This is a genomic window from Bradyrhizobium sp. McL0615 (assembly GCF_049993905.1).
Classification (GTDB): Bacteria; Pseudomonadota; Alphaproteobacteria; order Rhizobiales; family Xanthobacteraceae; genus Bradyrhizobium.
The window spans coordinates 1,300,366-1,354,574 of record NZ_CP188254.1; the positions used below are offsets into that span (position 1 = coordinate 1,300,366).

At 63.0% G+C, this 54,209-nt stretch carries 59 protein-coding genes, 1 other RNA gene and 2 pseudogenes (2 of these 62 only partly in view); 33 read left to right on the plus strand and 29 right to left on the minus strand.

Annotation, left to right across the window (positions count from 1 at the left end; genetic code table 11):
• Positions 1–480: the 5' portion of a molybdate ABC transporter substrate-binding protein gene (locus ACPPVP_RS06075; RefSeq protein ID WP_426532232.1), read on the minus strand. 294 nt of this gene lie to the left of the window's left edge; 480 of the gene's 774 nt are visible here — the first part of the coding sequence; the start codon lies at positions 478–480; its stop codon lies off the left edge, out of view.
• A 176-nt stretch (positions 481–656) separates the two neighbouring features.
• Here ACPPVP_RS06075 and ACPPVP_RS06080 point away from each other — a divergent pair.
• Positions 657–803, plus strand: a pseudogene (locus ACPPVP_RS06080) (tyrosine-type recombinase/integrase); the annotation flags it as partial.
• 182 nt (positions 804–985) lie between these two features.
• Positions 986–1,414 carry a universal stress protein gene (locus ACPPVP_RS06085; protein ID WP_426532234.1) on the plus strand — a complete coding sequence of 143 codons (429 nt, stop codon included), beginning with the start codon at positions 986–988 and terminating at the stop codon, positions 1,412–1,414.
• A gap of 222 nt (positions 1,415–1,636) precedes the next feature.
• On the opposite strand, the gene ACPPVP_RS06090 is transcribed toward ACPPVP_RS06085, so the two are convergent.
• Positions 1,637–3,199, minus strand: a complete 1,563-nt coding sequence (locus ACPPVP_RS06090) for a winged helix-turn-helix domain-containing tetratricopeptide repeat protein (protein ID WP_426532236.1) — start codon at positions 3,197–3,199, stop codon at positions 1,637–1,639.
• Between the two features lie 156 nt (positions 3,200–3,355).
• Between ACPPVP_RS06090 and ACPPVP_RS06095 the strand changes: the two genes are divergently transcribed.
• Complete coding sequence (locus tag ACPPVP_RS06095) at positions 3,356–3,598, plus strand: DUF1127 domain-containing protein (RefSeq protein ID WP_426532238.1); 243 nt, start codon at positions 3,356–3,358, stop codon at positions 3,596–3,598.
• Between the two features lie 325 nt (positions 3,599–3,923).
• Here the strand turns inward: ACPPVP_RS06095 and ACPPVP_RS06100 are convergent, their stop codons facing one another.
• From ACPPVP_RS06100 to ACPPVP_RS06115, 4 genes are all read right to left on the minus strand, one after another.
• Entirely contained in the window at positions 3,924–4,250 is a 327-nt protein-coding gene (locus ACPPVP_RS06100; RefSeq protein WP_426532240.1) for a hypothetical protein, read from the minus strand.
• A complete protein-coding gene (locus ACPPVP_RS06105) occupies positions 4,237–4,476 on the minus strand; it encodes a hypothetical protein (protein ID WP_426532242.1) in 240 nt (79 codons plus the stop codon). The genes ACPPVP_RS06100 and ACPPVP_RS06105 overlap by 14 nt, the downstream gene beginning before the upstream one ends.
• Before the next feature lie 352 nt (positions 4,477–4,828).
• Entirely contained in the window at positions 4,829–5,689 is an 861-nt protein-coding gene (locus ACPPVP_RS06110) for an SDR family oxidoreductase (protein WP_426532244.1), read from the minus strand.
• Between the two features lie 154 nt (positions 5,690–5,843).
• Positions 5,844–6,377, minus strand: a complete 534-nt coding sequence (locus tag ACPPVP_RS06115) for a PaaI family thioesterase (protein WP_426532246.1) — start codon at positions 6,375–6,377, stop codon at positions 5,844–5,846.
• 285 nt (positions 6,378–6,662) lie between these two features.
• Between ACPPVP_RS06115 and ACPPVP_RS06120 the strand changes: the two genes are divergently transcribed.
• From ACPPVP_RS06120 to ACPPVP_RS06130, 3 genes and pseudogenes are all read left to right on the plus strand, one after another.
• Positions 6,663–7,754 (plus strand): helix-turn-helix domain-containing protein, encoded by a 1,092-nt coding sequence (locus tag ACPPVP_RS06120; RefSeq protein ID WP_426537695.1) that lies wholly within the window; start codon positions 6,663–6,665, stop codon positions 7,752–7,754.
• Between the two features lie 153 nt (positions 7,755–7,907).
• Positions 7,908–9,068, plus strand: coding sequence for an IS30 family transposase (locus ACPPVP_RS06125; RefSeq protein WP_426526839.1), 1,161 nt, complete (start codon positions 7,908–7,910; stop codon positions 9,066–9,068).
• A gap of 207 nt (positions 9,069–9,275) precedes the next feature.
• Positions 9,276–9,473: pseudogene (locus ACPPVP_RS06130) on the plus strand (transposase); the annotation flags it as partial.
• Positions 9,474–9,674: 201 nt separating this feature from the next.
• On the opposite strand, the gene ACPPVP_RS06135 reads toward ACPPVP_RS06130, so the two are convergent.
• The 9 genes from ACPPVP_RS06135 to tkt form a co-directional block, all read right to left on the minus strand.
• Complete coding sequence (locus ACPPVP_RS06135; RefSeq protein ID WP_426532248.1) at positions 9,675–10,469, minus strand: inositol monophosphatase family protein; 795 nt, start codon at positions 10,467–10,469, stop codon at positions 9,675–9,677.
• Positions 10,470–10,556: 87 nt separating this feature from the next.
• Positions 10,557–11,666 (minus strand): tetratricopeptide repeat protein, encoded by a 1,110-nt coding sequence (locus ACPPVP_RS06140; protein ID WP_426532250.1) that lies wholly within the window; start codon positions 11,664–11,666, stop codon positions 10,557–10,559.
• A 9-nt stretch (positions 11,667–11,675) separates the two neighbouring features.
• Positions 11,676–12,371 (minus strand): thiamine phosphate synthase, encoded by a 696-nt coding sequence (locus tag ACPPVP_RS06145; protein WP_426532252.1) that lies wholly within the window; start codon positions 12,369–12,371, stop codon positions 11,676–11,678.
• A 2-nt stretch (positions 12,372–12,373) separates the two neighbouring features.
• Positions 12,374–13,414, minus strand: coding sequence for a class I fructose-bisphosphate aldolase (locus ACPPVP_RS06150; RefSeq protein ID WP_426532254.1), 1,041 nt, complete (start codon positions 13,412–13,414; stop codon positions 12,374–12,376).
• Positions 13,415–13,524: 110 nt separating this feature from the next.
• Positions 13,525–14,592 carry a class II fructose-bisphosphate aldolase gene (gene fba, locus ACPPVP_RS06155; RefSeq protein WP_426532256.1) on the minus strand — a complete coding sequence of 356 codons (1,068 nt, stop codon included), beginning with the start codon at positions 14,590–14,592 and terminating at the stop codon, positions 13,525–13,527.
• A 49-nt stretch (positions 14,593–14,641) separates the two neighbouring features.
• The gene (locus ACPPVP_RS06160; RefSeq protein WP_426532258.1) at positions 14,642–15,838 is read right to left on the minus strand and encodes a phosphoglycerate kinase; all 1,197 of its coding nucleotides are present in this window, start codon (positions 15,836–15,838) and stop codon (positions 14,642–14,644) included.
• A gap of 8 nt (positions 15,839–15,846) precedes the next feature.
• Positions 15,847–15,996, minus strand: coding sequence for a hypothetical protein (locus tag ACPPVP_RS06165; RefSeq protein WP_426532260.1), 150 nt, complete (start codon positions 15,994–15,996; stop codon positions 15,847–15,849).
• Between the two features lie 30 nt (positions 15,997–16,026).
• Complete coding sequence (gap, locus tag ACPPVP_RS06170; RefSeq protein ID WP_426532262.1) at positions 16,027–17,034, minus strand: type I glyceraldehyde-3-phosphate dehydrogenase; 1,008 nt, start codon at positions 17,032–17,034, stop codon at positions 16,027–16,029.
• Positions 17,035–17,173: 139 nt separating this feature from the next.
• Positions 17,174–19,159 (minus strand): transketolase, encoded by a 1,986-nt coding sequence (tkt, locus tag ACPPVP_RS06175; RefSeq protein ID WP_426532264.1) that lies wholly within the window; start codon positions 19,157–19,159, stop codon positions 17,174–17,176.
• Positions 19,160–19,447: 288 nt separating this feature from the next.
• Here tkt and ACPPVP_RS06180 point away from each other — a divergent pair, with 288 nt between their 5' ends.
• Positions 19,448–19,768 (plus strand): DUF4164 domain-containing protein, encoded by a 321-nt coding sequence (locus ACPPVP_RS06180; RefSeq protein ID WP_426532266.1) that lies wholly within the window; start codon positions 19,448–19,450, stop codon positions 19,766–19,768.
• On the plus strand, positions 19,765–20,148 hold the full coding sequence (locus ACPPVP_RS06185; protein ID WP_426532268.1) for a cell division protein ZapA: 384 nt from the start codon (positions 19,765–19,767) through the stop codon (positions 20,146–20,148). Before ACPPVP_RS06180 ends, ACPPVP_RS06185 begins: the two co-directional genes overlap by 4 nt.
• Before the next feature lie 82 nt (positions 20,149–20,230).
• Here the strand turns inward: ACPPVP_RS06185 and ACPPVP_RS06190 are convergent, their stop codons facing one another.
• Entirely contained in the window at positions 20,231–20,626 is a 396-nt protein-coding gene (locus ACPPVP_RS06190) for an endonuclease domain-containing protein (RefSeq protein WP_426532270.1), read from the minus strand.
• Positions 20,627–20,790: 164 nt separating this feature from the next.
• Between ACPPVP_RS06190 and ssrS the strand changes: the two genes are divergently transcribed.
• The 4 genes from ssrS to ACPPVP_RS06210 all read left to right on the plus strand — a co-directional run bounded on the left by ssrS (position 20,791) and on the right by ACPPVP_RS06210 (position 23,176).
• A non-coding RNA gene (gene ssrS, locus ACPPVP_RS06195) (6S RNA) lies at positions 20,791–20,951 on the plus strand.
• A 156-nt stretch (positions 20,952–21,107) separates the two neighbouring features.
• Positions 21,108–21,683: a 5-formyltetrahydrofolate cyclo-ligase gene (locus tag ACPPVP_RS06200; RefSeq protein ID WP_426532272.1), complete on the plus strand. Its 576-nt coding sequence runs from the start codon at positions 21,108–21,110 to the stop codon at positions 21,681–21,683.
• A 3-nt stretch (positions 21,684–21,686) separates the two neighbouring features.
• The gene (locus ACPPVP_RS06205) at positions 21,687–22,508 is read left to right on the plus strand and encodes a TIGR00282 family metallophosphoesterase (protein WP_426532274.1); all 822 of its coding nucleotides are present in this window, start codon (positions 21,687–21,689) and stop codon (positions 22,506–22,508) included.
• A 26-nt stretch (positions 22,509–22,534) separates the two neighbouring features.
• A complete protein-coding gene (locus ACPPVP_RS06210; RefSeq protein WP_426532276.1) occupies positions 22,535–23,176 on the plus strand; it encodes a hypothetical protein in 642 nt (213 codons plus the stop codon).
• A gap of 36 nt (positions 23,177–23,212) precedes the next feature.
• Here the strand turns inward: ACPPVP_RS06210 and ACPPVP_RS06215 are convergent, their stop codons facing one another.
• The 6 genes from ACPPVP_RS06215 to ACPPVP_RS06240 form a co-directional block, all read right to left on the minus strand.
• The gene (locus ACPPVP_RS06215; RefSeq protein ID WP_426532278.1) at positions 23,213–25,420 is read right to left on the minus strand and encodes a xanthine dehydrogenase family protein molybdopterin-binding subunit; all 2,208 of its coding nucleotides are present in this window, start codon (positions 25,418–25,420) and stop codon (positions 23,213–23,215) included.
• A gap of 5 nt (positions 25,421–25,425) precedes the next feature.
• A complete protein-coding gene (locus tag ACPPVP_RS06220) occupies positions 25,426–26,442 on the minus strand; it encodes an FAD binding domain-containing protein (RefSeq protein WP_426532280.1) in 1,017 nt (338 codons plus the stop codon).
• A complete protein-coding gene (locus tag ACPPVP_RS06225; RefSeq protein ID WP_426532282.1) occupies positions 26,439–26,954 on the minus strand; it encodes a (2Fe-2S)-binding protein in 516 nt (171 codons plus the stop codon). Before ACPPVP_RS06225 ends, ACPPVP_RS06220 begins: the two co-directional genes overlap by 4 nt.
• A gap of 186 nt (positions 26,955–27,140) precedes the next feature.
• Entirely contained in the window at positions 27,141–28,484 is a 1,344-nt protein-coding gene (locus ACPPVP_RS06230) for a c-type cytochrome (protein WP_426532284.1), read from the minus strand.
• Positions 28,481–30,676 carry a molybdopterin cofactor-binding domain-containing protein gene (locus tag ACPPVP_RS06235; protein WP_426532286.1) on the minus strand — a complete coding sequence of 732 codons (2,196 nt, stop codon included), beginning with the start codon at positions 30,674–30,676 and terminating at the stop codon, positions 28,481–28,483. Before ACPPVP_RS06235 ends, ACPPVP_RS06230 begins: the two co-directional genes overlap by 4 nt.
• A 10-nt stretch (positions 30,677–30,686) precedes the next feature.
• Complete coding sequence (locus ACPPVP_RS06240; protein ID WP_426532288.1) at positions 30,687–31,151, minus strand: (2Fe-2S)-binding protein; 465 nt, start codon at positions 31,149–31,151, stop codon at positions 30,687–30,689.
• Between the two features lie 240 nt (positions 31,152–31,391).
• On the opposite strand from ACPPVP_RS06240, the gene ACPPVP_RS06245 reads away from it, so the two are divergent.
• Positions 31,392–32,207 (plus strand): Crp/Fnr family transcriptional regulator, encoded by an 816-nt coding sequence (locus ACPPVP_RS06245; protein ID WP_426532290.1) that lies wholly within the window; start codon positions 31,392–31,394, stop codon positions 32,205–32,207.
• A 113-nt stretch (positions 32,208–32,320) separates the two neighbouring features.
• Here the strand turns inward: ACPPVP_RS06245 and ACPPVP_RS06250 are convergent, their stop codons facing one another.
• Positions 32,321–33,745 carry a methyl-accepting chemotaxis protein gene (locus ACPPVP_RS06250; protein ID WP_426532292.1) on the minus strand — a complete coding sequence of 475 codons (1,425 nt, stop codon included), beginning with the start codon at positions 33,743–33,745 and terminating at the stop codon, positions 32,321–32,323.
• A gap of 108 nt (positions 33,746–33,853) precedes the next feature.
• Positions 33,854–35,623 (minus strand): methyl-accepting chemotaxis protein, encoded by a 1,770-nt coding sequence (locus ACPPVP_RS06255; RefSeq protein WP_426532294.1) that lies wholly within the window; start codon positions 35,621–35,623, stop codon positions 33,854–33,856.
• A 199-nt stretch (positions 35,624–35,822) separates the two neighbouring features.
• Here ACPPVP_RS06255 and ACPPVP_RS06260 point away from each other — a divergent pair, with 199 nt between their 5' ends.
• The 10 genes from ACPPVP_RS06260 (at position 35,823) to ACPPVP_RS06305 (ending at position 42,640) form a co-directional block, all read left to right on the plus strand.
• Positions 35,823–36,569 carry a YebC/PmpR family DNA-binding transcriptional regulator gene (locus tag ACPPVP_RS06260; protein ID WP_426532296.1) on the plus strand — a complete coding sequence of 249 codons (747 nt, stop codon included), beginning with the start codon at positions 35,823–35,825 and terminating at the stop codon, positions 36,567–36,569.
• Positions 36,570–36,788: 219 nt separating this feature from the next.
• Positions 36,789–37,316, plus strand: a complete 528-nt coding sequence (gene ruvC / locus ACPPVP_RS06265; RefSeq protein WP_426532298.1) for a crossover junction endodeoxyribonuclease RuvC — start codon at positions 36,789–36,791, stop codon at positions 37,314–37,316.
• Entirely contained in the window at positions 37,313–37,930 is a 618-nt protein-coding gene (ruvA, locus tag ACPPVP_RS06270; RefSeq protein ID WP_426532300.1) for a Holliday junction branch migration protein RuvA, read from the plus strand. The genes ruvC and ruvA overlap by 4 nt, the downstream gene beginning before the upstream one ends.
• 122 nt (positions 37,931–38,052) lie before the next feature.
• Positions 38,053–38,472, plus strand: coding sequence for a cytidine deaminase (locus ACPPVP_RS06275; RefSeq protein ID WP_426532302.1), 420 nt, complete (start codon positions 38,053–38,055; stop codon positions 38,470–38,472).
• A complete protein-coding gene (ruvB, locus tag ACPPVP_RS06280) occupies positions 38,469–39,515 on the plus strand; it encodes a Holliday junction branch migration DNA helicase RuvB (RefSeq protein WP_426532304.1) in 1,047 nt (348 codons plus the stop codon). The genes ACPPVP_RS06275 and ruvB overlap by 4 nt, the downstream gene beginning before the upstream one ends.
• A gap of 2 nt (positions 39,516–39,517) precedes the next feature.
• Positions 39,518–39,934, plus strand: a complete 417-nt coding sequence (locus ACPPVP_RS06285) for an NUDIX hydrolase (RefSeq protein WP_426532306.1) — start codon at positions 39,518–39,520, stop codon at positions 39,932–39,934.
• Between the two features lie 155 nt (positions 39,935–40,089).
• Positions 40,090–41,001 carry a metallophosphoesterase gene (locus tag ACPPVP_RS06290; RefSeq protein ID WP_426532308.1) on the plus strand — a complete coding sequence of 304 codons (912 nt, stop codon included), beginning with the start codon at positions 40,090–40,092 and terminating at the stop codon, positions 40,999–41,001.
• Positions 41,002–41,077: 76 nt separating this feature from the next.
• Complete coding sequence (gene ybgC / locus ACPPVP_RS06295) at positions 41,078–41,533, plus strand: tol-pal system-associated acyl-CoA thioesterase (RefSeq protein ID WP_426532310.1); 456 nt, start codon at positions 41,078–41,080, stop codon at positions 41,531–41,533.
• Between the two features lie 68 nt (positions 41,534–41,601).
• Complete coding sequence (locus ACPPVP_RS06300) at positions 41,602–42,069, plus strand: DUF1348 family protein (protein ID WP_426532312.1); 468 nt, start codon at positions 41,602–41,604, stop codon at positions 42,067–42,069.
• A gap of 4 nt (positions 42,070–42,073) precedes the next feature.
• A complete protein-coding gene (locus ACPPVP_RS06305) occupies positions 42,074–42,640 on the plus strand; it encodes a TetR/AcrR family transcriptional regulator (protein WP_426532314.1) in 567 nt (188 codons plus the stop codon).
• Between the two features lie 154 nt (positions 42,641–42,794).
• On the opposite strand, the gene ACPPVP_RS06310 is transcribed toward ACPPVP_RS06305, so the two are convergent.
• The gene (locus ACPPVP_RS06310; RefSeq protein WP_426532316.1) at positions 42,795–43,439 is read right to left on the minus strand and encodes a glutathione binding-like protein; all 645 of its coding nucleotides are present in this window, start codon (positions 43,437–43,439) and stop codon (positions 42,795–42,797) included.
• A 106-nt stretch (positions 43,440–43,545) separates the two neighbouring features.
• On the opposite strand from ACPPVP_RS06310, the gene ACPPVP_RS06315 reads away from it, so the two are divergent.
• Entirely contained in the window at positions 43,546–44,205 is a 660-nt protein-coding gene (locus ACPPVP_RS06315) for a TetR/AcrR family transcriptional regulator (RefSeq protein WP_426532318.1), read from the plus strand.
• Positions 44,206–44,427: 222 nt separating this feature from the next.
• Here ACPPVP_RS06315 and ACPPVP_RS06320 read toward each other — a convergent pair whose 3' ends face one another.
• Positions 44,428–45,690: an MFS transporter gene (locus ACPPVP_RS06320; protein ID WP_426532320.1), complete on the minus strand. Its 1,263-nt coding sequence runs from the start codon at positions 45,688–45,690 to the stop codon at positions 44,428–44,430.
• A 247-nt stretch (positions 45,691–45,937) separates the two neighbouring features.
• Between ACPPVP_RS06320 and ACPPVP_RS06325 the strand changes: the two genes are divergently transcribed.
• Entirely contained in the window at positions 45,938–46,960 is a 1,023-nt protein-coding gene (locus tag ACPPVP_RS06325) for an MBL fold metallo-hydrolase (RefSeq protein ID WP_426532322.1), read from the plus strand.
• Positions 46,957–48,339, plus strand: coding sequence for an MFS transporter (locus ACPPVP_RS06330; protein ID WP_426532324.1), 1,383 nt, complete (start codon positions 46,957–46,959; stop codon positions 48,337–48,339). The genes ACPPVP_RS06325 and ACPPVP_RS06330 overlap by 4 nt, the downstream gene beginning before the upstream one ends.
• On the opposite strand, the gene ACPPVP_RS06335 is transcribed toward ACPPVP_RS06330, so the two are convergent.
• Entirely contained in the window at positions 48,336–49,301 is a 966-nt protein-coding gene (locus ACPPVP_RS06335; RefSeq protein ID WP_426537697.1) for a 2-hydroxyacid dehydrogenase, read from the minus strand. The genes ACPPVP_RS06330 and ACPPVP_RS06335 overlap by 4 nt on opposite strands.
• 110 nt (positions 49,302–49,411) lie before the next feature.
• Here ACPPVP_RS06335 and ACPPVP_RS06340 point away from each other — a divergent pair, with 110 nt between their 5' ends.
• The 7 genes from ACPPVP_RS06340 (at position 49,412) to ACPPVP_RS06370 (ending at position 53,195) form a co-directional block, all read left to right on the plus strand.
• Complete coding sequence (locus ACPPVP_RS06340) at positions 49,412–49,585, plus strand: hypothetical protein (RefSeq protein WP_426532326.1); 174 nt, start codon at positions 49,412–49,414, stop codon at positions 49,583–49,585.
• The gene (locus ACPPVP_RS06345) at positions 49,582–49,794 is read left to right on the plus strand and encodes a hypothetical protein (protein ID WP_426532328.1); all 213 of its coding nucleotides are present in this window, start codon (positions 49,582–49,584) and stop codon (positions 49,792–49,794) included. Before ACPPVP_RS06340 ends, ACPPVP_RS06345 begins: the two co-directional genes overlap by 4 nt.
• An 89-nt stretch (positions 49,795–49,883) precedes the next feature.
• Positions 49,884–50,252: a YciI family protein gene (locus ACPPVP_RS06350; protein WP_426532330.1), complete on the plus strand. Its 369-nt coding sequence runs from the start codon at positions 49,884–49,886 to the stop codon at positions 50,250–50,252.
• Entirely contained in the window at positions 50,249–51,520 is a 1,272-nt protein-coding gene (locus tag ACPPVP_RS06355) for an RNA polymerase sigma factor (protein WP_426532332.1), read from the plus strand. Before ACPPVP_RS06350 ends, ACPPVP_RS06355 begins: the two co-directional genes overlap by 4 nt.
• Positions 51,521–51,764: 244 nt before the next feature.
• On the plus strand, positions 51,765–52,178 hold the full coding sequence (locus ACPPVP_RS06360; protein ID WP_426532334.1) for a DoxX family protein: 414 nt from the start codon (positions 51,765–51,767) through the stop codon (positions 52,176–52,178).
• A gap of 29 nt (positions 52,179–52,207) precedes the next feature.
• Positions 52,208–52,744: an SRPBCC family protein gene (locus ACPPVP_RS06365; RefSeq protein ID WP_426532336.1), complete on the plus strand. Its 537-nt coding sequence runs from the start codon at positions 52,208–52,210 to the stop codon at positions 52,742–52,744.
• A 37-nt stretch (positions 52,745–52,781) separates the two neighbouring features.
• Entirely contained in the window at positions 52,782–53,195 is a 414-nt protein-coding gene (locus tag ACPPVP_RS06370) for a VOC family protein (RefSeq protein ID WP_426532338.1), read from the plus strand.
• 103 nt (positions 53,196–53,298) lie between these two features.
• On the opposite strand, the gene ACPPVP_RS06375 is transcribed toward ACPPVP_RS06370, so the two are convergent.
• Together ACPPVP_RS06375 and ACPPVP_RS06380 are read right to left on the minus strand one after the other, a co-directional pair.
• Positions 53,299–53,736 carry a hypothetical protein gene (locus ACPPVP_RS06375; RefSeq protein ID WP_426532340.1) on the minus strand — a complete coding sequence of 146 codons (438 nt, stop codon included), beginning with the start codon at positions 53,734–53,736 and terminating at the stop codon, positions 53,299–53,301.
• A 233-nt stretch (positions 53,737–53,969) separates the two neighbouring features.
• Positions 53,970–54,209, minus strand: the 3' portion of a protein-coding gene (locus tag ACPPVP_RS06380; RefSeq protein ID WP_426532342.1) for a hypothetical protein. It continues 30 nt past the right edge of the window; the window shows 240 of its 270 coding nt (coding positions 31–270); its start codon lies off the right edge, out of view; it ends in the stop codon at positions 53,970–53,972.

A 54,209-nucleotide genomic window follows, 5' to 3' on the forward strand; every position in this document is an offset into this window, starting at 1 on the left:
ACCTAAACGCTCGATGGCGCGGCTGGCGACCACGCCACTCAGGCCTCCCTTGGCCGGATCCGCATAGGAGATCGACTTGGCCGACAGCAATGTTTGCTTGAACGCGTCCGCTGTCGAGATATCCGGCTTCGGCGCGCCGGCACGAGCCGCCAAGGCAACCGGAGTACTCGCAACATTGACGATATTGCCTGGAGCCAGCTTGTTCTGCTTGGCAAGGTCGTCCATCATAACCCGCGTCAAGATGATCACGTCGGCCCGCTCGCCGTCGAGGATGCGCTTCTTCTGAACCGCGGCGAGGTCATAACTAATTGTCAGCTTGTTGCCCGTCTTCTGCTCGAAGATCGGCGCAAGCTCGTCGAGCGCATTCGTCAGCGCGACCGAGGTAAACACTTTCACCTCGGCCGCGTCCGCCACCATTGCTGATAGCATCAGCCCTGTCAGGGCTGCCGCGGTCTGCATCATCAGTGATCGCCCGTTCATGAATATCTCCCGGCCAAGTACAGTGACGCGATTAAAGGTCATAACATCTCACTCGACAAGGCGGGGATTTCATCTTTTTGGCGGTGCAGTAAGTTGCGAAAGCACGCAGTCGCAAGACCCAACCTCCGATCCGTTGATGCCCGCTTTGGGTCAATCGCTACAGCGCGTTTGCCGCTACAAAAGCTACCCTGGTCTATCGGCGGACAGGCAACCTGAGGGCTGTCCAACTCTTGCTCGGGCATACCAAGATCGAAAGCACGGTGCGGTATCTCGGCATCGAGGTCGATGACGCCCTGGCGATAGCGGAACAAGTTGATGTCTGAAATACCCGGGCAGAGCGGACATGCTCTGCCCACGCTCTAACCGCCGGTTTGTGCCATGAGCGGACATCTGGGTCGCGGCACGTTGGGCCGATAGATTGATTTATCTCAAGACTGTATCCGAAACGCGGGCCCAGCTTACATTCGGAAGGCAGCGATACGTCCAGACAAGCAGGAGGTGAAGCATGTACCGGCATATTCTCATTCCGACAGATGGATCGGAGCTAGCGGAGCGTGGGGTGACGCATGGGTTGGCGCTGGCGAAATCCCTTGGAGCCAAGGTATCCGTAATCTTCGTTGTGGAACCGTTTTCAGAAATGACCGGGCGGTTCCAGGAGGCAGTCGCAACATATGCCGAGCTGCGCAAGGAGCAGGCCACGAGCGCGTTGGAACGCGCGGCAAATGCGGCCAAGGAGGTTGGTATTTCCTGCAAGACGACTCAAGTGGAGAACGGGAAACCCCATCAAGCCATCATCGCAGCAGCCGAGGACAAAGGCTGCGATCTCATCGTTATGTCATCGCATGGGCGCAGCGGACTTTCCATGCTTCTAATCGGCAGTGTGACAAACAAGGTGCTGACGCACGCGAAAACCCCCGTACTGGTTTGTCAGTGACCGTGCAGACCTCGGTCAAAATAAACTCGCCGGGAGATGGAGCAGCGGATGCCCTAAGGCCCCTCGACATGTCGTACCGATGTCTGTTCAGGGTCATTTTCGGACTTGGGCGCGCGCAGTCGCAAGGTCCGTTTTACCTCGATGAGCCGACATCGCAAGTTTGACCGCTTACGTCCGAAAAGTGCCAAGCGCGGAAGCCGTCGCCGAGGCGGCGCGTCGTGCTCATTCCGGCATTCCGGCGAGGCGATAGGCTTCCTGTAACTTCGCAAGGTCTTGATCCCTCCTGAACGGAGCCCCCTTTCGCATCTTGGACACGCGATCAGATGGAGAGAGCAGAGCAACCTGCGGCCAGAGCTTTTGCGCAGCTTCCATGTTGCCCAACATTGCATGACAAGCCATTGTTATGCGAAGAGCTGTCACATAGTCGGGATGATGACGCAACGCATCGGCTGCGCACTTGAGCCCCTGCTCATGGTTCCCGAGAAAGAAGTTGGCGAAAGCAAGCCCGCCATGTGCAAAGAAAATGCTGGGAGCCAGAGGGCTTAGCCTCAATGCGCGTTGAAAGTAGTCAATCGCTGCTCGGTGGTCGCCCAGGTACAATTTCGCCGATCCACCCCCCACCCATCCGAGCACTCCGTTTGGATTAAGGCGAATTGCTTCCTCCAAAAGACTGTCGGCCAATTCGACTTCATAGCCGATAGCGGCCAGAACTATCGCAGATTGCGCCAATACCCACGGGTCTTGTCTCCCCAGGCGTAAAGCGCTTTTCGCGCAGGCTATCGCTCGAGATGCGTCCGCTGCTGAATCGGTGCTCCACCGCCAAATTGTGCGTTGTTGGAAAGTCGCCGCCAATCCCGCGTAAGCCGGTGCAAACTGCGGGTCCAGCGCGATAGCCTGCTCGAAGAGACCAATTGCCTGCTCCGTGGCGTCCCTTGTACGTTCCCAATGTGCCGCCAGCGCGCGCAGATGATAATCGTACGCATCGAGACTGCTGGTAGGTTTCCGCTTGGCACGTTCGATTTCGGCTTGGGTCACGCTGGGGGCGATTGCGCCAACCACGCTGGCAGCTACCTGATCCTGCAGCTCAAAGACGTCCTCGAGTGCTCCGTCATATCGGTCTGCCCACAGATGAGCGCCGGAAGCTGCATCGATCAACTGGCCCGCGATCCGGATGCGATTGCCGGATTTCCGGACGCTCCCCTCGAGAACATACCGGACCCCCAAATCTTGAGCCACTTGCTTGATATCGACAGTTCTGCCCTTGAACGTGAAACTGGAGTTGAGAGCGATTACGAAAAGCTGTTTGTTTCGAGAAAGGGCGGTAGTGATTTCTTCGACCATTCCATCGGCGAAGTATTCCTGCTCAGGATCACCGCTCATGTTCTGGAATGGCAGCACCGCGATGGAAGGTTTGTCGGGGAGCGCGAGGGCAAGTTTTTCCGGTTCTGTCTCGCGGACTTCGGAGCTTTTGCCTCCTTCTTCCCGCACTGGCCCTATGAAACGGAAACCCTTCCGCGGCAACGTCTTGATGAGGCGCTGCTCCTCGCCGGTATCGCCGATCACGTTCCGGGCGGCATTCAGGCGGGTCGTCAGCGCGGCATCGGATACGATACGTCCGTTCCAGATGGCATTAATAAGGTCGTCTTTGCTAACGACGCGCTCCCTGTTGCGGATCAGGTATTCGAGAAGGTCGAACGCCTGTGGCGCGACGGAAACGACGTCCGCTCCGCGACACAACTCGCGCCGGTCAGTGTCAAATGCGTACTCCTCGAAGAGATAGCGCAAGCTGCCGATTCCTCAGGCGGCCTCCGATCATCGGGGCTCCAGTACCAGTTGCAACGCAAAGAATAAGCCGCCGGTGAGGAAAATGTAAGCCGCCTGTTAAGCCGGCACGCCGGTGCATTGGCACTCTGCTCGGACTGGAAACGAGGAGATACCGTCATGTACACGGCTCTTGGTGCAGCAGAACTGAAGCAGGCGACCAGATCGACGCAGCGCGTATCAAACTTTCTTGGGAGTTGCTGGGGGGCATTTCAGGAATGGCGCAAACGCGAGAGATTACGCGCCGAATTGTACGGCCTGAATAACAGGGATCTGATGGATATCGGTATCACGCGCGGCGAGATCGAGTACTTCGCCTCGAACGGGGGTATCGACCCGCGAGGCATCCGAACCGCCGAATGAACGCTCGATATCTGCCAAGTAAGGATGGATGGCCGGAATTGGAGACACGACTGGACGCATCATTGCCCAGAGGCCGACGTCCGTTGTGGGTCAAAAGGCGACATCGTCCGGCGATTGGGCTCGGCCCGCGCTTCCCCCAAGAGCGGACATCGAGGCCGCTGCGGGTATGTCCCGCTTGGTGCCAGAATCCGACCTTCCTCCATCGGTGCTTTTGTCCGTCTTGGGCACCGCGCAGTTCGCGTTCGGGAACGAGATCCTGACGTGGACGTCAATGGCCTGCTGATCCATCTGCCGCCAGGTGCGAAGGCGCAAATTGGCCCGCAATTTAGTTCGGGACCGATTTCACCTTGCGGACGAGCACGCTGTCGCCGTTCCGGCTGATTTCGAGCGCGTCTGCCTGGTACGGTGTTGAGAAAGCCACACGCTGACCCGGCGCAAGAACAGATACAACACGGATCGGCGTTCCCGCGATGCCCTGTGCAAGGGTCGTGACGACATGAAATCCGTCGCCCTCGACAGTGTAATAGGCGACGCCGGACACCTCGCCGAGGTCGATGCTCATACCATCAATCGGACGCAGGCCATCGGCGTAGGCGGCCTCCAGAGAGGCCAACGTAAATGCTACGGCAAAAAGGATGTTACGGATCGACATAGCGATCTCCTTTGGGTTGCCACGTAAAACTGTAAAGCACAACGACCTCCTCAATACCTACGCGTTGTGTCGGCGCAGAAACTCGGTGGCCCAGAAATTCATCAGCTCCCTCGAAGTATGCCAGATGCCCGGCACTGATCTGTTGGTACATTGAACCGGGAATGCTCGCGGCCAACTCGGGTGTCTGCGTGACGATCTGATCGTGAGCACAGTTGATGACCAGCATGGGGCTTGTAACGCTTCCGGCCCGCCCACTTACGTTAACGGCCAGGATGACGTCTCGTCCGCCCTTGCTCCCTCGGGCGCCAGATCCCCGCAAGCGCCTTCGCGCGCGACGTGAGAACGATGATGAGCCTGAAGTAGATGACGAACAGCCTGACTGCAAAGGATGTGACGAGCCATATGACTAACAGGGGCATGTGTTTTCCAAACGCGATTTTGAATTTGAGACCATGCTCGGCGAAAATGGGATCGACCGCTCCGCCGCTGATGCCGTTCGCCCGCGCCCACCAGATTGGCCGCGGGACAAAGGGTCGTCATTCACTGCGGCCTACCAGTCCGCACGCACCCAAAGCGCTTCACGCGAGTGCTTCGAGATGCCCGAGGCCCAGACCGCCGACAACGGCCTTCTGGACGGGCGCGACATCGGCATTGATCTTGTCGGCACCGAACGACGTGCCCACCACCGTCCGAGCGGCGCGACTGCCCTTCGCCTGGCCGACGAGCTTGGCGATGGCGTCGGCAATGTCGTGAGGCTTCGGAGCGTCTTTTCCCTGCAACATCGACGTGAACGTCTTGTATATGGCCTCGGGAATCTGGCCGACCGCGCCGTAGGACTTCGTGATGTCGCCGTTGGCAGGCCTCTGGATGCTCGAGTACAGGCTTGTCGGGTAAGCGCCAGGCTGAACTTCCACCACGTCTACGCCGAGTTGGGAGACCTCCAGCCGAATGCTGTCGGTCAAAGCTTCGATCGCCATCTTGCTCGCGCCGTAGATGCCGACGAAGGGGAACGTCACCCGGCCGAGCACCGAGCCCATGTTGATAATGAGGCCTTCGCGCTCCCGACGCATCGAAGGCAGCACCGCCCGCGTAACGCGGAGGAGCCCGATGACGTTGGTGTCGAAGATCGCCTTCGCCTGATCGGCCGTGAAGGCTTCGGTCACTCCGACCGACGCAATGCCGGCGTTGTTGACCAGCACGTTGATCTTGCCGCCCTCGGCGAGGATAGAAGCTACGGCGCGATCGACCGAGCCGTCATCAGTAACGTCGAGTTCCACGACGCTTATTTTTTGGCTTCGTAGCGCGTCGGCGTGGCTGCGATTGCGGCTGTCGATGTCGCGCATCGCGGCGAACACGCGATAGCCGTCGCGCGCCAACCTTTCGGCGGTTTCGCGGCCGAAGCCGCTCGATGTGCCGGTGATGAGAACAGTCCTGGTCATGGTTTGCCTCCGGTGATGAGGGTTGCGGGTCAATGCGAGATGATCAGCCGGTACGGCTGGTCAGGAGCTGGTGGGGTACCGCGACCGGGATGTCCGAGAGCGAGCTTGAACAGACGTCGCGAGCGGCGGGTTGGGGCGATGACTTGGCCGCGAGTCAGAAGGCGAATTCCAGGCTGGCGTGTGCAACCAAATGTCCCGTAGACGCAAACGAAACGCGGGTTTCCGTGAAGGCCGACGTTTTGCCAAAGCGCAATACTTCTGCTCTTACACGATAGTCATCGTTGACGGCTGGACGCAGGAAGTGAGTGTGCTGATACGCGGTGCCTCTAGTGATGCGCCCCGTCGTGCCCACAGACAGTGATGCAACCGAGTCAATGGCCGCCATAATGGCCTGCCCACATACCGCGCCGCTTGACAATTTGAGCGCATCATTTTGCGGAAGCGTCGCGGACACGATGCCCGGGCAGACCTTGAACTCACGAAGGCCGAGCATTTTGACCCAAGGCGCGAAGACATATTCGTACAACTCAAGAACTGTGGCATCCGTCACTGGCAAACAATGAAGCGGAACCGGAATTCCAGGCGGCCTAACTCCCAAGGCAGGATCGGACCCGTTCTGCGTTGCCTGCGCAGTCACAGGAGCCGGGTTTCCCGTTAGCGTCATTGCATTTTCAACTTCTGTAATCATTGTTCTCTCCGATTCTCGTCAACGCGTGATTACGAGGATCGGAATCTAGGCGGCTGGACCTCGGGTGTCGTGAGGCGAGCGCGCCCAATCGTTCGTACTGGCGCGCACCGCCTGGCGCCCGCGGCATTGCTGACACGATCTCGGGGGCGTGATTTGGCGTGACGGAGAGTTGAGCGGATCGATGTCAAGGCCACGCTACGTTAATCAACGTCCGCCAGTGGCTTGGTCGCAGGCCGCTCCAAACCCGTACGATTGGCCTGCAAGATGATTTGTCCCGTGGAGTCGATGGTTCGCCCAAACGACGATTTTCTCAGCACTCCAAAATTGGACTATGACGGTTTCCGGGCTGCACTGCGCGAGGATTGGGGATGGTTTAGTCCTGCTCTCGAAGCCAACATTTTCGCCGGCAAGGTACGCACGCGGCGCGTCTTCGGATTCGTTGCAACGGATCTCACCTGCAACACGACTCGCGTTGAGCGCACGGAATCGGATATTCGCCGTGATGACGTGGAGTACTATTACGCCGTGGTTCAGCTTACGGGCGGATCGAAAATCATGCAGGACGACCGAGTCGTAGATTTCGCTGCTGGCGATGTCGTCCTGCTCGATTCCACAAGACCCGTAACATTCATCCCGGAGGCCGAACACCGGCACGCGCAATGGCTTAGTCTGCAATTCCCGCGCCAGAACCTGGTTTCGCATCTCGGCTTCGAACCGCAAGGCGGCGCGTGCGCTCGCCGATCGGCGCAAGCGTCACGTCTGCTCTGTCAGCTCGCTCTTGACCCCGTGAGCGATGCAGAACCGTCGTCCGCGTCGGCTGAAAGATACATGGCTCTGGTGGTCTATGATCTCCTCGGGGCGCTGTTTGCACCGCCTGTCCCGCTTGGCTCACGCCACAACGACAAGCTGTTCATGCGCGCGTGCCGCATCATAAAGAACCGCTTTGCCGATCCGGACATCTCTCCGCGCGAGGTGGCTGCCGAGGCGGGAATTTCGCTACGCTATTTGCAGAAGTTGTTCACCGTCCGTGGGTCGACATGCCGTCACCACATATGTTCGGCCCGTCTGGATCACGCGGCGCGTCTGATCGAACGCCGCGCGTTGATCAAGACAGGTCAGCCGCTCAGCGACATCGCCTACGCCTGCGGCTTTCGCGACTACACGCATTTTGCGCGCGGATTCCGACAGCGTTTCGGCACCGCGCCGGGCGCCGTCGCAGCAGGCGGCTCCGGCGGCGACAACGCGCGAGCCCGCGTCGACATTGGCCATGTCGAAAGGCCCTCTACGGAGCGACGCGACAAGCGCGCCGTTTGGCCCGCGCGAGCCGACGCAACAATGGGCGACGATGATCCCGAAGGTGAGGAACACGCCGGGTAACCCGATGGATACACGCGTCCTGGTCGCGGGGCGTGGCGCCGCCTCTCCCGCAGGCGGACAACTTCCATAAGCAGGGCCAATGTCCGGCTTTGGGTGGTGGTCTCAACCGGTCGCCGCAACACTTTATCTTAGAGGGAAAAGATGGAGTGTGGGATGGAACGGAGATTTCATAGAGGTTTTACTGCGGCGGAGAAGACGGAATTATGGGATCGCTGGAAGCGTGGGGAGTCGCTGAAGGCGATTGGACGAGCTTTTGGTAAGCAGTCATCGTCGATCTATTTTCTGGTGGCTCCGCATGGTGGGATTCGTCCTGCGGAGCGGCGTCGCTCCAGGTTGGCGTTGACGCTTGCGGAACGCGAGGTGATTTCCAGAGGTGTTACGGCACATCGATCGGCCCGGTCGATCGCCAAACTGCTTGGCCGCTCACCCTCGACGGTGAGCCGGGAAATGGGTCGCAATGGCGGCTATGATCGCTACCGAGCGACACTTGCGGACGAGAATGCCTGGGCGCGATCCCGTCGTCCAAAATGTTGTAAGTTAGCGACCAATCCGCGGCTTCGGCGGGCGGTGGCAGGCAAGCTCAGATTGGATTGGTCACCCGAGCAGATAGCCGGTTGGCTGAAGAGAACGCATCCTGAAGACGAGTGTAATCAGGTGTCACACGAGACCATCTATCGCAGCTTGTTTGTCCAAGCACGCGGCGTGCTCAAGAAAGAGCTGCTTAGCCATCTTCGATCGAAGCGCTCGATGCGTCGCTCCAGGCCGGTTGACCCAAATGGGGATAGACGGGGGCACATCAAGGATATCGTCTCAATCAGCCAGCGACCGGCGGCGGTTGAAGATCGGGCGGTGCCTGGCCATTGGGAAGGCGATCTGTTGTCCGGACCGAACAACAGCTACATCGCGACCCTGGTCGAGCGTCATACGCGTTACGTGATGTTGGCCAAGGTGGCAGGCAAGGACACCCAGACGGTCGTATCCGCGCTCATCAAGCAGGCGAAGAAGCTACCAAAGGAGCTGTATAAGTCCCTGACCTGGGATCGGGGCAAGGAACTTACGGATCATCGTCGCTTTACGTTGGCGACCAACATCGACGTCTATTTTTGCGATCCGCAAAGCCCGTGGCAGCGCGGGTCGAACGAGAATACCAATGGCCTGCTGAGACAGTACTTCCCGAAGGGCACCGACTTGTCGGTGCATTCGCAAGCCTATCTGAACAAAGTGGCTCGTCAGCTAAACGAACGACCACGTGAGACCTTGCAATTTGAAACACCAGCGGAGAGATTTAACGCCTGTGTTGCGTCGACCGGTTGAGCCGGCAGGTCACGAGCGGACATCGCTGCAGCATCGGCGGACGTCGGCTAGGGTCCAGGAGCAGACATGGCATCCGCGGACCGGCATTTCGGCTAGGGCTCCGAAAGCGAAGTAGATTCAGAGCAATTTGCAGGTTCGCTAGAGGGAGGCGCGGATTGTTGGCGCTTCCTGGATGTCATTCAAGCTTCGAAACCGGAGCCTCGAATCATGCGCTGCGAATTCAGCGAACATGAGTGGACCGCCATTAAGCCAATGTTGCCGAACAAGCCGCGCGGCGTTCGGCGGGTAGAAGACCGCCGCGTGCTCGATGGCATCGTTTGGATCCTGCGTTCAGGTGCGCCATGGCGCGACCTGCCGACGACCTATGGTCCCCGCCCGATTTGTTACAATCGCTTCGTTGGGTGGATGATGGTCTTGTCTCGCTGATTTGCCCGACATGTCAAATGTTGACTTCGGCATTCGACGAGTGCCGGCTACTGTGCATGGGGTTGTTTTCAATATTTTGGCTGGGAGCACCGAGGCTCCTCCGTGTCCTTCCGCCGCCTCCGGAAGGCTGCATCATCCGATCGCGGATGAAGCGACGGCGCGTGGCCTGGAACCGTCGCGCTATTTTCCCAGCGGCCCCAGTATCTTCACCAATTCCCCGTGCACGTACTCATTCCCGCACACCACATGTCCGGTCTTCAGCGGATCGTCGCTGCCTTCGGTGCCGGAGATCGTCCCGCCGGCTTCCCGCACCATGATCTGCCCGGCCGCGATGTCCCAGGGCTGCAGGTTGCGTTCCCAGTAGCCGTCGAGGCGGCCGGCGGCGACGAAGGCTAAGTCGAGGGAGGCAGCGCCGAAGCGGCGGAATCCGGCGACCTTGTTCTGCAGTGCTGCCATTTCCTTCAATGCCAGTTCATGGTCGCCGCGGCCGATATGCGGCAGGCCGCAGGCGACCACGCATTCATCGAGCCTGCGGCGGCCGGCGACGCGCAGCCGCTGGTCGTTGAGGAACGCGCCCTTGCCGCGCTCGGCGATGTACAATTCGTCATTGGCGGGGTTGTAGATCACGCCAGCAATGATCGTGCCCTCGCGCTGCAGGCCGATCGAGATCGCAAATTGCGGAATGCCGTGCAGGAAGTTGGTGGTGCCGTCGAGCGGATCGACGATCCAGGTATGGCTCTTGTCGGCGCCTTCGCGGCTGCCGCCTTCCTCGCCGATGAAGCCGTAGCCCGGCCGCGCCTTGGCGAGGTCCTCGTACAGCATTTCCTCGGCGCGCTTGTCGGCCTTGGTGACGAAGTTCGCCGGTCCCTTCAGCGACACCTGCAGATGCTCGATCTCGCCGAGGTCGCGCTTGAGGCTGCGGCCGGCGCGGCGCGCGGCTTTCACCATGACGTTGATAAGGGCTGAATACAGCATGATGCGCGCTTATGGTGTGAGGGAACGGCCCAATGCCGTCAGGGGGTTGGGGACTGGGTGCCCTGCAGACGTGCCGCCGTCAAGGCGTCATTTGCCGGTGGTTCCGGTCCATTTGCGTGCCGCCGCCTCGACCTTGGCGCGGTCCTCGGGGCCAAGCTCCGCGAGCCGCTCATCGAGTTCGGGGTCGCCCTTGCCGGCGGTCTTGGCGACAAGGTGCCACTTCAGGCCTTCTATCTTGTCCACCGGCACCCCCAGTCCGCTCACCAGCACGCGGGCGAGGCGGTTCTGCGCGATCGGCGAGTTCTGCCGTGCCGCCTTGCGCAGCAGCGCGACCGCCGCAGCCTGGTTCTTCGGCGTGCCGGAGCCGTTGAACAGCGCGATGGCATATTCGACCTCGGCGTCGACATTGTCGGCGAGCGAAGCCGCCTGCAGCAGCCGCACCGCCCGCTCAAGGTCCTTCGGCACGCCGTTACCTTCCTTGTAGAAGGTCGCGAGCGCGTATTGCGCTTCCGGGTTGCCGGCATCGGCCGCGGTGCGCAGTAGTTCGGCGGCGCGCTTGACGTCCTGCGGCAGTGTGTTGCCGTCGAGATAGAGCAGCGCCAGATTGTAGGCCGCCTTGGGGTTGCCGAGCTTGGCGGAGGAGGCCAGGAGCTTGACCGCCTGATCGCGGTTGGTGGCGCCGCCGCGGCCGGACAGCCGCATCATGGCGAGCGCGAACATGCCCTCGCGGTCGCCGGCATCGGCCGCGCGCTGGTACCAGTCGGCGGCCTTCGCATAGTCGCGCTTGATGCCGAGCCCGTTGGCATAGAGCTCGCCCAGCATCGTCATCGCCTTGGCGTCGCGGTTATATTGCGCGCGCGTGATGGCAAGATCGAAGGCCGTCTTGTAGAGGCCGCGCTGATACGCGCCGTAGACATTGTCGACGTTCGGATCGTCGAACGTCGGCATTTGAGGATCTGCTGGCGCGGGCACGGGTCTTGTCGCCGTGGGCTTAGGCGATGTCGTGGGTGCAGGTGTTGGTGTTGCGGCAGGCTTTTTCGCCGCCGCCGGGGCCTTTGCCTTTGGCGGCGCCTGCTTCGCGGCCGGAGGGGCCGCGGGTGGCTGCGCAGCCGGCGGCACCAGCGAGGTCTGCGCAACGGCGCCGGCCGTCGTCATCACGAGGCCCGCGAGCAGCGATATGGGACGCAGCAGTTTCATGGTCCGGTGTTATCCGTGTCCGGCCTTGTCAGGGCTGGTCTTGGTTTTTCCGAACGCTTCCTCATAGGCGTGCGCGATCGCCTGGGCGGTATCGGTCAGCGCCGCCTTCGCGCCGCGCGGGTCGGCCCAGATGAAATCGCCGACCAGCACAAAATCCGCGCCGGCCGTTGCGAATTCGGTAGCCTCCTCGCGCGAGGCGGCGAAGCCTATGCAAGGCGGCTCGAACAGTTCGTCCCACCATTGCAGGCGCTCGGCAATCGCCTCCGCCGAGGGCCGCTGGCCGCTGGCGTCGGGCTCGCCGAACAGCACGTAGTCCGCCCCCCGTTCGCCCGCGGCCATCGAATCGTGCCGCGTGGCAAGGCCGCCGACGCCGGCAATGCGATCCGGCTTCAGCGACGGCAAGGCATCCTCCAGCGCGGCGAGGCCGTTCAGATGCGCGCCGTCGGCGCCCGCGCGCGCCACCAGTTCGACATGGCCGTCGAGCAGCAGCGCGGCGCCCGCATTCTGGATTACGGGCGCCAGCGTCTTCACGCGCGAGATCATGGTGCGCTGGTCGGTCGGCTTCAGCCGCAGCAGCACCGCCGCGACGTCGGCCGCGGCCAACAGCTCCGGAAGGGCGCTTGCCAGCTGCGACGGATCGTCCACCTCTGGTGTCGCGAGATAGAGGCGCGGCGCCGGGCGCGGCGGAACAGGTTTATTGGCCAACTCTAGGCGACCTTCTTTTCAAGGCCGGTTTCCCACTCGCCCTTGCTCGCCAGCGCGTTCATCCGCGCGCGGTGGGTGAAGGCGCGCTGGCCCGCAGCGATGTTCTCGGCCTTGCCCGACCAGGCCTTCTGCGGCGCCGCCTGCAGCGCCCGGCCATAGGAGAAGGTGAGTTTCCAGGGCAGACCGCCGATCCGGTTCATGGCGTTGAGATGCGCGGTCGCTTCCTCGTCGGATTGCCCGCCGGAAAGGAAGGCGATGCCCGGCACGGCCGCAGGCACGCAGGCCTTCAACAGCCGCACGGTCTTCTCGGCGACTTCCTCAACGGACGCCTGCTTCGCGCACTTCTTGCCTGAAATGACCATGTTGGGCTTCAGCACCATGCCTTCGAGTTCGACGCGCTGCACGCGCAATTCCTGGAACGTCTTGTTCAGCACGCGTTGGGTCACATCATGGCAGCGGTCGATGTCGTGATCGCCGTCCATCAGCACTTCCGGCTCGACGATGGGCACGATCTGCGCCGCCTGGCACAGCGCGGCGTAGCGCGCCAGCGCATGCGCGTTGACGCTGATTGCGGTCATCGTTGGAATGCCCGGGCCGTCAGTGCCCCGGCCGATATCGATCACCGCACGCCACTTCGCAAAGCGCGCGCCGCGCTCGTAATATTTCTTCAGCCGTTCGGCGAGCTTGTCGAGGCCGACAGTCACCAGTTCGCCCGGGCATTGCGGCAGCGCTTGCGTCCCCTCATCGACCTTGATGCCGGGGATCGCGCCTGCCTGCTCGATCAGCTTCACCAGCGGCGTGCCATCCTTCGCGTTCTGCCAGATCGTCTCGTCGTACAGGATCACGCCCGAGACGTATTTGCTCATTGCCTCGGAGGAGCGGAACAGCATCTCGCGATAGTCGCGGCGGCTCTCCTCGGTCGATTCGACCTTGATGGCGTCAAAACGCTTCTTGATCGTGCCCGAGGATTCGTCGGCGGCGAGGATGCCCTTGCCCGGGGTGACCATGGCGAGGGCAACCTTGTTGAGGTCGGCGAGATTCATCGAAGTTCTCCAGTAACATCATGCCCTTGCGCACCAAAATAGGCGGTTCTCGGGCAATTGCCTAGAAAACGTTCGTCGCACCGGGGGTGTTTGCGAGGCGCGAGGCCCGCTCAGGCGACGCGCGGATCGAGTTCACCCTTGGTGTAACGCTTGGCCATTTCGGCCGTGGTCAGCACCTTCTTGATCTTGCTGGCCTGGCCTGCGGTATTGAACTCCTGCAGCCGCTGCTTGCACAGCTTGGCCATGGCTTCCATCGCGGGCTTGAGATATTTGCGCGGATCGAACTCGCTCGGATCCTCCTTGAGGATCTTGCGGATCTGCCCGGTCATCGCCATGCGGTTGTCGGTGTCGATGTTGATCTTGCGCACACCGTTCTTGATGCCGCGCTGGATCTCGGAAACCGGCACGCCCCAGGTCGGCTTCATCTTGCCGCCATTGGCGTTGATGATGTCCTGCAGGTCCTGCGGCACCGAGGACGAACCATGCATCACCAGATGCGTGTTCGGCAGCTTGCGATGGATTTCCTCGATCACGTTCATGGCGAGGATATCGCCGTCCGGCTTGCGGGTGAATTTGTAGGCGCCGTGCGAGGTGCCCATCGCGATCGCCAATGCGTCGACCTTGGTCTCCTTGACGAACTTCACGGCTTCGTCGGGATTGGTCAGCAACTGGTCGTGCGACAGTTTGCCCTCCGCGCCGTGGCCGTCTTCCTTGTCGCCCATGCCGGTCTCGAGCGAACCGAGCACGCCGAGTTCGCCTTCCACCGAGATGCCGCCGAGATGGGCCATGTCGGTCACCGTCTTGGTCACGCCGACATTGTAGTCCCAATCAGCAGCCGTTTTGCCGTCGGCTTTCAGCGAGCCGTCCATCATGACCGAGGTGAATCCGGCCTGGATCGCGGTCATGCAGGTGTCGGGTCCATTGCCGTGATCGAGATGCACGCAGACCGGAATCTGCGGGTAGATTTCGGTGACGGCGTCCATCATGTGCTTGAGCATGACGTCGTTGGCGTAGGAGCGCGCACCGCGCGAGGCCTGGATGATGACGGGCGCATCAAGCGAGGAGGCGGCCTCCATGATGGCTAGCGCCTGCTCCATGTTGTTGATGTTGAAAGCCGGCACCCCGTAATCGTGCTCTGCCGCGTGATCGAGCAGTTGACGCAAGGTAATGCGAGCCATTCAAATTCTCCTGTATTTGTCGCGCCTTTGGCGCTCTATCGGTTGTTGTTCAACGCTGCTTCAAAACTTCCACGCCGGGCAACGGCTTGCCTTCCATCCATTCGAGAAACGCGCCGCCGGCCGTCGAAACATAGGAAAAATCGTCGGCCACACCGGCCTGGTTCAGTGCTGCGACGGTGTCGCCGCCGCCGGCGACCGAGATCAGTTTCTTCGCCTTGGTCCGCTCGGCGGCATGCTTGGCCGCGACCATGGTGCCGCGGTCGAACGGCGTCATCTCGAATGCGCCGAGCGGGCCGTTCCAGACCAGCGTCTTGGCGTCGTCGATCGCGGCGTGAATGCGCGCGGTCGATTGCGGCCCGACGTCGAGGATCATGCCGTCGGCCGGGATGGCGTCGAGCCCATAGGCGTGCGACGGCGAGTTGGCCGCGAAATGATAGGCGACCACGGCATCGACGGGGAGGATGATGGCGCAGTTCGCGGCCTCGGCCTTTTCCATGATGCGCAGCGCGGTGGCCGCGAGATCCTTCTCCGCCAGCGATTTGCCGACACCAACGCCCTGTGCGTGCAGGAAGGTGTTGGCCATGCCGCCGCCGATGACGAGCGCATCGACCTTTGTCACGAGGTTTTCGAGCAGGTCGATCTTGGTCGAGACTTTGGCGCCGCCGATGATCGCAATGACCGGCTTGGTCGGCGCTTCCAGCGCCTTGCCGAGCGCATCGAGTTCGGCCTGCATAGTGCGGCCGGCATAGGCCGGCAGCTTGTGGCCGAGGCCCTCGGTGGAAGCATGCGCACGGTGCGCGGCCGAGAATGCATCGTTGACCCAGATGTCGCCGAGCTTTGCAAGCTCCGCCACGAACGCCGGGTCGTTCTTCTCTTCCTCTTTATGGAAGCGGGTGTTCTCCAGGCAGAGGACGTCGCCGTCCTTCATCGCAGCCACGGCCTTGGCCGCGGCTTCGCCGATGCAGTCCTCGGCGAAGCCGACCGGCTTCTTGATAACCTTGGACAGCGCTTCGGCGACGGGCTTCAGCGAATCCTTGGCGTCGCGTCCCTTCGGCCGGCCGAAATGCGCGAGCAGGATGACCTTGCCGCCCTTGTCCGAAATTTCGGTGATGGTCGGTGCGACGCGCTCAAGCCGCGTCGCGTCGGTGACGCGGCCGTTTTCCATGGGCACGTTGAGGTCGACGCGTAGCAAGACGCGCTTGGCCTTCACATCGACGTCATCGAGGGTACGAAAGTGATTGGTCACGACAAGTCCTATGATGAGCCGCCCTGGGTGATGTTAGGCCAGTCTTCGTTCTTCCGGTTTGGATCGGGCTTGATTTTGCTGCCCGACCGCAAGAACAGAAAAAGCGGGACGCCCACCATCGCAAGCAACAGGATGAGGGCGACCAGCTTTGAGATCATGGCGTTCTCCGGCTGCGCCGTGAGGCTTCCTTACAGCAGCTTCCCCATCGCCACGGCGGTGTCGGCCATGCGGTTGGAGAAACCCCATTCATTGTCGTACCAGGACATCACGCGCACCAGCGTGCCGTTCTGCACCTTGGTCTGGTCCTCGTGGAACGTCGATGAGTGCGGATCGTGGTTGAAGTCGATCGAGACGTTCGGCGCCGTGGTGTAGGCGAGGATGCCCTTGAGCTGCTGCTCGGAGGCGCGCTTCATCGCCGCGTTGATTTCCTTGACGTCGGTGGCGCGCTTGGCGACGATCTTGAGATCGATTACCGAGACGTTCGGGGTCGGCACGCGGATCGCGACGCCGTCGAGCTTGCCCTTCAGCTCGGGCAGCACCAGGCCGATCGCCTTTGCAGCGCCGGTCGAGGTCGGGATCATCGACATCGCGGCAGCACGGCCGCGATAGAGGTCCTTGTGCATGGTGTCGAGGGTGGGCTGGTCGCCGGTGTAGGCGTGGATCGTGGTCATGAAGCCGGTCTCGATGCCCACCGTGTCGTTCAGCACCTTGACGACCGGCGCCAGGCAGTTGGTGGTGCAGGATCCGTTGGAGACGACCAGATGATCCTTGGTCAAGGTGTCGTGGTTAACGCCGTAGACGATGGTGGCGTCGGCATTGTCGGCGGGCGCGGAGACCAGCACGCGCTTGGCGCCGGCGGTCAGATGCGCGGAGGCCTTGTCCTTGGCGGTGAAGATGCCGGTGCATTCCAGCGCGATGTCGACGCCCAGAGCCTTCCAGAGCAGCTTGGAGGGATCGCGCTCGGCGGAAACCTTGATCTTGCCATTGCCGAGGCTGATCGAGTCGCCATCAACAGTCACGGTGCCGGGGAAGCGGCCATGCACGGAGTCGAAGCGCAGCAAATGAGCGTTGGTCTCGACCGGGCCGAGATCGTTGATGCCGACTACCTCGATATCCTTGCGGCCGGATTCGGCGATGGCGCGCAAAATATTGCGGCCGATGCGGCCAAATCCGTTGATCGCGATCCGGATTGCCATGCTCGTTTCTCCTTTAATAGCTGGCGCCGTCCCCGCGGAAACGTTCCACGAGGGGCTTACGGCGGAACGCCCGGTTCGGCCGGGCGGGAACGGTCAAGATGGGAGTTTAGGTAGCCCTTTTTCCCAGCAATCTCAACCGTCAGCCCAAGCGTTTCAGGGCAGCGTTAACGGTGGCCTCGGCGGTAATTCCAAAGTGCTTGAAAAGGTCCTTGGCGGGGGCGCTGGCACCGAAACCGTGCATGCCCACGAATTCACCATCCTGGCCGATCACGGCATCCCAGCCCCAGCGCACCGCGGCCTCGATGGCGACCTTCACCGGGGCATCGCCGATGATGGCCTTGCGCCGGTCCGCAGGCTGCGCCAGCAGCAGTTCGAGCGAGGGCACCGAGACCACCCGCGACGCGATGCCGCGCTCAGCGAGCTGCTTCTGGGCAGCCACGGCGATCTCGACCTCGGAGCCCGAGGCGAACAGCGACACCTTGGCGTCGCCCTGCGCTGCGACCAGCTCATAGGCGCCATGCGCGCAAGGATTGTCGTTCGGTGCGCTGGTTCGAAGCTGCGGCAGGTTCTGGCGGGTCAGCGCCAGCACCGTCGGACCATCGATCCGGTTGAGCGCCAATTCCCAGCACTCGGTGACCTCGACGGCGTCACAGGGCCGGAACACGCGCATGTTCGGAATCGCGCGGAGTGCCGCGAGATGTTCGACCGGCTGGTGGGTCGGGCCGTCCTCGCCGAGCCCGATCGAATCATGGGTCATCACATAGACGACGCCGGTGCCCATCAGCGCAGCCAGCCGCATCGCCGGGCGCGCGTAGTCGGTGAATATCAGGAACGTTGCGCCGTTCGGCGCAAAACCGCCATGCAGGAAGATGCCGTTCATGGCTGCCGCCATGCCGTGCTCGCGGATGCCATAATGGATGAAGCGGCCCTTCGGCGTCTTGGCCGAGAACGCCACCGCCGATTTCGCCTTGTTGTTGTTGGAGCCGGTGAGATCGGCGGAGCCGGCGAGGAATTCCATCGGCATCGCCGCTGCAATCGCCTCGATCGCGGATTCGGATGATTTCCGCGTAGCGATATTCTGCGGCGTCTCCAGCAGCGCCTTCTTGTGGGCGCGCAACGCCTTCGAAAGCGCGGCCGGCCGCTCGTGCCGCAGCCGCCGTTCGAACTCGGCGCGCTTGCGCGGGCCGAGTTCGGCGAAAACGCTTTCCCATTCCTGGCGCGCGGCGGCGCCGCGGCTGCCGGCCTCACGCCACGCCTTCAGCACATCGTCAGGTACCGAGAAGGCTTCGAGCGAGATGCCGAGCTTTTCCTTGGCACCCTTGAGTTCTTCGGCGCCGAGCGCCTCGCCATGGGCCTTCGCGGTGCCGGCCCGCGTCGGCGCGCCGTAGCCGATGGTGGTCTTGCAGGCGATCAGAGACGGCTTGCTGGATTTTTGCGCGCGGGTGATTGCGGCGGCGATCGCTTTCTGATCCTGGCCGTCGATCAGTTCGGCCGCCCAGCCCGCGGACTTGAAGCGCTTCACCTGGTCGACCGAATCCGCGATCGAGGTCGGGCCGTCGATCGAGATGCCGTTGTCGTCATAGAGCACGATCATCTTGTTCAGCTTCCAGTGCCCGGCCATCGCGATCGCTTCCTGCGACACGCCTTCCATCAGGTCGCCATCGGAGGCGAGCACGTAAGTGTGATGGCTGACCACCTTCTTGCCGAATTCCGCGGCTAGCATCTTCTCCGCCAGCGCCATGCCGACCGCGGTGGCAATGCCCTGGCCGAGCGGGCCGGTGGTGGTCTCAATGCCCTTGGTGTGGAAGTTCTCGGGATGGCCCGGCGTCAGCGACCCCAGCTGGCGGAAGTTCTTGATCTGGTCGAGCGTCATGTCCTTGTTGCCGGTGAGGTATAGCAAGGCATAGAGCAGCATCGAACCGTGACCGGCCGAGAGCACGAAACGGTCGCGGTCCGGCCAGGCTGGAGCAGATGCATCGAATTTGAGGAACTGTGTGAACAACACGGTCGCGACGTCGGCGGCGCCCATCGGCAAGCCGGGATGGCCGGATTTCGCCTTTTCGACGGCATCCATGGCAAGCCCACGAATCGCATTGGCCATACGGGTATGATCGACCTGCGTCATGATGAAAATCCGCCTGAAATGAGGTGCTTGGTTGTAGGTACGTACCGGGCGAAGGCCGCAATACGGGCGTGGCTTAAGGGAAAGTCGGGGCTGGATAGCACCACAATCCCCGTGAGTCCAAGGCGGGGCAACGCGCTTGCCATGCCAAAAGTTGCTTAGCAGTGCATAGCTTCGCGCGGGCGTTGCGCTTCCCTCGCTTGCCACGTAAATTTCGTGCTCTAACCGCTTGCCGAACCGCGGATTTTGCTGCCGCGCGGCGGGCCTACGCGAAGGTGCGCGCTGCCTCTCATGAGCGATCGGAACGCCAACGGGGCCGGCAATGCCGAGCCGGTCTATACCGACATCGACGCCGCCACGCGGCGCCTGATGATGGCACTCGATGCGCTCGAGGCTGCGGCCGAGCGTCGGCGCGACGCCGACCGTGACGAGAACGAACTGGCGAGCCGGATCCAGGCGCTCGGCGCCGACCGCTCGCGGCTCGCCGACGAACTCGACGGCTCGCTGGTGAAGACGCGGCGGCTGGAGCGCACCAACCGCGAGATATCGGAAAAACTGGATATCGCGATCGGCACCATCCGTGCGGTGCTCGATTCCGGAGAGGATGAATGAGCCACATCAACGTCACCATCAACGGCCGGCAGTACCGCATGGCCTGCGAGGAAGGGCAGGAAGTGCGGCTCTTAAAACTCGCCGAGAACCTGGAAACGCGGGTCGGCGAGTTGCGCGGCAAGTTCGGCGAGATCGGCGATGCGCGGCTGACGGTGATGGCCGCGCTCACCGTGTGTGATGAACTGCTGGATGCCAGCGCGCGCATCCGCGCGCTGGAGGGTGAACTCGAAACCCTGCGCAACGTGCGCGTCGCCGCCGCCGACCGAGCCAAGGCCACGCAGGTCGCGATTGCCAACGCGCTCAACGCCGCCGCCGACCGCATCGAAAAGACCACGCAAGTCCTCAACCGCACCATCGGCAACGGCGTCGCGATCGGGTGAAGGGCTAGGGTGAGTGCTGGCCGTTTCTTACCCGCCCCTCGAGGGGGCGGGTCGCCGCGCAGCGGCGGGGCGGGGTGACAGACTATCGTCGTCGGTGGTGTTTTAGTGGTAGCGCTTCGGCGTCTAACGAACCGTGCACTTCCATATAGATTCGCTCCATCACCGCTTTCAGATCACAGGTTACATCCGAATTCCAGAAGCGGATGACCCGGTATCCTTCCTGTTCCAGCCAAGCTTGCCGTTCGCTATCGTGCTTCGCTGTCGCGTCGTCGTTGTGATGTCCGCCATCGAGTTCGATGATCAGTCGCTTTGCCGGACAGAAGAAGTCGACGATATAGGGACCGATTGGCACCTGTCGCCGGAAATGCGTTCCCTCGATCGGTAGTTCTTTCAACGCACGCCAAAGCACACGCTCATGCGGCGTTGTATTCGCCCGCAGCTTCTTCGCCGCGGCGCGGCGGATAGCCGTTGAAACCATAATCATCTCGCTTGCGGAGAGATCACCCCACCCCGTTCGCATCGGGCGATGCCCAATGCGAACGACCCTCCCCCTCCAGGGGAGGGTATAGAGAAACGCAATCTAAGGATGAAGGCAACTGGTAACCGCTGGCGGTTTCCGTCTGTAACGCTTACATTGTCCTTGCGAAGCTGCGTCGTGCGTCAGGAGCCATATATCCCCGGGGCCTTATCGATCCTTTAGGGAACTGTCCCTGGCCGGGTCCGTGGACCCGGACATATGGTGCCCACCTACTTTCGTAGGGAACTCCGGGATCGAGTGCTTCAACGGCGTTCGCGGCTTCGCACTTTGATTTTTGTTGCTTGCGACTTTGTCCTACCCGCGCGCGTCCCAGTACGCTGCGGCGTCTCGGTTGAATCACTGAAGTCTCTGGATTTCTGGATCACACGCTCGAGTTGCGCGATTGCGCACAAGGCGGGTGATGACAGCGGAAAGATACTGCATGACGGCAACCCTGTCGAAAGGCGACCTCCGCGCCGCAACACTCGCAAAGCGCGATTCGTTGAGCGACGAGCAGCGCGCGGCCGCCGGGCAGGCGATGGCAAAGCGTGGCGTGCCGTTTGCGATTCTGCCCGGCGTGGTCGTATCAGGCTATTCACCGATCCGCAGCGAGATCGATCCCGCGCCGTTGATGCGCAAGCTCGCGGAGCAGGGCGCGAGGCTGGCGCTACCCGCAGTTCTGTCGCGTGGAAAATCGCTGGCGTTTCGCGCATGGTCGCCCGACGACCGGTTGATGCTGGGGCCGCTCGGCATCCTCGAGCCGTCGCCGGCGGCAGAAGAGCTCATTCCCGACATCATGCTGGTGCCGCTGGCGGCGTTCGACCGCCAAGGCCACCGCATCGGCTATGGCGCCGGACATTACGACTATACGCTCGCCCATTTGCGCAAAGTGAAAGCCATCACGGCCGTCGGCACCGCTTTCTCGTTGCAGGAAATAAAAGCTGTTCCCGCGCTGCCGCACGACGTGGCACTGGATTATGTGCTAACGGAAAAGAAAGTGTTCGATTTCCGGAGCTGAACTTTGCGTATTCTCTTCGTTGGCGACGTGGTCGGCCGGGCAGGCCGCACCGCGATCGCGGAATATCTGCCCGGCATGGTCAGGGACTGGGCGCTGGATCTCGTCGTCGTCAATGGCGAGAATTCCGCCGGCGGTTTCGGCATCACCGAGGCGATCTATCAGGAATTCCTCGACGCCGGCGCCGATGCCGTCACGCTCGGCAATCACGCCTGGGATCAGCGCGAGGCGCTGGTGTTCATCGAGCGCGCGCCGAAGCTGATCCGTCCCGCGAACTTCCCAAGAGGCACGCCGGGCCGCGGCGCGGCGTTGGTCGATACCAAGAACGGCAAGCGGGCGCTTGTGATCAACGCCATCGGTCGCGTCTTCATGACCGCGTTCGACGATCCATTTGCGGTGCTCAACCGCGAACTCGATGCCTGTCCACTGCGCGAGGCGGCGGACGCGGTGGTGGTCGATTTCCACGGCGAGGCGTCGAGCGAGAAGCAGGGCATCGGTTTCTTCTGCGACGGCCGCGCCAGCCTCGTGGTCGGCACCCACACCCATGTGCCGACCGCCGATCATCAGATCCTCACCGGCGGCACCGCCTACATGACCGATGCCGGCATGACCGGCGATTACGATTCCATCATCGGCATGCAGAAGGAAGAGCCGCTGCGGCGCTTCACGACCGGCATTCCCTCGGGCCGCTTCGAACCGGCGGCCGGCGTGGCGACACTCAGTGGCGTTGCGGTCGAGACCGATGATGCCACTGGCCTCGCGCTGCGGGTCGCACCGGTGCGGGCCGGCGGCAGGCTCGAGCCGGCGGTGCCGGGGTTCTGGGTCTGACACATACCAGCCTGAAGAGAATGTCGATGCGCAGGCTGCTGATCGTTGCGCTGGCCGTTTTCGTTTCCACCGCGGCCAATGCGCAGACGCTGACCCAGCGGCCGGTCTCGCAAGGCGCGGTGACGCCTGCCGACATGACGGAGCGGCTCGAGAAAGCCGCGGTGCGAACCAGAGAGCAGGCGCCGAAAGGCGCGGCGCGCGGATCGTCGATCGATTTCTGCTGGCCGTCGAGCGTCGAGGAATATCAGGCGATCGGCAAGTACGTGCTGGTGCTGGTCAGCGTCGTCACTCAGGACGCGGCTGAACTGCCGTTGCGCCGGGTCTACGTGACCGTCAACGGCGAGCAGACCGAACTGGTCAGGCTCTCAAGCCAGCGCCGCGACGTCGGGAAAGGATCGACCACGTTTTCGATTCTCGGCCCGTTTCGCGAGGATGGATTCTACGTTGCGCCCGTTGGTCTGATGACAAGCGACGGCTATCTGCAGGCCGACTTCGCAATCCATCGCAACAATTTCAATCTGTACAAACTGCCGGGCACCGCACCGGACTTCATCAAGGCCGACAAAGATCCTATGCCGGCCAGGGATGCGAGGCCGAACATGCCGGCGCTCAAGGCGTTACTGACGCGCGAATATCAGGGGTTTGAGCTGCCCGCGAGCTTGCGATAGCGCAAGCCACGACCGATAGTGCAAGCCGCGACGGCTTCAATCGAACTGGATCACCTTGTCCAGCGTGATCGGCAGATCCCGCACGCGCTTTCCCGTGGCGTGATAGACCGCATTGGCGATGGCCGCCGCGACGCCGACGATGCCGATTTCGCCGAGGCCCTTGATGCCGAGCGGATTGATGGTTTCGTCGGGCTCGTCGACGAAGATGACCTTGATGTCGTGCACGTCGGCATTAACGGGCACGTGATACTCGGCGATATTGGCGTTCATGACGCGGCCGAACTGATGGTCGAACAGCGCTTCCTCGTGCAGCGCCATGCCGATGCCCCAGACCACGCCGCCCATCACCTGGCTATGGGCGGTCTTCAGGTTGAGGATACGCCCGGCCGCGACCGCGTCGACGACGCGGGTGACGCGGATGACGCCAAGCTCTTCGTCCACCTTGACCTCGGCAAAGACGGCCGAGTGCGTGTTGTGCGCATGCGACTTGTCTTCCTCGAAACTGTTGGTCTCCTCGCGGGTGATGCGCTCTGCGTTATCGGACTGCATCGCGCTCGCGATCGGAACCGCGCGGCTCGCATCCTGCTTGCTGACGATCTTGCCGTCCGCCAGTACGACGTCGTCCACGCCGGCGCCTGCCAGCGGCGAATCCTTCATCCGCTTGGCAAGCTTCAGCAAGTCACCGCGAACCTCGCGCGCCGTATTCGCAATCGCATGGCACACCGAAGCTGCGATCCACGATCCGCCCTCGACCGGGCATTGCGGCAGCGTTGAATCGCCGAGCTTGACGCTGATGCTGTCGATCGGTAGGCCAAGCATGTCGGCCGCGACCTGCGCCATGATGGTGTAGGTGCCGGTGCCGATATCGGAGGCTGCGGTTGCCACCTCCGCATGCCCGTTGGCGGTCAGCACGATACGGACCGCGGCCGGCATCTGCAGGGCCTCCCATACGCCGGTCGCCATGCCCCAGCCGACCAGATCGCTGCCGTCGCGCATCGAGCGCGGCTCAGGGGTACGCTTGTCCCAGCCGAACGCCGCCGCGCCCTGCCGGTAGCATTCGCGCAACTGCTTGCTGGAATAGGGCAGGCCTGAATTCTGGTCGCGGTCGGAGTAGCATTGCAGGCGCAACTGCACCGGATCGATCTTGAGCGCGACCGCGAGTTCGTCCATCGCGCATTCGAGCGCATAGACGCCAGTCGCGGCGCCCGGCGCCCGCATGTCGGAGGACGTCGGCACGTCCAGCGGCGCCAGCCGGTGCACGAATTTTGTATTGGGGGCTTTGTAGAGCAGGTCTGCCCAGCCGGTATCGTTGCGGGAGAATTCCTCGAACTGCGAGGTCACGGCGATCGCCTCGTGCATGATGGCGTCGAGGGTACCACCGGCCGTGGCGCCGAGCGCGAGACGCTCGATGGTCGCCGGGCGGTAGCCGAGCCCATACATCTGCGCGCGGTCCAGCACGACGCGGACCGGCCGCTTCAGCGCGCGAGCGCCCAGCACTGCCAGCACGACCTGGTATTGCGGGCGCAGGCCGGCGCCGAAACCGCCGCCCATATAGGGCGACATCACGCTGACCTCGTCCGGCTGCAGCTCGAACACGCCGCAAAGATATTTCTGGACGTTCTGCACGCCTTGCGTCTTGTCGTAGACCACCAGCTTGCGGCCGTCCCATATCGCCGTCGAGGCGAACAGTTCCATCGGATTGTGGTATTCGGTGGGGATGTAATACTCGGCTTCGTGACGCGTCTCGGCCGCAGCAAACGCCTTCTCGGCATTGCCGCGCGGCTTCTCGGGCTTCTCGACCGTGAATGCGTTGCCGCGCTGCGCGTGCAGATCGGTGACGTGGGCTTCGCCCTGCTGCTCGACCCGGACCAGCGTAGCCGCGAAACGCGCCGTCTCCCAGTCCTCGGCCAGCACCAGCGCGACCGGCTGTCCGTTGAACAGGATCCTGTCATCGTAAAGCGGGCGATAGGGCGATCCTTTCTCCGGTGCGACGTCATCCTTGTAGGCGTCGTCGTCGTTCGGCATCGGCGGCCGGTGCCGATGGGTGAGCACGTCGATGACGCCGGGGACGCGCAATGCCTCCGCGGTATCGATGCGGCCGACGCGTCCCTTCGCAATGGTCGATCCGACGACATAGCCATGCACGAGGCCGGGGACGTTGAATTCGCCGGCATATTTGGCTTCGCCGGTGACCTTGGCCCTGCCGTCGACGCGCGATGTTGCTGACCCGATATAGGATGCCATGGCGCTCACCGGATTTTCTTGACGGATTGCGATTGCGGGGTGCCGCGTGCGGCCTGACTGAGCGTTCGCACGATGGCGCGGCGCGCCAGCCCGATCTTGAAGCCGTTGTGCCCGTAGCCTTTGGCGCCTTGCAGCATGAGGTCAGCGGCTTGCGCAAATGCGCCTGCATCGGCGCGCTGGCCGCGCATTGCAGTTTCGGCTGCGGTGACGCGCCACGGCTTGTGCGCGACGCCACCGAGCGCGAGGCGCGCTTCCCTGATCGTCTCGCCGTCAAGCTCGAGCGCTGCCGCCACCGATACCAGGGCGAACGCATAGGACAGGCGGTCGCGGATCTTCAGGTAGGAATAGTTCGCGGCAAAACCCTTTGGCGGAAGCTCGATGGCCGTGATGATTTCGTTCGGCTCCAGGTTGGTGTCACGCTGCGGCGTGTTGCCGGGTAGCCGATGGAAATCCGAAAATGCGATTCTACGTGCCCCGCCGGGGCCAACGACATGGACGATGGCCTCCAGCGCCGCGAGCGCCACGCACAGGTCGGAAGGATGGGTTGCGATGCAGGCTTCGCTGGTTCCGAGAATGGCGTTGATGCGGTTGATGCCCGATATCGCCGAGCAGCCGCTGCCGGGCTGGCGCTTGTTGCAGGGCGTCACGGCGTCATAGAAGTAGAAGCACCGTGTGCGCTGCACGAGGTTGCCGCCGGTCGAGGCCATGTTGCGCAGTTGCTGCGACGCGCCGGCCAGGATCGCGCTTGCGATCAGCGGATAGCGCTGCGCGATCAGCGGGTGGTAGGCGAGATCGGAGTTCGGCACCAGCGCGCCGATACGAAGGCCGCCGCCTGACGTTTCCTCGACGCTCCGGAGCGGCAAATGCGAGATGTCGACCAGCCGGGCCGGATGCTCGACATCATACTTCATCAGGTCGATCAGATTGGTGCCGCCCGCGATGAATTTTGCGGACGGATCGGCGGCAACCTGGCGGATGGCATCGGCGACGTCGCTGGCGCGTGTGTATTGGAACGGGGTCATGACCGCACCATCGCTTGCTGGATCGCCGCCACGATGTTCGGATAGGCGCCGCAGCGGCAGATGTTGCCGCTCATCAGTTCGCGAATTTCATCCGCCGTCTTTGCCCTGCCCTCGGCGATCAGGCCTGCCGCCGAGCAGATCTGTCCCGACGTGCAATAGCCGCATTGAAACGCGTCGTGATCGATAAAGGCCTGCTGCAGCGGATGCAGCGCGCCGTTGCGGGCAAGACCTTCGACGGTGGTCACCTCGGCGCCGTCCTTCATCACCGCGAGCGTCAGGCAGGAATTTATCCGCCGGCCGTCGACCAGTACCGTGCAGGCGCCGCATTGGCCGTGATCGCAGCCCTTCTTGGTGCCGGTGAGGTCGAGCCGGTCGCGCAACGCATCTAGCAGCGTGGTCCATGGCGCGACCGCGAGTTCCACGCGGGCGCCGTTGACCGTCAGTGTTACCGGGATCTTCTGCGGTGCCGCTACGGTCGGCCTCGTCGCCTCTGCTGTGTCCGATCGCGCCATTTGCGTCTCCGTCATTCCAGCCGATGCCCGCTTCCATATGAAACGATATGACAACGCGCCTGTGTCAACCAGACAGCCCATTGCCGCAGCGCGGCCGCAGTTTTCAAATCGCACGACGAAAGCGCACGGAAGGGAGCCGATATGCGCATCTGCGATCTGTTTGAGGTAACCAACGCGCTTATCGCGTTATTGTGCCGTCTGCTTGCGCAGCTCCGCCACGTCATTCGCCGTCAGCGTCGATCCCTTGGTTCCGAACCGCGCGGTAACGTAATTGGCGACTGCGGCGATCTCGTCGTCGGTATAGGCATTACCGAAGGCCGGCATCGAGAGCGCGCCATCCGGCGTATGCCGTTTGGTGCCTGAGATCACGATCTGCGCGACGTTGGTCGCCGCGGGATCGTTCACCGCCCAGGTGCCGGTCAGCGTCGCCATTGGCGAGATGGCGCTTTCGCCGCTCCAGCCGTGGCAGCTCACGCAGGCGCCTTCGAACACCATCTTGCCGCGGGCATCGGCCGTGATGCCTTGCTTGTGCGAGGCGGGCGCCGGCGGCGCCGTGGTTGCGGGCAGGTCGGGCGAGGGCGTCGGCGGCACGCTGCGCAGATAGGCGATGACGGCGCGGATGTCCTCCGGAGCCAACTGGCTGAGGCTGTGATCGACGGCTTCGCCCATCGGGCCCGATGCCGCGCCATGTCCCGGGGCGTGTCCGGCCGAAAGATAGGCGGCGAGATCCTCATCCTTCCAGCCGCCGAGGCCGCTGCTCTTGTCCGAACTGATATTGAACGCGCGCCAGCCGGCCGTCACGGCGCCGGCGAATTTCTTGCGGTTGTCGAGCGCAAAGGCGAGGTTGCGCGGCGTATGGCATTCGCCGCAATGCGCCAGCGCCTCCACGAGATACGCGCCCCGATTCCACTCCGGACTCTTCGAAGTGTCGGGTGTGAAGCGCGTGTCCGGGTTGAACGCCGCCGACCAGAACCGCATCGCCCAGCGCTGGTTGAACGGGAACGAAAGCGTGTTTTCAGGCGCGGCCGCGCGCACCGCCGGCAGGCTGAACAGATAGGCCTTCACCGCCAGCACGTCTTCATCGCTCATGTAGGTGTAGGACGTGTACGGCATCGCCGGATAAAGCATGGCGCCGTCGCGACGCTTGCCGCGCTGGACCGCGTTGAGGAAATCCTGGTCGCTGTAATTGCCGATGCCGGTTTCCTTGTCGGCGGTGATGTTGGTCGAATAGAGCGTCCCGAACGGCAATTTGAAGCCGAGGCCGCCGGTATATTGCTTGCCGCCCTGACTGGTGTGGCAAACCATGCAGTCGGCAGCCTTGGCCAGATACTCGCCGCGTTCGATCAGGCTCGCCTTCTCGAGCGGAGCCGGTACGCCGGTTGGTTTTGTCCCGCGATAATCCGCGAGCCCGACTTTCGAGCCGCCGGAAAAGTCAAGCGGGCCAGGACCGCGGATGATCCAGGTGCCGATCGCGATCGCCGCAATGACGATGACGGCGAGGCTCAGCAGAATGCGCACAGCCCGTCTCATGCCTTCTTCCCCGCAGCAATCAGCGAACGGTCGATCGGCATGCGCCGCAGCGCCACGCCGGTTGCGGCATAGATCGCGTTGCGCAAGGCCGGCGGGCCACCATTGACGCCGGTCTCGCCGATGCCGCCGGGCGGCTCGCCGCTTTTGACGACATGCACCTCGATCTTCGGCGTCTGGTTGATGCGCAGCATCCGGTAGTCGTGGAAGTTCGACTGCTGGACGCGCCCCTTGTCGATCGTGATCTCGCCCCAGAGGGCTGCGGTCAGCCCGAAGATCAATCCGCCTTCGAGCTGCGCCTTCACAGTGTCGGGATTGACGGCGATGCCGGTGTCGACCACGGAGGTGACGCGGCGCAGCGCCACCTCGCCCTTGTCGTCGACCTCGGCTTCCACGATGGTTGCGATGAATGTCTCGAACGACGGCTGCAGCGAAACGCCGCGGCCGACGCGCAGCGGCAGTTTCTCGCCCCAATTGGCTTTTTCCGCCGCGAGGTTCAGCACCGCCAACGCCCGCGGCTTGCTGCCGAGCATCGCCCGACGAAATTCGATCGGGTCCTTGCCGGCCTTGCGCGCGAGGTCATCCATCGCGCATTCGACGGCGAACACATTGTTGTTCGGGCCGACGCCCCGCCAGAAGCCGGTCGGCACCGCCGGAGGCTCGGCTCTGACATATTCGACATGGAAGTTCGGGATGTCGTAGGGCGCATCGATCGCGGCATCGACGGCGTCGATATCGATGCCCTTCTGGAACGCCGGCGGCAGCCAGCGCGCCAGGATCGCCGAGCCCGTAACCTTGTGTTTCCAGGCGGCGACCTTGCCGTCGACCAGCACTGCGGAGATGTTATTGCGATAGACCGGGCGGTAGACGTCGTGCTGGGTGTCTTCCTCGCGCGTCCATACCACCTTCACCGGATAGTCCACCTGCTTGGCCACGCGCACTGCGGCGACCACCATGTCGGGCTCGAGCTTGCGGCCGAAGCCGCCGCCGAGCAGGTGGTTGTTGACGATCACCTTCTCGACCGGCATGCCCGCCGCCTTGGCCGCTTCCGACTGCACCCGGCTTACGATCTGCGTGCCGGTCCAGATCTCGCAGGCATCAGGCCTGACATGAACGGTGGCGTTCAGCGGCTCCATCGCCGCGTGCGCGAGGAACGGCAGTTCGTAGGCCGCCTCGAACTTGTCCCCGGTGGAAAGTCCCTTGGCGATGTCGCCGACCGATTTGGCGACCGCGCCATCGTTTTCGCTGGCCGCACGCAGGTGCTGCCAGATGTCTTTCGAACTGATTTTTGCGTTCGGCCCTTCGTCCCAGTCGATCTTCAGCGCGTCCAGGCCTTTCTTGGCCGCCCACATGTGATCGCCGATCACGGCGACCATGTCGTCCAGCACCACGATCTTGCGCACGCCGGGAATCTTCTTGGCCGCGCCGTCGTCGACCTTGCCGACCTTGCCCCCGAACACGGGACAGGCGGCTACCGTTGCGAACTTCATGTCCGGCAGGATTGCATCGATGCCATAGACGGCCTTGCCATTGACCTTGTCCGGCGTATCGAGCCGCTTCAGCGGCTGCCCGATATAGATGAAATCCTTCGGGTCTTTCAGTGGAACGTCCTTTGGCGGCGCCTCGCTGCTTGCCGCGATCGCCAGCGCGCCATAGGAGAGCTTTCGGCCACTCTCGGTGTGCGTCACCTCGCTCTTCGACGCCGTGCAGCCCGCCGCGTCGACCTCCCATTGCTTGGCCGCGGCCTGCACCAGCATGGCGCGCGCGCTGGCGCCGGCGCTCCGCAGCGGCTTCCAGAAGGCACGGATCGAGTTTGAATTGCCGGTCACCTGCAGGCCGAAGGTCGGATTGCCGTAAAGCTTGTCGTTCGGCGGCGCGTGCAGCAGTGCTACTCGCGCGATATCGGCGTCGAGTTCTTCCGCGAGGATCATCGGGATCGCCGTGTAGACCCCCTGGCCCATCTCGACCTGCGGCATCACCAGCGTGACCTTGCCCGCTTCGTCGATGCGGATGAAGGCGTTGGGTGCGAACTTGCCGTCGGTCGTGTCGGCCGGCTGCACCGGCTCGTTGACCGCGGCACGAAGCGGCAGGTGGAAGGCGAGCGTGAAGCCGGCCGCGAGACCGCCGGTCAGCAGGGCGCGGCGCGAAAGATCATGATTGCTTTTCGTCGTGGCGGTTTGGTCGAGCGATTTCATGGCGCGCCTCCTATGACGAGCGTCCGGACGCGGCCAGCTTGATGGCCTCGCGGATCCGCACATAGGTGCCGCAGCGGCAGATATTTCCGGACATCGCGGCGTTGATGTCGGAATCGTCGGGATTGGGTGTCGACGCCAGCAGCGCCGCGGCCGACATGATCTGGCCGGACTGGCAATAGCCGCACTGGATCACTTCAAGATCTAGCCAGGCCTTTTGCACTTTGGCACCCGCAGCAGACGCGGCAACGCCTTCGATCGTGGTAATGCTGCGGCCATTCAACGCACCGACCGGCAGAACGCAGGATCGCACGGGCCTGCCCTCGACATGCACGGTACAAGCGCCGCACTGCGCGATGCCGCAGCCGTATTTCGTGCCGGTCATTCCGAGGATGTCGCGGAGCACCCAGAGCAGCGGCATGTCCGCCGGGGCGTCAAAGGATTTCTGTTCGCCATTGATCGTCAGCATCGTTGCCATAAGCATCCCCAGAGTTTGCGGCCGCGGGCAGCGGACACGTGGCGATGACCGGAAATATCGCGCCGCAGCGAGCCAGGACGCGAGGATATTTTTCGCAATGCTGATCTGCATCGGCTACATCACATAGTCGTGCAGCGCGGCTGCATCAGTTTTAGGCGAACTGATACGATCGTCGTCATTGAGTGCGCGCGCCTGTTGAGGCATGTCATCTAAAAGCGGCAATGACGCGGGGGATGTTCGATGGCGTCCAGCAGTGCAGATTTTTCGACGATATTGAACCGCATTCTCGATACCGCGGCGGACAATCTCAGGATCGCAAAGATTCTGGTGCAGATGGGTCTTGACCCCAACAACATCACTTATGACGCACTATTCAACCGACTGTTGGAAATTGGGCTGGCCAATATCACGCTTGCCAACATGTTTGCCCTGATTGGCGCCATCTTCTTTGTTGCGACCTTGCTGATGCAGACGATGGTGCCGCTGCGCATTGCGAACATGGCGGGCTGTACGTTCTTCGTTGCCTTTGGCGCGCTCTCCGGCAACGTCGCGACGTTTCTCCTTTATCTGCTTTTGCTGCCGATCAATGCCGTGCGACTCCGTCAAATGCGCAACCTGATCAAGAAGGCACGTATCGCGACGGAGAGCGACACCTCGATGGAATGGCTCAGACCGTTCATGACCGAGCGGAGATATCGCCGGGGCGACACGTTGTGCAAGAAGGATGATGCAGCTGACGAAATGTTCCTGACGATCACAGGAAGGTATTTGGTCACGGAGATTGGCGTCGAACTTCCGCCGGGTCGCATCGTGGGCGAACTTGGCTTCCTTACGCCCAATAAGCAGCGAACTGCGACGGTCGAATGCATAGAGGACGGGCAGGTGCTGACCATAACCTACGAAAAGCTGCTCGAGATCTACTTTCAAAATCCGCAATTTGGCTATTACTTCCTCGTCCTGACCAGCCAACGCCTGCTGGAGAACATCTCACGACTGGAAGGAATCGTAGTGCAAGAAAAAGCCGCGCGGCAGAGCGCAGGCGAGGCTGACATTTAGCAAGATCAAGCTACGTCGTCGCAACCCGGTACGACAAGCTCGCAGCTAACAACATGGCCTTCGTCGAACTCGCGTCCATTTCGGATTCAGTTACGCGCTGGTGTATTCGCGCGCTAGCTCTGCCGAAAGCCCATCCGGAATGCGCCCCAATGGCGGCCGCGGATGAAGATCGGCGACGACAGGTCCTTCATCAGCACGAAATTGCCGCCGCCCATGTCGCGCCGGTAGGTCTGCAGCAGGAACGGTTTTGTGTTCGCCGCCACCTTCTTTACCGCGCGGTCGTTGAACAGGCGGCGGTTGCGGCAATTGGCGTTGTTCCAGACAGGGTCGGGCCCCTGCGGCAGGCGGTAGTTTGGATTGTGGGTCGGCAGGTAGCCGCTTTTGGCCCAGGCCACACAGAAAACGATTCTGGCATCACTCTTCTGGATCGGATCCTGAATGGAGGGGAGGACCCGGTCGGTGAACGCGACATAGTCGGTCAGATATTGCTTTGGATCGGTGCCGGCGATTTCACGATACTTCTCGTCCATCAACTGGTCGAGCGTGATCTCGCCGCGCGCGACGGCGCCCTCAAACGCGTCGGAAATCTGTTTTGCGATATCGATCACCACGCGGATCAGCGGTGCATCCGAGGTCTCGACGCCGCTGTCGGCGATCAGCGCGATCAGGTCTTCGGAGGTCTCGAGCAGCTTTGTCACCCGATCGTCCGCGTGCTTGAGATCGCGCGAGGAGAGGTCGACGCCCTTGGCGAGCTCGCTGAGCTCGGTGATGACGGTGTCGCAATGGCCGAGATTGGACGTCGCGGCCCTGGCGACGCCGTCGATCTCCTGCCCTACGGACGCGATGCCCTGGTGCACGCGCGCGATGATGCCGCTGATCTGATGTGCGCCTTCACCGGCACTCTTGGCGCGGAGTGAGGCGTCGCTGCTCTCGCCGATCAGGCTGCCGATCTGGCCGTCGAGATCGCGCATGGTATCGGAAATCTGCTGCGTGGCCTGGCGAGTCCCTTCCGCCAGGCTCTTCACTTCGCTCGCGACCACGGCAAAGCCGCGGCCGGCGGTTCCGGCGCGCGCCGCCTCGATCGTGGCATTGAGCGCCAGCAGGTTGGTCTGCTTCGCAATCGCCTCGATCGAACCGGAAACTTTCGCAACCTGCGACAGGGCCGAGCCGACGGCGCTGAGCCGGGCCTCCATGCGGCCGACCGCTTCAACGAGTTCGGCGATGTGCCTGACGGCCGTATCCACCGCGCTGCGCGACTGAACGATCTCTACCACGGCTGCGGTCGTGGTCGATTGCACCGCCTGCGATGCGTTGGCGATCTCGCGGTTGGCCGAGACCATCGTCTGGGCCGTCTTCTGAAGGTGGTGGAATCGTTCCGACTGGTTGGCGACACGGCTTGCGACCTCCTGGACGTTGCCGGCAATATCGGCAAGCTCCACGCCGAGCCCGCCGATGCGATTGGCAAGCTGGTCAATGAGTCGTTCGGCCAGCGTCTGGTTGGATTGAGTGTCCAGGACTGCACGCTGCACAACGGACATGTTCGAGCTTTCTCCAGTTAGAGCCGATGACCGGCCCATCGCGGCGATCGCATTCCAATTCCAAGTTCAGAACGCGATTCGCGCCTTGGAGTCTTGCCTGAGAGCGCACTAGAGCCTGTACGCCGTGCGGAAACCGCCCCAGTGGCGGCCTTTGACGCGGATCGGCACGTCGATCTCGCGCATCATCACCATGTTACCGTTGCCCATGTCGCGTGCGTAGCTCTGGATCAGATAGGCGCGCTGGTTGCGCCCGGCGGCAAGGCCTGCCGGATCGTTGAAGATGCGGCGGTTGCGGCTGTTGGCGGTGTTCCAGGTGACGTCGCCCGGCTTCTGCGGGTGCGAATAGATCTTGTTGTGAACGGGCAGATAGCCGTTGGTGTCGATCATGGCGCAGAACGCCATCCGCTTATCCTTGGCGAGGAACGCTTCCTGGAACGGCGGCAGGGCGCGATCGGCCCAGTCAAGAATCCTGGTGCGGTACTGCACCGGATTACTGCCTGCGATCTCGACATAGTTGGTGTCGAACATGTCCTCGATCGAGATGGCGCCGCTGTCGATGCCATTCTCAAAAATCTTCTTCAGCGCGGCACCCGCTTCCATCGCGCGGGTGACGGCTTCGGTGTTGTCGTCTTGGATCGACCACAACTTGTCTTCGATCTTCTCGGTCAGCGCCGTATCCGGCCTTTCGAACTGCGCATGCGCGCCAGCCTGCGATCGCTGGACGATGCGAACCCTGCAGGCGCCGACATCCTGCAGCGTCGCATCAAAACTCTGGCCCTGCGCCAGCGTTTCCGCGTCTGCCCCGCTGACCAGAATGCCGCCTAAGGAAATTTCGTAGACCGGTGCTGATATCACCCCGCGCGGGACGGCAATTTCGATCTTGAGGCTGCAAGGCAGCCTTTGGTCCTTGCGGCGGTCCTGGCGGTCACCTGTTTTCTCTCCCTGCCGCAGCAGCACGGCGCAGCGCGCCTTGAGCTTCTGCGCAAACGCGGTGACGGCCCGGCCGGCCGTGGCGACGCTTTCGCCATGGACCTCGGCTTCCTTGGTCGCATGATCGATTTCGGTGGCGCTGTTGCCGACCGATACGATGAAGCTGGATGCGGAGGCTGCATTGTCGGCCATCTCGCCGGTGGTTGCGTTCTGCTCGGCGACCGCGCCGTTGACGTTGTCGAACACCGGGCGGATCGCCTCGATCGCCTGCGAGATACGATGCACGGCGTCGACCGAGCCCGCGGCGTCACGCTGCAGCGCCTCGATCTTCTTGGTGATCTCTTCCGTCGCGTGCTGGGTCTGCACCGCGAGCGCCTTTACTTCGGTGGCAACCACCGCAAAGCCCCGTCCGGCCTCGCCGGCGCGTGCGGCCTCGATGGTGGAATTGAGCGCCAGCAGCGTGGTCTGCCGCGCGATCTGCGCGATCAGGTTGACGACGTTGCTGATCGCCGCCGAGGATTCCCGCAAGCGATCCACATTGGCGCTGGCTTCGCGGGCGGCGTCGCTGGCCTGGTCGGCGAGCTTGCCGGCGTCGCGCACCTGCGCGCCGATCCCCTGCGCCGACTGGGTGAACTTGTCGGCGGCGTGCGAAAAGGTCGTGGCGGTGCCCTGTGCGGCGCTGGTTCGGTTGGTCAGGGCGTCGGTGCGCTGGCGGATGGTCGACAGCGTCGCAGCCGTGGCCTCGGCGCCCCCGGCAACCGAGTTGGCCGCGCGTTCGAGCTGGCGGATCATCGCGCCGAGCTCGAGTTCCAGAAGCTCGAGGATCGCCTTGGCCGAATCGCCATCGGCGGAAGCGGTCTCCGTCGCGTGGGCGACCGTCTGGGCCTTGGGCTGGGCGGCCGGCAACGCCGGCTCCGGCACCCGTTTTTTGAACAAACCGAAGGCCATAACGTCTCTTAAAAGTTGAAGATCGGTGCGAAATCCTCTCATCCGAGCATGAAGTCATGGTTAACAAGTGCCTGATATTCCGGCAGACGGCAGTACTTGCATACCCTCATAGCTCGCAAATCTTTGATTTCGGCCGATTGGCGGCCTATAAGGCCGCGCTTCACCCGCATCCCTCCCGGACGAATCCAAGAGACCCTGCATGGCCGGCCATTCCCAGTTCAAGAACATCATGCACCGCAAGGGCAAGCAGGATGCCCAAAAGTCGAAGCTGTTTGGCAAGCTGGCGCGGGAAATCACGGTGGCGGCCAAAATGGGTCAACCCGATCCGGCGATGAACGCCCGGCTGCGCGCGGCGATCATTTCCGCCCGCCAGGAAAACATGTCGAAGGATTCGATCGAGCGCGCCGTGAAGAAGGCCAGCGGCGGTGAGGGCGAGAGTTACGACGAGATTCGCTACGAAGGTTACGGCCCCGGCGGCGTTGCGGTCATCGTCGAGGCGCTGACGGATAATCGCAATCGCGCCGCCTCCGACATCCGCTCCTACTTCACCAAGTCGGGCGGCAATCTCGGCGAAACCGGCTCGGTCGCCTTCATGTTCGACCGCACCGGCATCATCGAATATGACGCCAGCAAAGCCTCCGACGACGCGATGCTGGATGCCGCCATCGAAGCCGGCGCCGACGACGTGATATCAAGCGAAAGCGGCCACGAGATCTACGCCTCGCAGGAAACCTTTCGCGAGGTTGCCAAGGCGCTGGAAGCGAAATTCGGCGAGGCCCGCAAGGCGGCGCTGACCTGGAAGCCGCAGAACACGATCGCAGTCGATGACGAGACCGGTGAGAAGCTGTTGAAGCTGATGGACCTCTTGAACGAGCACGACGACGTCCAGAACGTCTACGCCAATTTCGAGATTTCGGACGCGCTGGTCGCCAAGATGGGCGGGTAGCGGCGACGCGTCGCCGTCGGCCCCATACTCCGCTGTCTTCGCCCGGCTTGACCGGGCGATCCGGTATTCCGGAGGCCGTGGTGATTGTGCCGAGAAGCCGCGGTGTACTGGATCCCCGCCTTCGCGGGGATGACATGCGGGGGCCACGATAGCTCCGGGGCAGGGGATTTCCGTTCTCTTTATGTTTCGTTCACCCGGCTCTGGCGTTATCACTACGCCATGACATCCCCACCGATTCGCCAACCCGTCCGGATCATCGGCATCGACCCCGGTCTGCGCCGCACCGGCTGGGGCGTGATCGAGACCGAGGGCAACCGCCTCATCTTCATCGGCTGCGGCTCGGTCGAGCCGCCAGACGATCAGCCGCTGGCCAGCCGCCTGCTGGCGATCCATGAGGGGCTCGCTGCCGTGCTCGGCGATTTCAGGCCGGCGGAGGCCGCGGTCGAGCAGACTTTTGTGAACAAGGACGGCGTCGCCACGCTGAAACTCGGCCAGGCGAGGGGCGTTGCCATGCTCGGGCCCGCGATGTTCGGCATATCGGTTGCGGAATACGCGCCCAACCAGGTGAAGAAGACCGTGGTCGGCGCTGGTCACGCCGACAAGAACCAGATTGCCGTCATGCTGAAGATCCTGCTGCCGAAAGCCGAGCCGAAATCTGCTGACGCCGCCGACGCGCTGGCGATTGCCATCACGCACGCCCATCATCGCGGAGGCGTAGCGCTGCGGCTGAAGGTCGCCAACCTATGATCGGCAAGCTGAAAGGCCTGATCGATTCCTACGGCGAGGACTATGTGATCCTCGACGTCGGCGGCGTCGGCTATCAGGTGCATTGCTCGTCGCGCACGCTGCAGGCGCTGCCGTCGCCCGGCGAGGCCGCTGTCCTCTCGATCGAGACTTACGTGCGCGAGGACCAGATAAAACTGTTCGGCTTCCGCACCGACACCGAGCGCGAATGGTTTCGCCTGCTGCAGACCGTGCAGGGCGTCGGCGCCAAGGTCGCACTCGCGGTGCTCTCGACGCTGCCGCCGGCCGAACTCGCCAACGCGATTGCGCTGCGCGACAAGGCCGCGGTGTCGCGCACGCCGGGCGTCGGCCCAAAAGTCGCCGAGCGCATCGTCACCGAGTTGAAGGACAAGGCGCCGGCGTTCGCCAATGTCGATCCCACCGTGGTGCATCTTGCCGGCGCAATCGACGATCACCGCGCGCCGCGCCCGGTTTCGGATGCGATCTCCGCGCTGGTCAATCTCGGCTACGGCCAGCCGCAGGCGGCGGCCGCGATCGCCGCGGCCTCGCGCAGTGCCGGCGAGAAGGCCGAGACCGCGCAGCTGATCCGGCTGGGATTGAAGGAATTGTCGAAATGAATGTCGAGACCGTAGGGTGGGCAAAGCGAAGCGTGCCCACCATCTGATATAGGGAGATGGCGGGCACGGCCCAAAGGCCTTTGCCCACCCTACGATCTGACTAAAGGAACGCATTCTCCACCATGCTGAGCAACAAGGACGAGGAACTGATCGCCGCCGCCATCGAAGCCATCACGCTGCGCTATCGCTACGACTGGCAGGAGGTCGGCGCCGCCATGCGCACCCGCGATGACCGGATTGTGACAGGTGTGAGTATCGACGCCTATATCGGCCGGATCGCGGTCTGCGCCGAGGCGATCGCCATCGGCCGCGCCATCACCGAAACCGGCGACCACGGCATTGAAACCATCGTCGCCGTGCGTCACCCCAAGCCCGGCGAGCCCGGCAAGATCGCGGTGGTTTCGCCCTGCGGCATCTGCCGCGAACTGATCCACGACTATGACGCCGGCGCGCGGGTCATCGTCCCCGACAACGGCAAAGCGCCGAAAGTCGTGACCATCGGCGAACTCCTGCCCAACAAATATAAACGGGGCAGCGAGTGAACACGCCCTCCCGCATCGTCACCCCCGAGCGCCGTTCCGACGATGTCGGCGACACCGCGCTGCGTCCGCAATTACTGTCCGAGTTCGTCGGGCAGGCGCAGGCGCGGAAAAACCTCTCGATCTTCATCGAGGCCGCGCGCAAGCGTAACGAGGCGCTGGATCACGTGCTGTTCGTGGGCCCCCCGGGCCTCGGCAAGACCACGCTGGCGCAGATCGTGGCGCGCGAGCTCGGCGTCGGCTTTCGCGCCACTTCGGGTCCCGTCATCGCCAAGGCCGGCGATCTCGCGGCACTGCTCACCAATCTCGAAGAGCGCGACGTGCTGTTCATCGACGAAATCCATCGCCTCAGTCCGGCGGTCGAGGAAGTGCTGTACCCTGCGATGGAGGACTTTCAGCTCGACCTCATTATCGGCGAGGGTCCTGCGGCGCGCTCGGTCAAGATCGACCTGGCAAAATTCACCCTCGTCGGCGCTACCACGCGTGCCGGCCTGTTGACCAATCCGCTGCGCGACCGTTTCGGCATTCCGATCCGCTTGAATTTCTACACCGAGGAAGAGCTGGAGAAGATCGTCACCCGCGGCGCCCGCGTGCTCAATATCGGCATGACGCCTGACGGCGCCAACGAGATCGCGCGCCGCGCCCGCGGCACGCCGCGCATCGCCGGTCGTCTGCTCCGCAGGGTGCGCGACTTTGCCTCTGCCGCCGACGCAAGCTCGGTCGACCGCGCCATCGCCGACCACGCGCTGAGCGCGCTGGAGGTCGATGCCGCCGGCCTCGATGCCATGGACCGGCGCTATCTCACGACGATCGCGCTCAACTACGGTGGCGGGCCGGTCGGCGTCGAGACCATGGCGGCAGCGCTGTCGGAGCCGCGTGACGCCATCGAGGACATCATCGAGCCCTTCCTGATCCAGTGCGGATATCTGCAGCGCACCCCGCGCGGCCGGCTGCTCACCTCGCACGCCTTCCGCCATCTCGGCCTCGCCGAGCCCGCGCGCGATCCGGCGCAGTTCGGCCTGTTCGGGCAAACCGAGGAGGAGTGACCGTGACGGATACGATCGAGATCGTCGCCGCGCTGATCCGCGATGGCGCGGGCCGGGTGCTGCTGGTTCGCAAACGCGGGACGACGGCGTTCATGCAACCGGGCGGCAAGCGCGACTCCGGAGAGGACGACGTCACGGCGTTGGCGCGCGAAATCGACGAGGAACTCGGTTGCCGTCTGGTTCCGGATTCGATCCGGTCTCTCGGCGAGTTTGACGCGATCTCGGCCAATGAGCCCGGCTTCCGTGTGCGCGCCGCGCTCTACGAAGTCGACGTGGCCGGCGAGATCGCGCCGCAAGCCGAGATCGAGGCAATGATGTGGATCGATCCGGCGGCGCCCGCCGACATCGCGCTGGCGCCGCTAACCCGCGACCATGTGTTGCCGCTGGCGTCGCGGACGAGTGTCGCGGGCAACGCCTGAACCGGATCAGCGCCACCCTGCACTAAGGGCAGATGCGCTGGTGGGGCAGAACCGCTGGTGAGAAGCTGCTGGAGCTCTGCTGACCATCTGCACGAGCGCACCGCAATTCGGGCTCAATCCAACACCATGTTTGCGATGCATCACGATTGGATCACATGTTAACTCGCCGTCATTTTCTGCAAGCCATAGGTGGATTGGGCGCGCTCGGCGTTTCAACCACGGCTTACGGGTTCTCTGCCCCGGTCCTGCGGCTTCGCGTCGCGCGGTACCACATCTCACCGCCGCAATGGCCGGCAGGTCTCAAGCTCAGGATCGCCGCGATCGCCGATCTCCACGCCTGCGACCCCTGGATGTCGCTCGATCATGTCCAGGCGATCGTCGAACGCACCAACGCGCTCAAGCCTGACATCGTCGTCATGCTCGGCGACTATGTGGCCGGGCATCGCAAGGTGACGCGCATCATTCCCGATGCCGAGTGGGCGGCCGTGCTTGCCGGCCTGAAGGCGCCGCTCGGCGTGCATGCGGTGCTTGGCAATCACGACTGGTGGGAAGACAAGGAAGTGCAGCACCAGGGGCAGGGATTGCCGTCCGCCGGCCGCGCGCTGGAGAATGTCGGAATCCCGGTTTACGAAAACGACGCCCGGAAACTCAGCAAGAACGGCCATTCGTTCTGGCTCGCCGGTCTCGGCGACCAGCTCGCCTATGTGCCGGCGCGCCGCTTCCGGCCACTCAAGCGGATCGGCGTCGACGACCTCGGCGCGACGCTTGCGAAGGTCACCGACGATGCCCCCGTCGTTCTGATGGCGCACGAGCCCGACATAGCGCGGCGCGTGCCTTCGCGCGTCGCGCTGCAGCTCTCCGGCCATACCCATGGCGGCCAGGTGCGGATGCTGGGCTGGTCGCCGATCTCGCCGTCCGGGCAGCAACTCGCCTATGGCCACATCAAGATGAATTGCGACGTCGTGGTCTCCGGCGGCCTCGGCTGCAGCATCATGCCGTTCCGCCTCGGCATCCCCCCGGAAATCGTGCTGGTGACGCTGGGCGCGCCGCGGCCGGCGGTGGCGTAGCGGCACCTCGCTGCGCTTGCGTGCCGGCCTGATTTTGCGCAAAAGCAAGGCTTTCCAGCGCGATCAGGAACCGCAAGTGACATCACCTATTCTCGACGGCGAGATCCGCGACGGCCGCCATCATATGCAGATCCGCGTCTATTACGAGGACACCGATTTTTCCGGCATCGTCTATCACGCCAACTACCTGCGCTTCATGGAGCGCGGTCGCACCAACCATCTGCGGCTGATGGGCGCGTCACAGCATGCGTTGTTCGAACAGGCGCAGGAGGAGATGCCGGGCTTTGCCTTCGTGGTGCGCTCGATGCATCTCGACTTCATGCGCCCCGCGCGGATGGACGACGTGCTCGATGTGGTGACGTGGCCCGTCGCCGTGAAGGGCGCTTCGATCACGCTGGCGCAGGAGGTGCGACGCGGTGATGAGGTGCTGGTCAAGGCCGAGGTGCGCGTCGCTTTCATCAGTGAGGGCAGGGCGAAGCCGATCCCGAAATCGCTGCGGCTGCTGATGAAGGCCGACCTGGGCCCGGATTGATTCTTAAGCATTGACTCTTTGTACCGATCGGTACAATCTCCGGCTATCCCCAATCCCGGAGAAATGCCATGTCACGTCCGCCGCTGCCGCCCTTCACCCGCGAAACCGCCGCCCAGAAGGCGCGCATGGCGGAAGACGCCTGGAATTCGCGCGATCCGGTCAAGGTGTCGCTGGCCTATACCGAGGACAGTCAGTGGCGTAATCGCTCCGAATTCTTTCAAGGCCGCGAGGCGATCGTCGCATTCCTCACCCGCAAATGGGTGAAGGAGCATGACTATCGCCTGATCAAGGATCTCTGGGCGTTCGACCAGAACCGCATCGCGGTGCGTTTCCAGTATGAATGGCACGACGATGCCGGGCAGTGGCATCGCTCATATGGCAACGAGCAGTGGGAGTTCGACGAACACGGCCTGATGCGGCGGCGCGAGGCCAGCATCAACGATATCGCCATCAGGGAAAGCGAACGCCGCTTCCACTGGCGGGCCCCGGGGCCGCGTCCGGCTGATGTTGCGGGGTTGGGCGAGAACCCGCTGTGACGCGATGCTGAAGAAGGGCGTCGAGCGCAGGGAAGTGTTGCGCGCGCTCGGTGAGGTGTTCCGCACGCATGGCTACGAGGGCGCTTCGCTGACGCTGATTACGGAGGCCACCGGGCTCGGCAAAGGCAGCCTTTATCACCTCTTCCCCGGAGGCAAGGAGCAGATGGCTGCCGAGGTGCTGGCCGACATCGACGGCTGGTTCGAACTCAACATCTACGCGCCGTTGCGCGACGCCTCCGATCCCGCGCGCGCGATCGCCGCGATGATTGCGGGCGTCGACCAGTATTTTCATTCCGGCGATCGCGTCTGTCTGGTCGGGCTGGTGGCACTCAGTTCTGCGCGGGACACGTTTGCCGAAGCCGTCGATGATTATTTTGCGCGCTGGCAGGTCGCGCTGGCGCAGCTGTTGCGGCGATCCGGATTGAGCGGGAGCCTGGCGCAGCGGCGCGCGGAAGATGCGCTGCTGACCATTCAGGGCGCGCTGGTGCTGGCCCGGGCGCGCAACGATCCCGGGATCTTTCGCCGGGCGCTGAGCGATCTGACGGCGCGGTTGCTGGCGCCGTCAGACTGACGGCGGCTAGAACGACGTCGTCCCTGCGAAAGCAGGGACCCATACGCCGCGGCCCTTCGAGTTGTTCGCGGTGAGCGACGACTGCCCTTACTCACGAACGCCGGTGGCTATGGGTCCCCGCGTTCGCGGGGACGACGTGTTGAGAGACTAGCGCTTACGCCGCCGCCTTGTGTCGCGCGAGTTCGGCCTTGTACATTTCGAACTCCTCAGCGGCCGCCTTCGCGATGCTGGGGCGGGTGCGCAGCCGCTCGTAATAGGCTTTTACGGTCGGCCATTTCGCCAGCTCGATCGGCGGCGTCGCCATCGTCCAGTTGATGATGGTGACGAGATAGGCATCCGCCACGCTGAAGTGATCGAGCAGGAATTCGCGGCCCTTTAGGTAGTTTTCGAGATAGTCGAGCCGCGACAGATTCTTGGTCAGCGCATAGGTCTTCGCGTCCTGCGGCGCCGTTTTGTCGAGCAGCGGCACGAACAGCGCCTTGTGCAGTTCGGTGCCGATGAAGCACAGCCATTGATGCAGGCGGCTGCGCTCCTCGGCCGAGGCCGCGGAAATACCGGCGTTTGGAAAACGGTCGGCGACATATTGCAGGATCGCCGCGTTCTCCGTCAGCACGGTGCCGTCATCGGTGCGCAGCGTCGGCACCAGGCCGAGCGGGTTGACGGCCCGAAAATCCGAGCCGTCCTTCTGCACCACCTTTGTCTTGGGATCGACTTCGAGATAGTTGGCCTCAGCGCCGGCTTCATACAGCGCAATCCGTGTCGCCAGCGAGCAGGCGAGCGGCGAGAAATACAGATCCATGGGTTGCCTCCTTGGCGGTTGATCAATCGGGCCGGCCTTGGGCGGGCGGGATTGATTTTTATACTGTTCCGCATAATATAAACGCGGTCAAGGAATTTTTTGCGAAATGGTACAAAAAAGTAAAAAGCCGCCCGTGACGAAGATCGACGATCCCGTGGCGCCCAAGCGCCGGGGCCGGCCGCGCGCCTATGAGCCGGAAGTGGCGCTGGGCAAGGCGCTCGACCTGTTCCGCAAGGATGGCTTCGCCGCGACGTCGCTCGACGATCTCTCCGCCGCCACCGGCATGAACCGGCCAAGCCTCTACGGCGCGTTCGGCGACAAGCGCGAGCTGTTTATCAAGAGCTACCGCCGCTATCGCGACGACGCGCGTAACGCGATGGGCGACATCTTCCGCAACGAGCTGCCGGTCCGAAAGCGCCTGGAACGGATCTATGCGGTGGCGCTCGATATCTATCTGTCCGGCGAATCCGGTCCGCGCGGCTGCTTCACGGTGATGACCGCGGCCTCCGAGGCGGTACACGATCCCGATATCCGCGCCATGGTGCTCGAAGGTTTTGTCGAACTCGACAGGGCCTTTGCGGCCTGTTTCCGGGTGGCCAAAGAGAAGGGCGAATTGCCCGAGAGCGCCGATCCCGTCGTGCTGGCCCAGCTCGCCTCCGCCACCATCCACACCATCGCCATTCGCGCCCGCGCCCAGACGCCGCGCAAGGAATTGGAGGCGATCGTCAAGGGCGCGCTCGATGTGATGCTGGGGGCGGCAAAATAACGTCTGTGTCGTCCCTGCGAACGCAGGGACCCATACCGCGTGATCTCTCAATGGGGTGCGGTCGCAGACGCTCTGCCAATTGCCGCTGTTGCTTGTTGAAGCGAAGTTATCGCGCAGTGTGCCCGTCATACCGGCCGCGGCGTATGGGTCCCTGCGTTCGCAGGGACGACGATCTTTTCGTGGCCCGTGTCGGTTTCCGGTTTCTTCGCTCAACAAAATTATCTAGTGCGCTGCACTCAATGTCGGGCGCTGATTACGAAGCCACAAGACAGCGCCCGCGGCGGCGAGCATCAGCAGCACCGAAAACCAGTTGAGCGGCTGCCAACCCCACCGATCCTGCAAAAAGCCCGCCATGAAACTCGACGTGGCGGTGGTGCTGAACACCAGGAGGTCGTTGAGGGCCTGGGTCTTGCCGCGCTCGTTCGGACGGTAGCACGTCGTCACCAGCGTGGTGGCGCCGACGAACAGAAAATTCCAGCCGACGCCGTTGACGGTCAGCGCAATCCGGAAATTCCATTCGGTCAGGCCTGACAGCGCCGCGACCACGCCTGTCAGCATCAGCGCAACGCCGCAGGCCATCACCGTCGTGGCGCCGAACCGGTTGATCAGGTTGCCGGTGAAGAACGATGGCACGAACATGCCCAGCACATGCATGAAGATGACCCAATGGGCTGCCGCATGCGGAAATCCGCAGGCGACGATGGCCAGCGGCGACGCGCTCATGATGAAGGACATCGTGCCGAACGCCAGCATGCCGGCCATCGCTGATGCGATGAAGCGCGGCTGGCTCGCAATCTCGAGCAGCGGCCGCGGCGGCACGGCAATTTCGGCCGCGCTCGGGGTCGAAGCCGCCGGCGTGACCGATGGGAAGCTGATGAAAGACATGATCGTAAAAACGATGACGTGCAGGACGAGAATGGCGGCGTAGGTGGCGACGTAAAGCGGCATCGTCAGATTGTGCGTCACGCGCACGAGGCTGGGCCCGATCACGGCGGCGGCGACGCCGCCGGCGGTTACCCATGAAATCGCCTTGGCGCGATATTGTATTGGCACCAGTTCCGCCGCGGCGAAGCGGTACATCTGCAGGCAAGCGACCGCGTAGCCGAGGATCAGTCCGCCGCCGCACATGACGAGGAAGTTGGCGGTGTACAGCCCGATGCACATGACGGTGGCGCCCGCCATGCCGAACAGCGAGCCGACGCGGAAGCCGATGCTCCGGCCGATGCGTTGCATCAGCAGCGCTGCCGGAAACACCCAGATCATCACGCCGAGATGCTGCATCGTGACCGGCAGGTTGGCGAACTCGGGACGATGATAGAAGGTGATGACGGACAGTCCCGTCGCCGCAAACATCATGGTGTTGCAGGATTGGCCGACGGCCTGGCAGCAGGTGAGCAGCAGGAGATTGCGGCGGGTGCGCCGGTCCAGCCCCGGTTCCGGATCGGCTTCCGGCTTAAGCCCGGATTCTGGATTCAGCGCATCCATTGTTGTTCTTGCCCAATCGCTCTCGGGATGTCGCGCGATGCAGGGTGCGTCGGGCGGCGCATGACGTTGTCGAGGAAAAATGTCTGCGGCTCAAGGAAAAAGAGGAATATTTTTGCTGCCTAGGCCTGCGTGAAAGGCATAACACTCTCTCCGGCGTTGATGGGTCGCTCAAATCGCGTAAGTTCGCCATGATGTTCGCGCCGGAATGCCGGCCCAAAAGCATGAAAAAGCAGGACGGGGGACAGCGATGGCCGATGATCTCAAATTCACGGTCCAGCGCCCGCCGGCCTATGGCGAGTTAACGGATGTCCTGCCCGGGTTGTTCTGGGTGAGGCTGCCGATGCCGAATGCGCCCAATCACGTCAATTGTTGGCTGCTCGACAACGGCCCGGGCTGGACGATGGTCGATTGCGGCTTCAACACCGACGACACGTTCGAGCTGTGGGACAAGCTATGGCGCGGATTGCTGCGCAGCCGTCCCCTGCAGAACCTCGTCTTCACGCATGCGCATCTCGATCATTTCGGCCTTGCAAGCTTTTTTGTGAAGGAAACGAAAGCCACGGTGCGTCTGCCGTTGGCCGAATGGCTCAACGCGTGGAAGGTGTGGCATGAGCGCGAGGAGGGGCCGGACGAGCAATTTGCCACCTTTATGAAACGCAATGGCGCCTCCGATGATGATGCAGCGAGAATCATGGGTGCCCAGCGTCCCTCAAAATATCTCGGCCTGCGGCCGCCGCGCGAATTCATTCGCATCCGTGACGGCGATGTTGTGACGATGGGAAAGCGTGAGTGGCGCGTGATCACCGCCGGTGGCCATTCGGTCGAACACGCGCTGTTCTATTGCGAACGCGACAAGATCCTGATCGCGGGCGATCAGGTGCTATCGCACATGACGCCCTCGGTGATCACGCCGGCAGCGCAGCCGGAGGCCAATCCCATGAAGGAATATCTGGATTCGCTGGCGCGGCTCGAGACGCTGCCTCCGGATATACTGGTGCTGCCGTCGCACGGCCTGCCGTTTCGCGGGCTTCATGACCGCATCGCGCAACTGCGCGAGCACCATCAGGCACGGCTCGACGACGTGGCCTCCGTCATCACGGGTAAGACCAGTGCATTTGTGATTGCCCAGGAGGTGTTCCCGCGAGTCCTGTATGCCAATCCACGCCAGGCGTTCGGCGAGTCGCTCGCGCATCTGAACATGCTGGCCTCGCTCGAGCGGCTGACGCGCGATGTCGACGCCGATGGCGCGATCACGTTTGCGCCGGCGTGATTACCCAACCTGATCTTCCCAAGGCGCCGGTCGGCCTGTTTCGCTCCAAAGGCTGGCAGGTCGCCATGATCGGGCTGGGCACGGCCACGGCGCAACTCGATACATCGGTAAATATCGCCTTCCCGTCCATCACCCGCGGGTTCGATCTCGCCATCGCCGACATCCAGTGGGTCGTCATTTGCTACGTGCTGACCTATGCCAGCCTGTTGCTGGCGCTCGGGCGGGTCGGCGACACCGTCGGTCATGCGATCGTTTTCCGGATCGGCCTGGTCTGGAGCGCGGCGGCGCTGCTGCTCGTCGGCTGTTCGCCCAGCTACGGCGCGATGCTGGTGTTTCGCTGCCTGCAGGGCGTCGGCGCGGCGCTGGTGCTGAGCTGCGGCGTGGCGCTGGTGACATCGCTCTATGGCGAGGAACGGCGCAGCCGGGCGCTCGGCGTCTACACCATGATGATGGCGTTCGGATTGATGCTGGGTCCGCTGCTCGGCGGTGCCTTGACGGCGATCTGGAACTGGCCTGCGGTGTTCTGGTTCCGAATTCCCATCGCGGTCGCGGCGTTGCTGCTGTTGCGCGGCCTGCCGGTATCGTTGCCGCACCGGGCAGGCGATCGCCTTGACATAGTGGGCGGCATCGCGCTGATTTTGGGCCTCGTGACGATGCTGTTGGCGCTCAACCGCCTTCGCGAATTTTCCGCCGTCTGGTTTGCACTTCTGTCCGTCGCGGCTTTCGCCGCCTTTGCCGTCCGCGAGTCGCGCGCGGCGCATCCGATCATCGCTGTCAAAATTCTCAGGCTACCGGGTTTTGCGTTGCTCAACCTCGTCAGCGTGCTGGCCAATCTCGCGGCCTTCTCGGTCTGGCTGCTGGTGCCCTATTTTCTGGCGCGCGTCCCCGGCTATGCGCTGGCCTGGAACGGCGCGATCCTGGCCGCGGCCGCGGCGGGGGCGGTGCTGGCCGCGCCGATCGCCGGCCGTCTCGTCGGGCGAACCATTTCAGCCGAGCGGATGGCGATATTGGGTATCGTAACGATCGGCGCCGGTCTCGTTCTTATTAGCGCGTGGACAGAAGAAACCCCGACCGCCTTGCGGGTCGCCGGGCTCGTGGTGCAGGGCGTCGGCCTCGGCCTGTTCCAGCTTGCCTATTCGGATATCGTCACGGCCGCGCTGCCGCTCAGAGATCGCGGCGTCGCCGGCAGTCTAGTCCTTTTGACGCGAACGCTGGGCACGGTGACCGCCGCTTCGATTGTGCTGATGCTGTTCGAAATCCTGCAACAGGACCACAGCTTCCTTGAAGCCTTCCAACAGACCTTCCAGCTTGCAGCTTTGCTCGCGTTTGTCGCCGCGGGACTATTGGCATTTTCATCCAGTAGGACTGTAGCCTCCTAATATCCCCGTCCGCGGTCCACCACATTCTCCAGCCCGCCGCCGGCCTCGAAGCGTGCGATCTGCTCCGCCACGTATTTCGATATTTCGTCGGCATCGGTATCGGCGGCGTTGTGCGGGGTCAGCACCATCTTTGGGTGGGTCCAGAATGCGCTGTCCACGGGCAGCGGCTCGGTGGCGTAGACGTCGAGCGAGGCGCCGCCCAGCGTGCCGTCGTCCAGGCTTTGCAGAATGTCGGCTTCGTTCTGCAGGCCGCCGCGGCCGGCATTGATCAGCACCGGCGCGCCGAGCGGACTGCTGCGATTCAGTTTCTCAAACAGCGCGCGGTTAAGAACATGGCGTGTCTCCGGCGTCAGCGGCAGCAGGCAGACCAGGATGTCGGTGCGCCGCAGGAACGCGTCGAACTGCGCCTCGCCGTGAAAGCAATCGATGCCGTCGATCGTCTTCGGGCTGCGGCTCCAGCCGGCGACGCGAAAGCCGAGGCGCTTGAGCGCGTCGGCCGCGTCGGCCCCCAGCGCGCCCAGCCCCATGACGCCGACCGAGATCGCGCCCGCCGCCCATTGCAATTTCGGCGCCCAGCGCCTGGCGCGCTGCGACTCCCGCAGGTAAAGTTCCTGCCGGTGGTGCATCAGCACATGCAGCACGACGTATTCCGTCATCCGCACGGTGAGGTCGGTGACGGCCACGCGCACCAGCGGCACGTCGGGCAGGGAGCGGTCCGCCATCAGCGCATCGACACCGGCGCCCAGATTGAAGATGACGCGCAGATTGGGGAAGGCGGCAAGCTCGCCCGGCTGCGGCTTCCACACCGCGGCGTAATGCACCTCGGCCGGATCTAGCGAGGCATCCGGCAGCAGCCGCACGGCGCGGTCCGGGCAGACGCCCTCGAACCGGCCTTTCCAGCGCTGTGACGACCAGTTGTCAGTCCCGCCATGCACCAGGATGGCGAGCGCCCCTTTGTTCACTGTCATTCCCTCGGCCGTTCCTTTTCGCAGCGCGCCGCAGCGTGACACCCGTCACATAATCGATCGAGCCGCCTCTCTATCCTGCTTTCATTCAACAAGGGAGGCCTCGGATGCGCAAATTGCTTTTGATTGCCGCTTCAGCTCTTGCCTCAGTCTCCGCACAGGCCGACGAAAGCCGCGATCTGGTGCTGGCCGCCAACGAGGCCTCCCGGTCGAACACTCGCCGCGAGACCGACGAGGAAAAGGCACTCCGGATCGCCGCGCAGTATGGCATCTCCAGGTGATACTGGCTTCGATCATCGCGGCGGTGGTGGTTTCGCTGGCGCTTTGCTGGCGAAACCGTCACCGTGGCACCGGCATCAGGCTCGAGACGTTCAGGACAAGGATGAAGATCATCTTTCTGGTCCTCGCCGTGTGCGGCCTTTGTTCCAAGGCGGTCGTCCACACCTTCCGACATTTCAATCCGCCACCGCCTCCGATCATCGGTCCCTGACCACGCGGAACACTTCAAAATTTATTCCACCCACCTGTCGGCAGCAGGCATAATCGTTCGTCATTATGACAACGGAGATGCCAGTCCTCATGCTTTACGCCATTCTTTGCTATCACGACGAAGACGCCGTCGGCTCCTGGACCAAGGAACAGGACGCTGCGGTCATGCAAAAGCTTTCCGTCGTGCAGGACAAGCTCACCAAACAAGGCCGGCTCGGCCCGGTCGCCCGGCTGTTGCCGACAACGGCGGCGACCACGCTGCGCAAGGAAGATCCGCCGCTGGTGCTGGACGGCCCGTTTGCCGAAACCAAGGAACAGCTGCTCGGCTTCTATGTCGTCGATTGCAAGAACCTCGACGAGGCGCTGGACGTCGCGCGCGATCTCGGCAAGGCCAATCCCGGCGGCGCTTATGAAATCCGCCCCGTCGGTCATTTCACGCCCGGAGGCGTCAAGCCGTGACCGATACCGCCTGGATCGATGGCGCGCTGACCTCGGCTCGCCCCCAGGCGGTAGGTGCGTTGCTGCGCTATTTCCGCAATCTCGACACCGCCGAGGAGGCGTTCCAGAACGCCTGTCTCCGTGCGCTGAAGAGCTGGCCGCAGAACGGCCCGCCGCGCGATCCCGCGGCGTGGCTGATCATGGTCGGCCGCAATGTCGCGATCGACGATATCCGGCGGAGCAAGAAGCAGGAGGCGTTGCCCGAGGACGAGGCGATTTCCGACCTCGATGACGCCGAGGAGCAGCTTGCCGAGCGGCTCGACGGCTCGCATTACCGCGACGACATTTTGCGGCTGCTGTTCATCTGCTGCCATCCGGACCTGCCGGCGACCCAGCAGATCGCGCTCGCGCTGCGCATCGTCTCAGGCCTGACGGTCAAGCAGATCGCGCGCGCCTTCCTGGTTTCGGAAGCCGCGATGGAGCAGCGTATCACGCGGGCAAAGGCAAAGGTCGCCGACGCCAGCGTGCCGTTCGAGACGCCGGGTGCGGTGGAGCGCTCCGAACGGCTCACCTCCGTCGCCGCCATGATCTATCTGATTTTTAATGAGGGCTATTCGGCCTCGGGCGATACCGCCGAGATTCGCAGCCCCTTGTGCGAGGAGGCGATTCGCCTGGCGCGGCTGTTGCTGCGGCTGTTCCAGAGCGAACCCGAGATCATGGGGCTGACCGCGCTGCTGCTGATCCAGCATGCGCGGGCTGCGGCCCGCTTCGACGCCGATGGCGTGGTGATCCTGCTCGACGACCAGGATCGTTCCAAATGGAACAAGTCCCTCATTGCCGAGGGGCTGGCGCTGATCGACAAGGCGATGCGTCATCGCCGCAGCGGGCCCTATCAGGTTCAGGCCGCGATCGCCGCGCTGCATGCCCGCGCCGAAACCCCTGCGGATACCGACTGGACCCAGATCGACCTGCTCTATGGCGCGCTCGAGATCATGCAGCCGTCGCCGGTGGTGACGCTGAACCGCGCCGTTGCCGTCTCCAAGGTGAAGGGACCACAGGCTGGGCTCGACATGATCGAGCCGCTGGCGCAACGGCTGTCGAACTATTTTCACTTCTTCGGCGTGCGCGGCGCCTTCCTGATGCAGCTCGGCCGCAATGACGAAGCCCGCACCGCCTTCGACCGCGCCATCGCGCTGGCGAACACCTCGGCCGAAGCCGCCCACATCCGCATGCACCTCGACCGCCTGCAGCGCGACAGCCAACCACGCGGTAAAAAAGCGGGGAAGTAGTTTCCCTTCCTTCTCCCCCTGTGGGAGAAGGTGGCGTGCGAAGCGCGCCGGATGAGGGGTTCTCTCCGCGGACACAGACCCCTCATCCGTCTCGAATGAGCTGACGCTCATTCGATCCACCTTCTCCCACAAGGGGAGAAGGGAAGAATCGCGTCATCGAAAATTTCGCTCCCCGCTGTCGGCTTCCGCCCACTTCGTTCGTCTTGAAAACGAGCAGCCATTCAAAGACGACACGGAGCGCATCATGACCGTCATCGCCGAGACCCTTCCGGCCTCTAAATTCGCACGCTGGACCGGCCGCATCCTCTCTGGCCTCGTCATCGTGTTCCTGATGATCGACGGCGCCATCAAGCTGGTGCCGTGGCCGATCGTCACCGAGACCATGGACCGAATGGGCTATGGTTCGAGTGAAACGATGGCGCGGAGCCTCGGCCTCATCACCATCGTCTGCACCGTGCTCTATTCGATTCCGCCGACTTCGATCCTCGGCGCGATCCTGCTCACCGGCTATCTCGGCGGCGCCATGGCCTCGCATGTGCGGATCGGCAGTCCTCTATTCACGCACACCTTGTTCGGGCTTTATCTCGGCCTGATGGTGTGGGGCGGACTGTGGCTGCGCGACCGGAATTTGCAAACCTTGATCCCGTTTCGCCGTTGATCAGCAGCAACCTTTTGTGGGAGCCAGACATGCTTGAAGTCCTTGTCGTCATCGCCGTCATTTTGGCGATTGCCATCGCCGCTGTTCTCATTCTCGCCGCGACCAAGCCGGATACGCTGCGCGTGCAGCGCTCGGTCAGCATCAAGGCGCCGCCGGAACGGATCTTTCCGCTGATATCAGACTTTCATCAGTGGCTGACCTGGTCGCCCTACGAGCGGAAGGATCCGGCGATGAAGCGCACCTATGGCGGTGCGGAGCGCGGCAAGGGCGCGGTCTATGCCTGGGAGGGCGACAAGAATGTCGGTTCCGGCCGCATGGAGATTCTCGAAGCCTCCCCGTCGCAGAAGGTCGTCATCAAGCTCGATTTCTTCACGCCGTTCGAGGGCCACAACACCGCCGAATTCACAATGCTGCCGCAGGGCGATGGCACCCATGTTACATGGGTGATGCATGGTCCCGCACGCTTCGTGACCAGACTGATCCAAATCTTCATGAATCTGGACAACATGATCGGAAAGGATTTCGAAGCCGGTCTCGCCAATCTGAAGACGATCACCGAGAAATAACCCTTCACTCCAATTCCAGTTACCCAAGGAGCCAGCGATGCAGGTCAATCCCTATCTGTTCTACAACGGCAATTGCGCGGAAGCGCTGAAGTACTATCAAAAGGTGCTGGGTGCGCAGATCGAGGCGACGATGCCGTATGGCGACGGGCCCCCCGATATGCCGGTCCCGGCGGACTGGAAGACCAAGATCATGCACTCGCGCATCACCATCGACGGCGAGGTGCTGATGGCCTCCGACGCCACACCCGGCGATTACCATCCGCCGCAGGGCTTTTCCGTCGCGCTTGCGGTCGAGGATCCCGCCGATGCCGAGCGCCGCTTCAACGCGCTCGCCGAGGGCGGCACGGTGCGGATGCCGTTCAGCAAGACCTTCTTCTCCAACGGCTTCGGCATGTGCGTCGACAAGTTCGGCATTCCCTGGATGGTGAATTGCCCGAAGGAAGATATGTGAGTTCAAACGTAGGGTGGGCAAAGCGACAGCGTGCCCACCATGCTTGCCGTAGCGAAGATGGTGGGCACGGCGCGAAGTGCGCCTTTGCCCACCCTACAACATCTCACCTGCACCGCGGATAGATCGCGGCGAGCTCCCGCCCGCGCAACAGCAATAGCCGCGACGTCAATCCGCCGCGGCGAGCGATCCATTCCCGCACCGGTGCCGGATAGGCTGCCTCCACATCGCGCGAGGCCTCCGGCTCCGCATACATCCGGCCGCGGCGGTCGATCGAACGCGCGGCGTGAAATCCCAGCACCGCGCGACGGGTCACGCAGATCCGCTCCTCCGGCACCATCATCAGCACCAGCGTGCAGGCCGACAGGCACGGCCCGTCGATCACCACCCGCTCGCCGGATTGGCGCACCCGGTCGAACAGTTCGAGAAACGGTCCGACCTGTCCGCCCGGGCTCGCCAGAATGCGAATCTCGGCCCGCGCAGGCAGGATCGCCGCGAACAGCGCGGCGGCGGCAACGACCAGGTTGATGACCGCCATTCGCATGCACGGCTCCTTCGTCAGACGAACTGCCCTTCGGCCCAGTTACACTGAGATATGTGGCAAGGTTTCGTCAATCCTCCGCGCCGGAGACCCAGTCGCTTGCCGCGCAGCAGTGAAGATGAGGTAATGGGCCAAGACGCAATGGGCAAGGAGCAGGCCACGCACAATGGCCCGATCGCGCTCACTTGGTCGCAAGGAGCGGAAGCAGCAGGAGAGCAGCGCGGTGACAGCAGCCCTCAGGCGACGAACTGCCGAGCCCAGAGCAGGAAACCAATCTTGCAGGGATCGGATGCGAGTTCTCCATACTCTCTGCCCAACACTCCAGCTGCGTAGATAAGGCCCAGCACGACGGCCATCAGTATTGCCGGTTCCGCAAGAGAGTGAAGCCACGCGGCAGCGCGCTGCAGCGGCGTGAGTTTGGGAAACCGGTGAATTTTCCCATCAGGCGCAATGAGGTCAAATGCCTCGATAACGCG

What these genes read in the sequence shown, in the direction of transcription:
- tkt (WP_426532264.1), bottom strand. Translation starts at nt 19,159, where the DNA reads ATGACGCAGGTCGATCATACCCGTATGGCCAATGCGATTCGTGGGCTT.
- ACPPVP_RS06115 (WP_426532246.1), bottom strand. Translation starts at nt 6,377, where the DNA reads ATGATTACAGAAGTTGAAAATGCAATGACGCTAACGGGAAACCCGGCT.
- ACPPVP_RS06165 (WP_426532260.1), bottom strand. Translation starts at nt 15,996, where the DNA reads ATGATCTCAAAGCTGGTCGCCCTCATCCTGTTGCTTGCGATGGTGGGC.
- ACPPVP_RS06350 (WP_426532330.1), top strand. Translation starts at nt 49,884, where the DNA reads ATGCTTTACGCCATTCTTTGCTATCACGACGAAGACGCCGTCGGCTCC.
- ACPPVP_RS06095 (WP_426532238.1), top strand. Translation starts at nt 3,356, where the DNA reads ATGTACACGGCTCTTGGTGCAGCAGAACTGAAGCAGGCGACCAGATCG.
- ACPPVP_RS06305 (WP_426532314.1), top strand. Translation starts at nt 42,074, where the DNA reads ATGCTGAAGAAGGGCGTCGAGCGCAGGGAAGTGTTGCGCGCGCTCGGT.
- ACPPVP_RS06105 (WP_426532242.1), bottom strand. Translation starts at nt 4,476, where the DNA reads ATGCTGGTCATCAACTGTGCTCACGATCAGATCGTCACGCAGACACCC.
- ACPPVP_RS06190 (WP_426532270.1), bottom strand. Translation starts at nt 20,626, where the DNA reads ATGGTTTCAACGGCTATCCGCCGCGCCGCGGCGAAGAAGCTGCGGGCG.
- ACPPVP_RS06325 (WP_426532322.1), top strand. Translation starts at nt 45,938, where the DNA reads ATGGCCGATGATCTCAAATTCACGGTCCAGCGCCCGCCGGCCTATGGC.
- ACPPVP_RS06110 (WP_426532244.1), bottom strand. Translation starts at nt 5,689, where the DNA reads ATGACCAGGACTGTTCTCATCACCGGCACATCGAGCGGCTTCGGCCGC.
- ACPPVP_RS06315 (WP_426532318.1), top strand. Translation starts at nt 43,546, where the DNA reads ATGGTACAAAAAAGTAAAAAGCCGCCCGTGACGAAGATCGACGATCCC.
- ACPPVP_RS06360 (WP_426532334.1), top strand. Translation starts at nt 51,765, where the DNA reads ATGACCGTCATCGCCGAGACCCTTCCGGCCTCTAAATTCGCACGCTGG.
- ACPPVP_RS06255 (WP_426532294.1), bottom strand. Translation starts at nt 35,623, where the DNA reads ATGGCCTTCGGTTTGTTCAAAAAACGGGTGCCGGAGCCGGCGTTGCCG.
- ACPPVP_RS06370 (WP_426532338.1), top strand. Translation starts at nt 52,782, where the DNA reads ATGCAGGTCAATCCCTATCTGTTCTACAACGGCAATTGCGCGGAAGCG.
- ruvA (WP_426532300.1), top strand. Translation starts at nt 37,313, where the DNA reads ATGATCGGCAAGCTGAAAGGCCTGATCGATTCCTACGGCGAGGACTAT.
- ACPPVP_RS06250 (WP_426532292.1), bottom strand. Translation starts at nt 33,745, where the DNA reads ATGTCCGTTGTGCAGCGTGCAGTCCTGGACACTCAATCCAACCAGACG.
- ACPPVP_RS06220 (WP_426532280.1), bottom strand. Translation starts at nt 26,442, where the DNA reads ATGACCCCGTTCCAATACACACGCGCCAGCGACGTCGCCGATGCCATC.
- ACPPVP_RS06260 (WP_426532296.1), top strand. Translation starts at nt 35,823, where the DNA reads ATGGCCGGCCATTCCCAGTTCAAGAACATCATGCACCGCAAGGGCAAG.
- ACPPVP_RS06300 (WP_426532312.1), top strand. Translation starts at nt 41,602, where the DNA reads ATGTCACGTCCGCCGCTGCCGCCCTTCACCCGCGAAACCGCCGCCCAG.
- ACPPVP_RS06275 (WP_426532302.1), top strand. Translation starts at nt 38,053, where the DNA reads ATGCTGAGCAACAAGGACGAGGAACTGATCGCCGCCGCCATCGAAGCC.
- ACPPVP_RS06200 (WP_426532272.1), top strand. Translation starts at nt 21,108, where the DNA reads ATGACGGCAACCCTGTCGAAAGGCGACCTCCGCGCCGCAACACTCGCA.
- ruvC (WP_426532298.1), top strand. Translation starts at nt 36,789, where the DNA reads ATGACATCCCCACCGATTCGCCAACCCGTCCGGATCATCGGCATCGAC.
- ACPPVP_RS06375 (WP_426532340.1), bottom strand. Translation starts at nt 53,736, where the DNA reads ATGCGAATGGCGGTCATCAACCTGGTCGTTGCCGCCGCCGCGCTGTTC.
- ACPPVP_RS06235 (WP_426532286.1), bottom strand. Translation starts at nt 30,676, where the DNA reads ATGAAATCGCTCGACCAAACCGCCACGACGAAAAGCAATCATGATCTT.
- gap (WP_426532262.1), bottom strand. Translation starts at nt 17,034, where the DNA reads ATGGCAATCCGGATCGCGATCAACGGATTTGGCCGCATCGGCCGCAAT.
- ACPPVP_RS06140 (WP_426532250.1), bottom strand. Translation starts at nt 11,666, where the DNA reads ATGAAACTGCTGCGTCCCATATCGCTGCTCGCGGGCCTCGTGATGACG.
- fba (WP_426532256.1), bottom strand. Translation starts at nt 14,592, where the DNA reads ATGGCTCGCATTACCTTGCGTCAACTGCTCGATCACGCGGCAGAGCAC.
- ACPPVP_RS06210 (WP_426532276.1), top strand. Translation starts at nt 22,535, where the DNA reads ATGCGCAGGCTGCTGATCGTTGCGCTGGCCGTTTTCGTTTCCACCGCG.
- ACPPVP_RS06240 (WP_426532288.1), bottom strand. Translation starts at nt 31,151, where the DNA reads ATGGCAACGATGCTGACGATCAATGGCGAACAGAAATCCTTTGACGCC.
- ACPPVP_RS06150 (WP_426532254.1), bottom strand. Translation starts at nt 13,414, where the DNA reads ATGAATCTCGCCGACCTCAACAAGGTTGCCCTCGCCATGGTCACCCCG.
- ACPPVP_RS06310 (WP_426532316.1), bottom strand. Translation starts at nt 43,439, where the DNA reads ATGGATCTGTATTTCTCGCCGCTCGCCTGCTCGCTGGCGACACGGATT.
- ACPPVP_RS06100 (WP_426532240.1), bottom strand. Translation starts at nt 4,250, where the DNA reads ATGTCGATCCGTAACATCCTTTTTGCCGTAGCATTTACGTTGGCCTCT.
- ACPPVP_RS06225 (WP_426532282.1), bottom strand. Translation starts at nt 26,954, where the DNA reads ATGGCGCGATCGGACACAGCAGAGGCGACGAGGCCGACCGTAGCGGCA.
- ACPPVP_RS06340 (WP_426532326.1), top strand. Translation starts at nt 49,412, where the DNA reads ATGCGCAAATTGCTTTTGATTGCCGCTTCAGCTCTTGCCTCAGTCTCC.
- ACPPVP_RS06180 (WP_426532266.1), top strand. Translation starts at nt 19,448, where the DNA reads ATGAGCGATCGGAACGCCAACGGGGCCGGCAATGCCGAGCCGGTCTAT.
- ACPPVP_RS06365 (WP_426532336.1), top strand. Translation starts at nt 52,208, where the DNA reads ATGCTTGAAGTCCTTGTCGTCATCGCCGTCATTTTGGCGATTGCCATC.
- ACPPVP_RS06290 (WP_426532308.1), top strand. Translation starts at nt 40,090, where the DNA reads ATGTTAACTCGCCGTCATTTTCTGCAAGCCATAGGTGGATTGGGCGCG.
- ACPPVP_RS06215 (WP_426532278.1), bottom strand. Translation starts at nt 25,420, where the DNA reads ATGGCATCCTATATCGGGTCAGCAACATCGCGCGTCGACGGCAGGGCC.
- ACPPVP_RS06120 (WP_426537695.1), top strand. Translation starts at nt 6,663, where the DNA reads ATGGTTCGCCCAAACGACGATTTTCTCAGCACTCCAAAATTGGACTAT.
- ACPPVP_RS06320 (WP_426532320.1), bottom strand. Translation starts at nt 45,690, where the DNA reads ATGGATGCGCTGAATCCAGAATCCGGGCTTAAGCCGGAAGCCGATCCG.
- ACPPVP_RS06245 (WP_426532290.1), top strand. Translation starts at nt 31,392, where the DNA reads ATGGCGTCCAGCAGTGCAGATTTTTCGACGATATTGAACCGCATTCTC.
- ACPPVP_RS06135 (WP_426532248.1), bottom strand. Translation starts at nt 10,469, where the DNA reads ATGCTGTATTCAGCCCTTATCAACGTCATGGTGAAAGCCGCGCGCCGC.
- ACPPVP_RS06125 (WP_426526839.1), top strand. Translation starts at nt 7,908, where the DNA reads ATGGAACGGAGATTTCATAGAGGTTTTACTGCGGCGGAGAAGACGGAA.
- ACPPVP_RS06185 (WP_426532268.1), top strand. Translation starts at nt 19,765, where the DNA reads ATGAGCCACATCAACGTCACCATCAACGGCCGGCAGTACCGCATGGCC.
- ACPPVP_RS06085 (WP_426532234.1), top strand. Translation starts at nt 986, where the DNA reads ATGTACCGGCATATTCTCATTCCGACAGATGGATCGGAGCTAGCGGAG.
- ACPPVP_RS06230 (WP_426532284.1), bottom strand. Translation starts at nt 28,484, where the DNA reads ATGAGACGGGCTGTGCGCATTCTGCTGAGCCTCGCCGTCATCGTCATT.